Source organism: Paeniglutamicibacter gangotriensis Lz1y (genome assembly GCF_000348945.1).
GTDB classification, from domain to species: domain Bacteria; phylum Actinomycetota; class Actinomycetes; order Actinomycetales; family Micrococcaceae; genus Paeniglutamicibacter; species Paeniglutamicibacter gangotriensis.
Window position 1 is genome coordinate 1 of the sequence record NZ_AOCK01000001.1, and the last position, 56,228, is coordinate 56,228.

The window sequence follows — 56,228 nt, forward strand, 5'->3', positions numbered from 1 at the left end:
TAACTCTACGCGTAACGGGCCGGAATGTCCAAACCGCCTGCTCCCAGCCGGGAAACGACACTAAAGTCCCGGAAACACGTGGCAGGATCGAGGTTTTTGGCCTGAAATTCACCCATTTGCCACAAAGCTACTTGTGAGCGCTGCGTCACACTAGTCTCTCGACTTCGGTCATAGACTGAAAAGCATGCTTGAACTTCCAGAAAACGACGCCCACGGGACCCGACCCGAGAATAAGTTGCAAGAAGCTCTCGGTTATACCGAACCCATCTTCAACGCTTCCATGGCCGGGGCCGCCGGTGGCTCCTTGGCCGCCGCCGTCTCTGTGGCGGGCGGCTTTGGCATGTTGGGGATTGGCGGCTCCAGCACCAAGGAGTGGATCGATCAGGAAGCGAGCCTCGCTGCCTCGACCGGCCATTCCTGGGGTGCCGGCCTGATGGCTTGGGTTTTGGCCAAGAACCTCGATCCCCTGGAACAGGTACTTGCCCATGGTCCTTCCTTTATCTGCGTCAGCTTCGGGGATCCCGGCCCCGCCGCCTCATTGGCCCATGAGGCAGGCGTCATGGTCGGGATGCAGGTCGGCAATGCTGCGGAGTTGGCCCGTGCCCTGGAAGACGACATCGACGTGGTGATCTGCCGTGGCAATGAAGGTGGCGGACACGGGCGCAACGAGGTCTCTACCCTGCCCCTACTCCAACTAGCGCTTCAACAGACCGCCAAGCCGGTGATCGCCGCCGGGGGTCTGGCCACAGCCGCGGGCGTTGCAGCAGTTTTGGGTGCCGGGGCCGCCGCGGCTTGGATCGGCACACGCTTTGCAGCGGCCACCGAATCCATGAGCCACGCGAACGTCAAGGAAGCCATCGGTACCGCCGGAATGGATGACACCATCTACACCCGCGCGTTCGACATTGCCCAAAGAATTGATTGGCCGGTCGAATACGGCGGCCGGGCCCTGCGCAACGACTTCAGCGACACCTGGGCAGCAGACCTCGAGAAGCTCGGTGAAGCCGTCGCATCAAGCGACGCCCTCACCGATTCCATCAATGAGGCTCGTACGAAGGCTGATACTTCCTTGGCGCCGGTGTTCGCCGGCCAAGCCGCCGGACTTTCGCGCACGGGGCAAAGCGCCGCACAGATCATGGCCGACCTGGCGGGGTTCCGTGAAGTGCTGGACCGATCCGCCCGGCGCTGGAGGTTGTGAGCACCGGCAGGGAGCCGGTGCGTCAGTAACCCAACCTCATGTTGTCGATCAGTCGCACCCCGCCGACCTCCGCCGCAACTAATAGCAGCCCTTCCCCGGTGAAGGGGGTGTCTTGGCAGTTGAAGGCCAGTTCCTGCAAGGTTCGCGGGTCGACCAGTTCGAAGTAGTCGAGCTCGACCTGCGGCTCCATCTCGAAGAGTCCCACCGCGTCCTCAAGGTACAACGGCTCGTGACGGTCGGCCCGCTCCTTGACCAGGAGAAGTGCCCGGTGAATCACCAGGGCGGCCTTCGCCTGTTCTGGGGTGAGCAGCTGGTTCCGGCTGGAGAGGGCCAGCCCTTCGGCGGTTCGCATGATCGGAACCGAGCGGACGTCGACCGGGTAGTTCAGATCCGCGACCATGCGGTTGATCAGCACCAGCTGCTGGGCGTCCTTCGCACCGAAGTAGGCCCGATAGGCCACCGGTCTACCCACGGAAGCAGGCGGCATCGAATAATGCAGCAGCTTGGCCACCACCGCCAGCATTCCGTCAAAGTGCCCGGGGCGCGAGGCCCCCTCAAATTTCTCCCCCAACGCCCCGGAATCGATTTTCACCAACGGGCGGCCATCGGGGTAGACCTCTTCGTCGCCGGGGACAAAAACGATGTCCGCACCGGCACGGGCCAAGATCTCCATATCCGCGTCTAGGGTACGTGGGTAGCTCTCAAAATCGTGTTCATCGTTGAACTGCAATTCGTTCACGAAGATGCTGACCACGAGCACGTCGTTTTGCTCCCGGGCCGTGGACACCAGAGACTCATGTCCCGAATGCAGCGCCCCCATGGTGGGGACCAGACCCAAGGTCGCGGCAGTTCCGGAGGGCGCCAGTGCTTCGATCTCCCGGGCGATGGCCGCGGAAAGTTCGGCGGTGGTGGTAACGATGTGCGGGGCCCTGAGGGCCGGGGCTGCTGTTGTGCTCACGGGCCCAGTTTATCCACCCCGTCGGCAACCGTTGGTTTTAGTGGCCCAGTGCGGCCAGGATCCCGGCAAGGGTGTGCTCGTTGATTAGTCCCCGCGCGTGGGCCCGCAGTGCGGTGGCCCGGCTCATCGCCAGGTACGCCTCCCGCGTGTCTTCGTCGATCGCCTCGTCGGCCAGCGCCGCCCGGTGGGATTCGATAGTTTGGATATCCCCGCGGGCCACCGGCCCGGTCAGGGCACCTTCTCCGGAGGCCAACGCGTTTTCCAGCGAGGCGCGCATCAGCGCCGAGAGCATCCGTTCGGGGTGCTCGACGCCGATCCCGGCCAGGATGCCCGCGGATTGCCCGGCCACTGTCACCAAGTGGTTGGAGGCGTGGGACAGTGCCGCATGGTATTTCACCCGGTCGGCCTCGGCAATCACCACCGGCTCCCCGCCCATCTCCACCACCAGGGCCTGGGCGATGGGCAGCACCATGTTCGAGGCGCTGACCCCGAAGACGCAATCGCCCAGTCGTTCCAGGTCCATGCTCATCCCGGTGAACGTCATGGCCGGGTGCACGGCCAACCCGATGGCGCCGGCGGCCGAGGCCGGAGCCAGGACTTCGGTGCCGTAGCGTCCGGCGGTGTGCAGCACCAGTTGGCCGGCCTGCCAGTGCCCCGCCTTGGCCAAGCCTGAGACCAGCTCGGCCAAGGCGTCGTCGGGAACGGCTAGGATCACCAGTTCGGCGCGGCGCAGGATCTCGGGGATCGGCAGCACCGGCACCCCGGGAAGCAGCATTTCCGCGCGTTCGCGTGAGGTCTCGGAGACCGCATGGACGCCGACGATCTGGTGCTCGGCGGCGCGCAAGGCTGCACCCAGCACCGCGCCGACCTTACCTGCACCGATGACCCCGACGCCCAGGCGTCCAGGTTTCCCCGTGGTGATCATGCGTCCCCCAGCCAGTGGTTTGAATCGGTTTGTTTGCGTGCCGCGGCGGCGCGGTCGGCCTGTTCCAGAAACAGTTCACGGCCCACTGCTACATCGAGCTGGTGCACCAGCGGCGATACCGGCCCGGAAATCGTGGCCAGTGACAGGTCCAGGACCCCGAAGCGGCGTGCCAGCGGCCCCTGGCGCAGCATCAGGCCCTGGGTCCTGGCGTGCGGGACGATGGCCAGGGTGCGGTGCAGTGCACCGTTGCGTGCCACCAACGCGGTATCGGTCAGGGCGTAACCCTGCCGCTTGTAGGCCAGCGGGGAGAGCGGGCGGATCTTGGTCGGGGACACCACGAACCCCGCCGTGGTGCCCGCACCGTTGATGGCTGAGGCGAAGAATTCGCGCGGGGCCTCCACGCCGGGATCCGGCAGTACCACCGAGAGCACCGCCAACACGTCTTCGTAGCTTCCTACCGGCAGCAGTACACTGCGTTCCTGCGCCTCGTTGCCAGCCCCGCCGATGCCCGCGACATTCACCGCGACCTTGTACCACCCCAGCTTGCGCCAGAAGAACGGGGCGGAGACTTTAATGGCCGCCACCCGCCCCGGTGGAACCGTCTGGTGGCGGGTGTCCAACAGCCCGTAGCTCAACCGCAGCCCGTCCGCGCTGGCGGCGGCCTTGAAGTTGTATCCGGTGTTCAGGTTGTTCCACAACGCCCCGGCCATGCCCAGGAAGGCAGGCAGCAGGTAAAACGGTGCAAAGCCCTCGAACATCGACATGCCGATGCCCAGGCCGATGAGGCCCGCGATCATGATCATGGTGCTGGGGCGCAGCAGAATCGAGCCGATGAGCCGGCCGACGGGTACCGCGGCGACCACGCGTTCGCTGGCGCCCAGGCCCTGGGCCGCTGCAGGCTGCGGGGCCTCGGGCGGGGTCTCGATGCCGGTGCCGTGTCCGGGCGCAGGTTCCGTGAGGGGCGCAGGAGCCGCGGGGTCCTTCAACCCTGCCGCGCGCGCCAGGATCTCGTTGCGCAGCTGATGCGCCTCGGAAAGTTTGACGAAGGCCAGGTTCATGGCCGCCGAACCGGAATCCGCCACATCAAAGCGCAGTTCCGCGAGCCCGAAGATGCGGGCCACCAGCGGCTGGGCGATGTCGATGGACTGCACCCTGTCGATGCGGGCCTGGCGCTGCTGGCGGAACACGATCCCGGAGTTCACATTCACGTGGCGCTCGGTGATCTGGTACTTCGTGAACCGCCAGGAGAGGAAGAAACCGAGCAGGATCAGCACCAGTACCCCGGCGCCGATCAGCAGCGAGAGCATCAAGGGCGCCTCGGAGACCATCTCGGGTCCGGGCGTCGGTTCCTCGTCGCCGAAAAATGAGGAGAGCGTGTTCTGGCCGTAGACAAACGCGATGGCCACCACCGCGAGCCAGCCGCGGACCAGCGGGGACACGGGGTGCACACGGCGCCACGGCACCGGGGTATCGACGGGTGCCAGATCGTTGGTTTCGTGCGGTTCGGGTGCCTGGTGATCGCTCACAGTCCGGCCAATCGCGATTCGCCGCGGGCCGCAAGCGCCTCGCGCAACCGGGTGCCCTCGCTCAAGGGGAGTCCGGGGATGTCCGCGGTGGCATCCGCCGCGGCGGTGTGCAGCTTGACCTTGCACAGGCCAAGCATCCTATCGATCGGGCCCACGGCCACGTCGATGAATTGCATCCGCCCGTAGGGAACCACCAGCACCTTTTGGAACATCAACCCGTGGCGCACCAACAGGTCGTCCTCGCGTTCGGCATAGCCAATGGCCGCCACTTGGCGCGGGATCAGCACCATACGGATGATATCGATCAGCAGCATGAGACCGGGGATGACGATGGCCAACCAGAGCGGGAATCCTTCCCATACCCCGGTGAGGTGCAGGACCAGTGGCGCACAGAGCGCCAGTAGCGTCAGCAGCGCGCCGATGCCCCATCCCACCAGGCGCACCTTGGTGTAGCTGGGGGACACCCGGGTCCAGTGGATCCCGGCCGGGTCAATTGGTTCCTGCGGCATAACCTTGATCGTCCTTGCCCTTGGTCTTGGCCTCCGGGTCGGAAGGATCCTCCGGGGGCAGCTTGCAGAACTGTTCCACAACCCATCCCACGATAACCATCACCAGCGCTCCACCGATCATCACCAAGGATGATTTAACCACTGACGAGCTCATCGGCGCCGAGGCGAGCAGGCCCAAAAGGATCCCGCCATGCCATCCGGCGATCGTGGTTCCGGCGTACACGCTGGCCTGGGCCAGCACCAGGGTGCGGGCCGCAGCGATCGGGTTCACCCGCTTCTGGGTCCGCCCGGAGGTGAAGGCCTTGATCCGGATGCCCATGATCAGGGTGAACAGCGCGGCAGCGCCCATGGTCACCAGCGAGGTCCAGTGCAGCACCGGTACCGGGTAGCCCTGGGTGGTGGCAACGATCTGCAGGCCGTAGCCGGCCACCACACCGATCACCAACACCGTGAAAACCCACAAGGGCCGCAAGGAATTCATGCTTCAGGCCTCCAGGCGGCGGACGCCGGGTGTGTCTGCCGCGGCCGCGGCAAGCTGTGCCACCGGGATTCCTGCGAGCATCGCCTCAGGTTCCATCCAGGACCAGGGCACCAGCACGAATCCGCGTATCGCTGCCCGCGGGTGCGGCAGCGTCAGCACCTCATCCTCGCTCACGCACGTCCCGTAGGTGATCACGTCGATGTCTACGGTGCGCGGACCCCAGCGCACCTCGCGGGTACGGTGGTGGGCCGCCTCGATGCGCTGGCACGCGGCCAGCAACTCAAGCGGTTCCAGCACGGTGTCCAGGCGCAGCACCAGGTTCAGGAAGTCCGGTTGATCCGCGGGCCCGCCCACCGGTTTGGTCACCGCAATCTCCGAGACCGCGCGCACCTCGATGCCCGCGGTGGCGCCGAGCTCGGCGACCGCGTCACCGAGCGTTGAGGCGCGTTCGCCCAGGTTCGAGCCCAGGGCCAACAGGCACGAGACCATGGGTTTCACTCCCGTTCGCGGTAGATGTGGATGGTGACGTCGGAGAACGTCACGGTGATCGGGGCCTGGGGTTTGTGCACGATGACCTCGACCGCGCTCACGGTGCTAAAGCCGGCCAGGATCGCCGCGGCACTCTTTTCCGCCAGCGTTTCAATCAGGTCCCAGGGCCCGTCCTGGATCTGGGCGACCACCAGCTCACCGAGTTCCCCGTAGTGCGCGGTGTCGGCGACGTCGTCGCTGGCCGCTGCCTGACGGATGTCGGTGTGCAGCACCACGTCGAGGGTGAAGGGCTGCCCGTCGCGTTTCTCGTGCTCGAACACGCCGTGGTGGCCGATGGCGGTAATCCCCGCCAGGGTGATGGTGTCGGTGCGCATGGTGCTGCCAGGTCCCCCTCGTTGGTGGTGCTTAGTGTGCCGGGACGCTGGTTGCGGACAAGGCGGTGGCGACCTTGACGGCGTCCAGATTGCCCGGGACGTCGTGGACGCGCACGCCCCAGGCGCCGTTGGCTGCGACCAGTGCACTGGTCGCCGCGGTGGCGGCATCGCGGGCGCCCGGCGCCGCCGGCTTCCCATCCACCGTCAACAAGGCGCCGAGGAAGCGTTTGCGGCTGGTGCCCACCAGCACGCGGTGGCCCAGGGCGGTGAAGCGGTCCAGGGCCCGCAGCAGCTCCCAGTTGTGCTCGTGGTCCTTGGCGAAGCCGAGTCCCGGATCCAGGATCAGCTGTTCGGGGGCCACACCCGCGGCGACGAAGGTGTCGCGCAGCTTCAGCATCTCGGTGAGCACCTCGGCCACGACGTCGGTGTAGTTTGCCTCGGTGGTCATCGAGGCGGCGTCCCCGCGGCGGTGCATCAGCACGTACGGGGCGCCGCTTTGGGCGATCAGCGCAGGCATGTCCGGCTCGTGGGTCAGGCCCGAGACATCGTTGATGATGTGGGCGCCGGCCGCCAGCGCGGCCCGGGCGGTGGAGGTGTGCATGGTGTCCACCGAGATGATGGCCCCGGCCTTGGCCAGCGCGGTGATCACCGGCAGGATGCGTTCCTGTTCCACGGCCGGGTCCACCGGTTCGGCGCCTGGACGGGTGGATTCCCCGCCGACGTCGATGATGTCGGCCCCGCCGTAGTGCATGCGCAGCCCGTGGCTGATGGCCTCGTCGGTGGTGGCGTACTTCCCGCCGTCGGAAAAGGAATCCTCGGTGATGTTCAGGATGCCCATGACCAGGGTGCGGCCGGTGGGCAGGTCCGCCAGGGTGCGGGCGATGGATTTCTTGATGACCGGCAGCGGGCTGGTGGCCGGCCCGGTTCCGGGGATTGCTCCAAGCGACATGGGGGGTCTACCTACTTTCCAAGGATGAGGCTCATGGCCTCGGCACGGGTGGCCGGTTCGCGCAGCTGGCCACGCACCGCGCTGGTGACGGTCTTGGCGCCGGGTTTGCGGACGCCTCGCATGGACATGCACATGTGTTCGCATTCGATGACGACCATCGCCCCGCGCGGGTTCAGGTGCTCCACCAGCGCTTCGACGATTTGGGTGGTCAGCCGCTCTTGGACCTGCGGGCGCTTGGCGAAGACCTCGACCAGCCGGGCCAGTTTGCTCAGGCCGGTGACCTTGCCTTCGGGGCCGGGGATGTATCCGACGTGTGCGGTGCCGTGGAACGGTACCAGGTGGTGCTCGCAGGTCGAGTAGAACGGGATGTCCTTCACCAGTACCAATTCGTCATGTTCGATGTCGAAGGTGGTGCTCAGGTGGTCGGACGGGTCCTGGTGCAGACCCGCAAAGAACTCGCCGTAGGCCTTGGCCACGCGTTTGGGCGTCTCAAGCAAGCCGTCGCGGCCAGGGTCCTCGCCAATGGCATAGAGGATTTCCCGCACGGCCTTCTCGATCCGTTCCAGATCCACGCCGCCGGCGCCCTGGACGTTGTTCTCTTCACGTTGCTCGATCTCGTTCACGCTTCCGATCCTAACTGGTGTGTGCCGAAGGTTACCGACCGGAGCTCTGCGGTGAAGAGCCCCCGGGAGTCGGCGGGGTCCCGCCGGCTAGCTGTTCGGCGATTTCCTTGGCCGAGAGCGCCGGACCAGCAGCGTGCACCGGACGGGAATCCTTGCTCAACCAGACCTTGCGCTCGGGGCGCTTGATGAGGTCGTGGAAGATCGCCTCGATTTCCTTCTGGTTCAGCGTCTCGTGCTCCAGCAGGGCCACGGCCAACCGGTCGAGCACCAGACGGTTCTCGGTCAGTGCCGCATAGGCTTCGTCATGTGCGGTGTCGATCAGCGCGCGGACTTCCTCGTCGACGACGTTGGCCATCGCATCGGAGTAGTCGCGGCTGGCGGCCTGCCCGTACATCGCATCCCCGGAGGAGGAGCCCAGCTTCACGGCGCCCACGCGTTCGGACATGCCGTAGTCGGTGACCATCTTGCGCGCGGTGGCGGTCGCCTTCTCGATGTCGTTGCTGGCACCGGTGGAGGGGTCGTGGAAGACGATTTCCTCGGCCACGCGCCCACCCATGGCGTAGGCCATCTGGTCCAGCAGTTCGTTGCGGGTGATCGAGTACTTATCGTCGTCGGGTACCACCATGGTGTAGCCCAGGGCGCGGCCACGCGGCAGGATGGTCACCTTGGTGACAGGCGCGGTCTGGCGCATCGCCGCGGCCACCAGGGCGTGTCCGCCCTCGTGGTACGCGGTGATCTTGCGCTCGTGTTCCTTCATCAAGCGGCTGCGCTTCTGCGGGCCCGCCATGACACGGTCAATGGCTTCGTCCAGGGCACGGTCGTCGATCAGCTGGGCGTTGGAGCGCGCGGTCAGCAGCGCTGCCTCGTTGAGCACGTTGGCCAAATCCGCACCGGTGTACCCGGGGGTCTTCTTGGCCACTGCCTTCAAATCCACGTTGGTGGCCATCGGCTTGCCCTGCGCGTGGACCTTGAGGATCTGTTCGCGGCCGATCATATCCGGTGCTTCCACCGGGATCTGCCGGTCGAAACGGCCCGGGCGCAGCAGTGCGGGGTCAAGCACGTCGGGACGGTTGGTCGCGGCGATCAGGATGACGTTGGTGGTGGCGTCGAAGCCGTCCATTTCCACCAACAGCTGGTTCAGCGTCTGTTCGCGCTCGTCGTTGCCGCCGCCGATGCCGGCACCGCGGTGACGACCCACCGCGTCGATCTCATCAACGAAGATGATCGCCGGGGAGTTGGTCTTGGCCTGTTCGAACAGGTCACGGACGCGTGAGGCGCCGACGCCGACAAACATCTCGACGAAGTCGGAACCGGAGATCGAATAGAACGGGACCTCTGCCTCGCCGGCAACGGCCTTGGCCAGCAGGGTCTTGCCGGTGCCCGGAGGGCCGTAAAGCAGCACACCCTTGGGGATCTTGGCGCCCACGGCCTGGAACTTGCCCGGTTCGCGCAGGAACTCCTTGATTTCGTGGAGTTCCTCCACGGCTTCCTCGGCGCCCGCCACATCGACGAATGTCACCTGCGGCATGTCCTTGGTGATCAGCTTCGCCTTGGACTTGCCGAACTGCATGACCTTGGATCCGCCGCCCTGGGAGCGGGAGAGGATGAACCAGAACAGGCCCACGATCAGGATCATCGGGATCATGAAGCCCAGCATGGAGGTGAACCAGTTGTTCTGCACCGGCTGGTCGTCGTAGCCACTCAGGCCCGCGTCGTTGACGGCGTCCACGACCTGGGTGCCGCGCGGCTGGGAGTAGTAGAACGAGACGTCCGTGCCCTTGTCCGCGCCGTCGAGGTTCAGTGGGTTCTTCAGCGTCAAATCCACGCGTTGCTCGCCGTCAAAGATCTTCGCCTCGGAGACCCTGTCGTCCTTGAGCAATTGCAGGCCCATGGAGGTGTCGATGCGTCCGGAGTTGCCGCCCAGAAGTGTCGGCAGGAAAATCAGCAGCACCGCGGCGCCAAGCAGCACCCAGACGATCCAACTGTTAAAGATCTTTTTCGCGTTCATTGATTGGGGGTCCCTCCCCATCCCTCCTGCTTTCGGGCCCATGCTGGCCCGGGCGTCGTGGGCGACGCCGGTATCTTGCTACACGTTAATAAGTAAACGCCCTCATGGGTACCCACGGATGAGCCCGGCGATAAGTTCCCCTTTGGGCGTAAGCACCGATGGCCGCTTCCGGGGAACCGGAAACGGCCATCGACGCCACCTCGTCAAGGGGTGTGCCTGATATTTGTGGCTACTGGTAGATGTGTGGCGCCAGGGTGCCGATGAAGTCCAGGTTGCGGTACTTTTCATCGAAGTCCAGCCCGTAGCCGACCACAAATTCGTTGGGGATCTCCATGCCGACGTACTTCACGTCGATCTCGACCTTGGCGGCCTCCGGCTTGCGCAGCAGGGTGCAGATTTCTACCGAGGCCGGGCCGCGGGAGTGCAGGTTGGCCAGCAACCAGGACAGCGTCAGACCGGAGTCGATGATGTCCTCGACGATCAGTACGTGCTTGCCCAACAGGTCGGTGTCCAGGTCCTTAAGGATCCGCACGACGCCGGAAGAGGCGGTGCCCGAACCATAGGAGGAGACTGCCATCCAGTCCATGGATACGTGCGAGTGCAGGGCACGGACCAGATCCGCCATGACCATCACCGCGCCCTTGAGGACGCCGACAACCAGGATGTCCCGGCCTTCGTAATCGGCGTCAATCCGCGCGGCCAATTCTTCGATCTTGGCCTGGATTTCTTCCTTGGTGTAGAGGACATGCGCCAAATCAGCGCTGACATCTTTCGAATCCACGAGGGCTCCTGGTTCTGGGGTCGGTATTAAAACCGGTCGGGGGAGGGCAATCTACCCACGGTCTAGGGTGCCACAATCTGAGGTTCAACGGGGAACGGGCAGCACGGCCGTGGCGCGGCTTGGCGGTCGCGGGCCGGTGGGTGTGAGGCAATTCTCACGATTCGACCGCCTTCAGGGCGGCGGCATCTAGGCAAAGTTGCGCGGTCGCGGGCCGGTGGGTGTGAGGCAATTCTCACGATTCGACCGCCTTCAGGGCGGCGGCATCTAGGCAAAGTTGCGCGGTCGCACCCCGAGGCAGACGTGTTCCGGCGAGGCGGGTGGCGGCTACCGGGCCCTCAAGTTGTACCGGGCCTGCGGATTTGGATCCTTGAACCAGCAAGGTGAGCGCGGCCAGCCGTTCGAAGTCGGGGGCGGGGGCTCCCAAGCGCACCACCGCCAGGCGCAGCACCCTCGACTGCACGGGCTTTTGAAGCGCGCGCAGCCGGGTCAAATCCATTCTCAACTCGGTGGCGGGCTGCTCGGCGGCAGCCGTGCACAACACCTCCTCCAGCGTCCGGGAGGCCAGCGCCTCTAGGTACTCGGCATCCGCGCGGGCCAGGGCCGCGGTGCGGGCCAGGGCCTCGGGCACCTTGTCGCCCAGCACCGCGCGCAGCACCGGCATCACTTCGTGGCGTACCCGGTTGCGCAGGTAGGCCCCGGAGGTGTTGGTCGGATCCTCCCAGTACTCGAGCCCCTCATGCCGGCAGATGGCCTCGGTCGCGGCCCGATCCAGGGACAGCAGGGGGCGCAGGTACGGTCCGCGGGCCGCCGGCATCCCGGCTAATGAAAGTGTCCCGGAGCCGCGGGCCAGCCCCAGCAGCACCTGCTCGGCTTGGTCGTCTCGGGTGTGCCCGAGCAACAGGCGGGCGGCCCCGGTGGCGTCCATTCCTTGGGCGAAGGCGGCGTAGCGGGCGGTGCGGGCGGCCTGCTCGCTGCTGCCATCGACGCTGACCTCGATCACCGCCACCGGATCCAGACCCAGCGCCCGGCATTGTTCGGCCGCACGGCCGGCGACTTCGGCGCTTCCTGGCTGCATCTGGTGGTCGATGACGATCGCCCCTGCACTGATCTCACCGGTGCGGTGCAGGAATGCTGCGGCGGCGGCCAACGCCAGCGAATCGGCGCCACCGCTGCAGGCCACCAACACGCGCGAACCGGCCGGCACCATCGCCCGGATTCCGTTGCGGGCCTCGGCCAGTGCCTGTGGCAGCTTCGGGCCCATTTTCTTCCTTGTCCTGATGTTTCGGTTGTTACTGTGTGCCGGCGTCGGCGCCACTCATGCGCGTCACCCAGGCCTCGGGGTGGTGCAGCTCGTGCTCTGTCGGCAGGTTCTCTTCGCCCTCCCAGACCTTGTTGAAGCCCTCCATGCCCATGAGTTTCACGGCCTTGGTCACGAAGCGTTGCCCATCGGCGTATTGGCGCATCTTCGCATCCAAACCCAACAGTTTGCGCATCCACTTCTCCAGCGCCGAACGGTCCTTCCCGCGCCCGCCGAAGCGTTGGCGGATGGTGCGCACGCTGGGCACGATGGAGGAATCCACGGCATCCATCACCACATTGGCATGGCCCTCGAGCAGCGACATCACCGCGGTGATGTGCGAGATGATGGCCTTTTGTTCCCCGGTGCGTAGCCCGGCCAACAGCCCGTTCTGCGCCGGTGGGATCCCGGTGTCGGTTTTAGTCCCGGCCGCGGTGCCGAGTTCTTTTTTGCCCCGCACGACCTCGGAGGCCGCGGCACGCAGCCGTTCGCCCAGCGCCTCGGGTTCGGCCAGCAACGAGGCCAGCAACTCGGCGATCTTGGACTGCAGGTGCTCGCGCAGCCACGGGGCTGCAGCGAATTGCACCCGGTGGGTTTGCTCATGCAAGGTGACCCAGAGCCGGAAGTCGTCGGTGTCGACCTTCAATTCCCGTTCAATGGCCACGATGTTCGGTGCCACCAGCATCAGTCGTCCGCCGGCCGGCAAATCGGCGCGCAGCAGGCCCGCAAAGGGATCATATTGGCCCAGCACCTTGGAGGACATAAACGCCAGGATCGCGCCCATCTCCACGCCCGTCGCGAGGGAGGAAAGCACCTGGGTGGCCTCGGAAATCTTTTCGCCCCTGGTCTTGGCCAGCTGCTCCATGGCGGGGGCCAGCATGGCCTCAAAGCTTTGGGTGTTGGCCCTGGCCCAGCCGGGCCGATCGACGATAAGCACCTGCGAATCGCGCAGGTCCTTCGCAGCTTCCAGCCCGGTAATCCGGTGCACGTGTTCCACGGACGCATCGGCCTTGGTGCGCAGGTCCGCGACGACAGCGGCAATCTGTGCGGGGGTGAGGACCGGGCCGGCACCAACCAGTGTGGCAGCGGTGGTGGCGGCGAGGTCCCAATTAATCAGCCGGAAATCGGTGGTGTCCATGTCTTCCATCCCATCACGCTTTTGGCTCGCACGGCGGGATTGCGCGCTGGGCAAAAAACTGGTTCCACCGCAGGGGCTTCCCTAAGTGGGCATCGGTGGGTGTTAGCGGCAGCCGCACCCGGTCAGGGCCGCTGCTGCGGCATCAAGGACGTGTTTGTGCGGGGCGATTGCCCCGTCCGTGGTGTGTACGAAGAAGGAGAAGGCCAACGCCCGCCCGTCCCGGCTCACCGTCAGTCCGCTGAGGCTGGAGACCTCCAGCAGCGAACCGGTTTTCGCGCGCACGATCCCCCGGGTGCTCTGGGCACCGAGCCGGTTGGACATGGTTCCGGTGGCACCTGCGACCGGCAGCCGGTACCCCAGGTTGCACAAGGAGGCATGTTCGGAGGTGGCGGCGTATCCCAGCGCGCTGGCCAGGGTCAGCGGGCTGACCCGGTTGCTGTGGGCCAACCCGGAGGTGTCCACCAGCGCCATCTTTGAGGTGTCGATGCCCAGGCCTTCCACGACCGTTCCCACTGCGGCGGCCCCGTGGGCATGATCGCCAGGTTCCTGCCGGGCCACGGCCACCAGCCGGCCCAGGCTCTCGGCGACATAGTTGTCCGAATCCTCCAGCATGAACCGCACTTGTTCCCCGAGCGTTGCGGAGTCGATGGACGCCAACTCGGTTCCCTCGGCGGCGCCCTGGGTACGCGTGGGTTCGCCGCTGAGGGTGAGCTTCGAACCGGAGTCGGCCAACGCTGCGCCCAAGGCCCGAGAAAACGCCGCAGCGGCGTACAGGCCCGGGTCCGCCACCCGTTCGGCCTTCGGATCCGCGGTGGCCCGCGCCCCGTACATCGCCAGCGGTGAGATCGGTGAGATGTTGTGCGTGGTGACCAACGAGGAGTCCCATGCGGGGTTCAGCGCGGGACCGGAAAACAGTGATTCGTCCAGTTCGATCCGCAGTTTGTTCCCGACAGTACCCGCGGTCTGGGCCTCTTCAAGAGCCTTCGCGGTGTCCTGGGCCAGGGTGTCCAGCGATGCCCGGCCACTGACCGCACCGGAATCCTTCCCGGTCCCCAGCAGCACATCTCCCCCACCAACCAGCACCACGGTGTCGGTGCCCGTCAGCAGCGTCTTGGTGGTGAACCGGTGTTCCTCGCCGAGCTCGTGCGTGGCGGCAATAGCGGTGAGCACCTTCAGGCTCGAGGCCGGGATGCCCGGTTCATCGCCCGAGCGTGAATACAATTCCCGGCCGGTGGCCACATCGATAACTGCCCCGGTGACCGTGGCCCCGGCCGCGCCGGCGGTCAGCGCCGTGTCCAAGGCCGATTTGAGCGCCGCGGTGTCGGGGGTCGGCGCCTCGGGATCAAGCGGCGGAAGGGCCGTGGCTTCGGCGGCCGCCAAGACCTCGGGGGCCGGTGACGCGGGGGTCGAATCCGGTGCGGGTCCGGGGAACGCCACTGGGATCAACAGGAAAACGACCAGTCCCAGAACGAGTCCGGCGACCACTGCCGCCATACCCATGCGCATGATTTGGCGCGCTTGTTTCATCCGGCATCCTTAGAAATCGTCGTAGTCCCCGCGCGCCATATACCCTTAAGCGCAGCACCCATAAGACTAGACGGCAATCGGACGCGCCCGCATCCGCACCAGCCGCTGGTCGAGAGAGTCGAGGAGACCTTTCATGAATCATGACGTCACCATCGAGATCCCTGCCGGATCTCGCGTAAAGTACGAGATCGACCACGAGACCAACCGTCTGCGTCTGGACCGTGTGCTCTTCACCTCCATGCAGTACCCGACGCACTACGGTTTCTTCGACGAGACCCTGGGTGAGGACAACGATCCGTTGGACGCCCTGGTCTTCATTCCCGGCGTTGACCTGTTCCCGGGCGTTGTGGTGGAATCCCGCCCGATCGCCGTGTTCAACATGACCGACGACGGCGGCGGCGATGCCAAGCTGATCTGCGTCCCGGCCGACAAGCGCTTTGACCACATCCAGGAGTTCGAAGACCTCGACGGCTGGCTCATCAAGGAAATCGAGCACTTCTTCCTGCGCTACAAGGACCTGGAGCCGGGCAAGTGGGTCAAGGCCGAGGGCTGGGAAGGTCGCGCAGCGGCCGAAGCCGAGCTGACGCGTTCGATCGAGCGTTTCAAGGCCCAGGCCTAACCACTCGAGAGCATTACCCCAAGGTTGGGTCCGAAAGTTGCGCCACCGGCGCGATTTTCGGATCCAACCTTTTTGCTTCCCCGCACAAGGCCCTGCGGCCCGTTCTCCACAGAACCGCCCGCTCTTCCTCGGCCAGCGCCCGCCTCGGCACACACTGGGAGGCATGGAAACGGACCAGTTCATCAACGCGCTCACCATCGATGGTGACTCGCCGGGACACCCAGTGTCGCCGGCCGACAAGCTGCGCCTGCTCAACGCCCTGGTCTCGCGCAGCAACGCCCTGGCCGCCGAGCTGTCCACGGAAATCGTTTCCCCGACCCAAGCCGCACTCTTCGCGCACACCATCGAACGCGCACACCAGCAAGGTGAAGTCGCCCAGCTCCGGGCAGCACTCACCGCCCAACGCACCCTGGTCCAGGAACTCCCGTCGCAAAACCTCGACCAGGTGCGGGCGATTGCCGACGATCCTGCCGCGTTCATCCACGGAACCCAATGGCTGCTGCCGGATCCGGCCACCATCCCAACCGGCATCATGCCGTTCAAGGACACCACCGGCTTTCTGCAACACGACCTGCGCCTTCCCCGTTTCGCCGCAGTCAACCGGCTCTATGCCGCCAATACCTTGCTGCCGACCACTGATGTCCACGGCAACCGGTGCGGCCCCCGCTATCCGAAACTCGCCCAGCAGCTGGAGCGCGGAATCGTCAGCGTGGGACCCACGGCAGCCGCAGCCCGCAAACTCGACAAGCTCTCCCCCACCATCGCCCGACAACCGGACGCCCACACGCTGGCAGAGCACATTGAGGGGCGGATCGCCGACTCGGTGGCTGCCGGCATCCCCACGGCCACCAACCAATTGCTCACCGCCATCGGCGACGAACTAGACGAAGCCACCGGACCCGAGGAACTTCCCACCCCCGAGGAAATCCGTGCCAAGACCGGCATCTTCATCAACAAACGCACCAAACACTTCACCTACCTCACCGCCTGCATGCTCAACGCCGATGCCGAGGTATTCCTCTCCCACTTCGCCCACTCCGATAACCCCCGCACCCTGGCCGGCAACCGTGAAGCCCTGGCGGCTTCGGCCACTGGAATGAACCCCACCGGCAACCCGGTGAATGAAAACGGGAACAGCACCCTGAACGGCAACGGTTCCACGGACGGTCCCGACTGGTTCACGCATCCAGAAAACGCCGAAACCTTCCCCACCGAGGCAACCGGAGCCCTGCCGGGCATCGATGCGAACCTCGCCACATCCCTCAACAGCCTGACCACCGGCCAAGACGGGCTTACTCCTCCCCAACGCCACCTTCAAACCCTGCTCAATCTGATGCGCGCCCCCGCCAGGCCCCCGGGCCAGGGTGCCACCGGGTTGCCCACGGCCCGACTGATTATCCACTGCCGACTCGAAACGCTTCTGGGCCTGGCCAAAGGCAACGGCTGGAGCGCCCACGGCTTACGCATCCCCATCGCCGAAGTTCGACGACGACTCGCCACCGACGGGACTATCCCTCTGGTCCTCGGCGGTCAAAGTGAAATCCTCGACGTCGGGCAGGAAATGCGCTTCGCCACAGACACCATCAGACGCACCGTTCTGGCCCGCGACGGCGGATGCTTCTACCCAGGCTGCACCGTGCCACCCGAACACCTAGAAATGTGTCACATCGATGCCTACTCCGATGGCGGGCACACCAGCGTCGATCAAATGACCCCCGGTTGCACCAGCCACCACCACATGGCTGACAACGGTCTGCTCACCCTCCTGATCCATAACGGCATCCCCCATGTCGTTCTCCCCCAGCACCTGGATCCCGAGCAGCTTCCCCGGCGCAACACCTACTGGCCGCAAAACCAGGCCACCCTTTTCTAGTCCGTCCTTATCAGGGCGTCGTAGTCGTCAACATGACGAGCGATTTTCTCGACCGTGGCTTCTGCGACATGCTGGATACATGACCAAGGCCGCCCCCCGTGAACTTTCCCAGCTGACCCCGCTCGCGCAGTTGAGGGCGGGACGTCTTCCCCTGCGCCTTCTCCAGCTCTTCGTTGGACTCACCCTGTTCGGTGTGGCGATGGCCGGATTTGTCCGTTCGGGTCTTGGGCTGGCCCCGTGGGACGTGTTGCACTACGGAGTCACCCTGCATACGGGCCTGAGCCTGGGCACAGTGGTGATCATCTTTGGTTTTCTCGTTTTGCTGCTGTGGATCCCGCTGCGGCAAATGCCCGGATTGGGGACCATCGCCAACGTCATCTGGATCGGTGTCTCAGCAGATATCGGATTGGCGATCCTGCCGCAGGCCGAGGGCATCCCCGCCCAGATCGGCATGTTCGCGGCCGCCCTGTTGGTCAACGCGCTAGGTGGTGGGCTGTATATCGGCAGCCAGCTGGGACCGGGCCCGCGCGACGGGTTGATGACCGGACTGCATTCGAGAACCGGCATAAGTCTTCGGTTGGCCCGCACCGGCGTCGAGGTTCTGGTTCTGGTCATCGGTTGGCTATTGGGTGGCATCGTCGGAGTCGGCACCGTCATATTCGCTGTGGCCATCGGCCCGCTCACTCAGGTGTTCCTGCGCTATTGCATCATCGAATTGCGTCCCAAGGTCCGTGAAGATCCGGTCGCCACACCACGCGTTTAACGCAGGCACTGAGGCGCCACAGACCGGACGCCGATAGCGGGATCCGGTGTTTGGCCAGACGAAACGGGACTTTGACGGCATAATTAGGAATGTGTATGTCGTAACCCTCAAACAACGTGATCGACGCGCCGACGGTGACCTCGGCGACGAAATGCTGCGCGTCCTGTCCGAGATCCCGACGCTGACGGCTTTCCAGCGTTCCGGGCCGTCCCTGTTGGTCGGTGTTCCGCAAGACCCCTTGGGCACCGTGGATGCGGTGCTCACGGCGCTGCGCAGTCATCACTGGCTGGTGGGACTCGGGGTGGGAAGCCTGTACGAGCCGGTGCCCGACGAGGCCCAGTTCCTGCAGGGGGCGGCGTTGGGTTACGCGCACACCGCCGCGGAGCGCTCCGAGCATACCGGCGAACGCATCCCGCTCAGCGTGGTTGGGCACGAGGTGGACATCGCCGCCGAAGCCGAGGCCGTACTGCGGCTGCTGGGCCAGATCGTCAGCACACGTAGCGTTGCCGAGTGGGCGGTGCTAGACCTGCTGACCCCCGGGGTACGCGGCCAGCAAAAGCATGTCGCAGCCGAACTGGGCATCAGCGCCCAGGCGGTGTCCAAGGCGGTGGTTCGATCAGCATGGGTCGAGGAATGGGCCGCACGCCCGGCCGCCGCGCGGTTGCTGCAGCTGCTAGATTCGCCACCCGCCGTCCCGGCTTCCTGAGACTGCCCACGTTTTCCCGCCGCACCCTCGTCACCTTGCGGTTTCGGACGTAGGATCGGCGCTACAGGTCCCCCTTCCAAGGGACTAGCCGATCAGCCACGCAGGATCAGATGAGGAGCAAGCCATGGTTCCGGAAATCAATTGGATCGCGGTCGTTGTCGCGACGATCTCAACGATGGTCGTTGGCAGCATTTGGTACACACCGAAGGTCTTTGGCAACTATTGGATGAAGGTGGCGAAGGTCAAGCCCGGCGAAGCGAAAAATGCCGTTCTGCCGATCCTGGTCACCCTCGTGGTCAGCTTCATCAGCGCCTGGGTCCTAGCCGGTGCGACCTATCTGTCCTTTGATTTTTACGGCGGCTCTTACCTGAGCAATGCGTTGCTGACGGCCGTGATTCTGTGGGGTGGGTTCACCGCGGCGCGTTTCATCACACACGATGCCTTCGAGGGCCGCCCGGTGGGTCTGACGGTACTGAACTGCGTCCATGAGCTGGTGACCTTCATGGTCATGGGCATGATCATCGGCTTGTTTGCCATCTGAGTCACGGCGTTTCGGGCGCTACTGGGCCCTACTGTGTGGCGCTGGGAGTCGGAAGTGGCTCCTGCTCGAACTCCAGCCAACCAATCGTGTAGTTGCCACCGCGTTCGAACACGTCAAAGGTTTCCCCCTGCGGATGGCTCGGCGTGCTGAGCACGAGCTCGGACCAATGCCCCATGGTGGAATCCGGCACGGGCTTCACAGTGAATCCTGCGGCTACATCCATGCCGCGCAGCTGCGTTTCAAGGCTCTCGAACTGTTCGCCGACGGTATCCGTGCCTCCGGTGGTGGTCACCCGGCATACTTCGACTTGGTCCCCGGAAAGAGTCGAATCGACCAAATGATCCATGGCCTCTTCAATCGTGGGTTTCCCGGTGTTGCAGATGACATCCGGGGAAGTGCAGCCGGTCAGTAGCGCCGCGGCACCGATCAGGGACAGGGCGAGGGCTCCGGCTTGTTTCATGGGTTTAAGCATAGCCAAGAGAATCACCGGCGACAGACCCGTGCGCCTGCCACGTCCGGTGTCAGTGCCCCGCGCAGACCAGTAATATCACCAGGTCGATTAAATGGCGGTCGGTTCTTACCTCGACACCCGAGTCGCTCCGCCTAGTAGAGCGGGCAGCACTCCGGACGCAGGGAGGCGCCCGATCCCGAGGTCGTGACCGTCGGGATCGGGCGCCACCACATCTTGGCGTTAGGCCGGGCTGACCCCTGCGTTGTCGGCCAGGAACTCCCGGAGCACTACGGCGAGTCCATCGTCATCGACACCCGCGGCAATCTCGTCGGCCACGGCCTTGACCTCGTCTGGAGCTTGGCCCATGGCCACCCCGCGACCGGCCCAGGCCAGCATTTCGATGTCGTTTCGGCCATCGCCCACGGCAATGGTCGACTCGATGTCGAACCCGTGCTGGGTGCGCAGGGCCTCCAGACCGCTGGCCTTGGTGATGCCCTGGGCGGCGATGTCCAGCCAGGCGGTCCAGCCCACGGAGTAGGTGACACCGGAAAGGCCCATGGCGCCGACGGCTTCGCCGAACTCCTCGACAGTGGAATCTGTGGAGAAGACCACCAGGCGCACGGCGGTGGCCTCGAGCATCTCGTTCAAGGTCACCGGTGTGGACACGACCCCGAAGCTGGCGTCTTCGAAGCGTTCGGTGGAAAGGAATCGACCCTGGTCATCTTCCAGCGCGTACTTTGCTGTGGGTAGCGCCTTGATGAGTGCGCGCAGTGCTGGTGCAGGATCGAAGGTCTTGCGTTCAACGACCTCGTAGCCGTCCTCCAGGGACAGGTCGATACGTGCGGTGACCCCGCCGTTGCAGCAGACCGCGTAGCCGCTCTCGATGCCAAGCATCTGGATCACCGGTAGCGTGGCGCCGAGCGATCGTCCGGTGGAAATAACCACCTCGTGTCCAGCCGCGACGATGGCGCGTGCCGAGTCCTTGACCGCCTGGCTCATATGCCCATCGTGGTTGACTAGGGTGCCGTCGACATCAAGGCAGATCATGTATGTTTTGGTTGCTTCTGACCGGTCTTCGATGCCGGTACTTGTCATAACTGTCATTCTTCCAGTGAAGCATCAAAAGCAGATTCCGGACATGAGCCAACCCACAATGTGTCGTGAACGTTGGGTGAACCCCCGCCGACCCGCGGATGCCCCACGGCTCCGGGACCGGTTTAAAAGCAGTGGGGAGTGGGATGCGGCGGTTGCCGCATCCCACTCCCCACTGGTCATTGTCGCGCTTCTGGCGCGGCGCCCTACAGGACCGGGAACACTTCCATTCCCCCGAGGTACGGTCGCAGCGCCTCCGGGACGGTGACGGAGCCGTCGGCGTTCTGGTGCTGTTCCAGGATGGCCACGATCCAGCGGGTGGTGGCCAGGGTGCCGTTCAACGTTGCCACCGCACGGGTCTTACCCGGCTTGCCGTCCTCACCGATCTCGCGTTCGCGGATGTTCAGGCGGCGTGCCTGGAACGTGGTGCAGTTCGAGGTGGAGGTCAACTCGCGGTAGGCGTCTTGGGTCGGGACCCAGGCCTCGCAGTCGAACTTGCGGGCCGCGCTCATGCCCAGATCCCCGGCCGCGGTGTCGATGACACGGTAGGGAACCTCGACCTTGGCAAGCATTTCTTCTTCCAGGGCCAGCAGCTTGGCGTGCTCTGCTTCGGCTTCCTCCGGCGTGCAGTACACAAACATCTCCAGCTTGTTGAACTGGTGCACGCGGATGATGCCGCGGGTGTCCTTGCCTGCGGAACCCGCCTCGCGGCGATAGCAGGTGGACCATCCGGCAAACTTTTCGGGGCCGGTGGACAGGTCGAGGATCTCGTTGGCGTGGTAGCCAGCCAGGGCGACCTCGGAGGTGCCCACTAGGTAGAGATCGTCGCGCTCAAGCTTGTAGATCTCATCGTCGTGCTCGACGTCAAACCCGGTGCCCTGCATGGTCTCGGGGCGTACCAGCGTCGGGGTGATCATCGGGATGAAGCCCTTTTGGATGGCCAGGTCCAGCGCCATATTCATGAGCGCGATTTCCAACCGTGCACCCACTCCCTTGAGGAAGTAGAAGCGCGATCCCGAGACCTTCGCTCCGCGTTCCATGTCGATGGCGCCGAGCAGCTCTCCGAGTTCGAGGTGGTCACGCGGCTCAAAGCCATCGGCACTGAAGTCGCGGGGGGTGCCCACATGCTTGACGACGGTGAAGTCGTCTTCTCCGCCCGAGGGCACACCGTCAAGAATCAAGTTGGGGATGGAGCGCTGCAGCTGGGTGTAGGTTTCTGCCGCTTCGTCGGAGGCCGCTTGGGCAGCCTTCACGTTCTGCGACAGTTCCTTGACCTCGTCCAGGAGCGCCTGCTTTTCTTCGCCCTTGGCCGCACCGACCCTCTTGCTGAAGGTCTTTTGTTGGGCTCGCAGCGCCTCAAAGGATGCAATCGACTCACGGCGCGCCGAATCGGCGGCCAAAATCGCATCAATCAGGGACTCGTCCGCCCCACGGGAGCGCTGCGAAGCGCGGAAGATATCTGGATTTTCACTGAGTAGTTTTACGTCGATCACATCCTAAGCCTAGCAATGCCCGTTAGTCTGGGAAGACTATGCAACGGAATCGACTTATTGCCCTCATCAGTGCAGGCGCCGCGGGCACGGCCGCTACCATCAGCTGGTTGTCCGTGCGCAGGCTCGTTGACCGCAACCGCCCGACTACTCTGGCGCCCGTGGTGGACGGTGTTTCCTCGGCGCGCAAGGTCGCTTTGGTAATCAATCCGTCCAAGTCAGGCACCGATGAAGCAATTTCAGCGGTGAAACATGTCTGTGCCGAGGCGGGCCTGGCCGAACCACTGGTGTTGGAGTCCACCGTGGAGGATGCCGGCCAGGGCGCCGCACACCGAGCGTTGGAAGCCGGATGCGATCTGATCATTGCCGCAGGTGGTGACGGGACGGTCCGCGCCGTCGCCGAAGTCTTGCGCGACACCGAAGCCACCCTGGGATTGATCCCACTGGGCACCGGAAATTTGCTGGCCCGCAACGTGGAAGTACCCCTGGAAGACATCGGCACCGCCGCCCTGGGGGCCGTCCGCGGCCCGGTGCGCACCATCGACACGGGGTCAATCACCTTGGAGCATGTCGATGGGCATACCAGCGAGCACGCGTTCCTGGTGATTGCCGGCGTGGGCACCGACGCGGATGTCATGGATGACACCAACGAGGACCTCAAGGCCAAGGTCGGTTGGCTTGCCTACTCAGAGGCCGGATTCCGGCACCTTCCGGGCAAGCGAAAGAAGATCTCGATCGCCCTGGACGGCGGCAATGAGCAAACCCGTAGCGTGCGCTCGGTGCTCTTCGCCAATTGCGGGAAGCTCCAGGGACTGGATCTTGTTCCGGAGGCAAAGATCGACGACGGCGTCCTTGACGTGGTCATGCTCAGCCCCCGCAGCGCGGCCGGCTGGGCCTGGATCTTCCTCAAGACCGCATTCCGTGCCCGCGGAACGATCCCGGTGATGGGCTTTTACCCCAGCGCCACGCTGGCGGTCCGCTGCCACGAACCCATGAACACGCAGATCGACGGCGACGGGACGGGCTTGGTCAACGGGCTCCGGGTGGAAGTGCGACCCGGCTCGTTGAAGATCCGCGTGGCCTAATCAACGTCGGTGGCCCCGGGTCCCGCGCGATAATCGCGCCGGACCCGGGGCCTTTTTTCGTTAGCTACGCTCGGTAATCGGCTACGAAGTCGCCAACCGTGCGGTGAGCCCGGAGACCCAGTCCTGGGCCTTGGAGAACGCCGCATCGGAATTGTGCGCATCCACCGATGAGGACAATCCCTCGGCGGCTGGGTAGGAGCCCAGGAAGCGCAGGTTGGGGCAGACCCGGTGCAGGCCACTGAGCGCATCGGCCACACGTTCCTGGGCCAGGTGCCCGTCGACATCCACGGAGAAGAAGTACTTGCCCATGCCTTCGCCGGTGGGGCGGGACTCGATGCGGCTGAGGTTGACCCCACGCACCACAAACTGTTCCAGGATGTCCATCAGCGCGCCCGGGCGGTCTTCGCTCAGCGGCAGGATCACGGTGCTTTTGTCGACCCCGGTGGGCGCGGGGATTGGGCCTGGCCGGGCCACCAACACGAAGCGTGTCACCGCTCCGGCGTTGTCTTCGATGCTGGTGCGCAGGACCTTCAGCCCGCGTTCTTCGGCGACCAGCGGGGAACAGATCGCCGCGTCATGGCTGGTTTCGTCCTCCAGCAGCCCCAGTGCACCTGCGGCCGTAGACGACGCTGGAATGAATTCGGCATTCGGCATATTCGATTCGGCCCAGCCGCGGCATTGCGCCCAGGCGTGGCCGTGGGTCGCGACGGAACGGATCTGGTCGATGGTGTCGATGTTGCTGCGCACGGCCAGCACAAAGCTGATCGTGACCAAGGCCTCGCGCATGATCTGCAACGGCTCCCCGGTCGCAATGGCGTCGAGCGTGGTCGAGACCCCGCCCTCGACAGAGTTCTCGATCGGGACCATGGCAGCATCGGCTTCCCCGGTACGGACCAGTTCCAGCGCCGCGTTGACGTTTGCTGCCGGGATGCGTTCTGAATCCCGTGCCTCTGGGACCTGCAAGAGGGCCGCTTCGGTGAAGGTGCCTGCCGGCCCCAGATAGGTGTAGATCATCGGACGTTAGGCTCCTGCCCGTTTTCGCTTTCAAGCTTCAGCCCGGCCTCGAGCCAGGCCCCGGAACCACCGGCGATGTTGAGGGCACTGTAGCCCTGCGCCACCAGCCACGCGGCCGCCTGGCCCGAGCGGCCACCGGTGCGGCAGATGACGTAAGCGTCGACATCCGGGTCGAGCTCCTCGTAGCGCATCGGCAAATCGCCCAACGGAATATGGACGGCGCCCGAGGCATGCCCCTCAACGAATTCGTACTCTTCACGAACATCCAGGATCAGTGCGCCGGATGGCACCTGGTCGACCGAAACCGTTTCAAAATCACTCATGGCTCTCCCTTGGCTCACTGCGTGGACTGTTGATCCCCAGCCTAGCGCCCGCCGGCCTACGGCCACCGCCTCGATGAAGCCGATGTTGCGCGTTCTTGCGCGGCAATCGGGGCCGCACTAGGACACCACTAGCGCCCTTGGTACCAACCCGTACTAGTCTCGAAGGTGTCGCCATGGTGGCGACCGGATCCTCGTTTCCGTAGCGGGCGGGCCCGGCGGCCACATTTTTGCAAGGGAGTCCACGATGACCGAGATATCCGAGTTCGATGCTCTGGGGTTGCGCAACGCGCTGGCCACGAAGGAAGTCTCCGCACGCGAAGCCACCGCGCATTTCCTGGCGAAGATCGAGGAGCTGAACCCTTCGCTGGGTTCCTTTGTCACGGTGACCGCGGACCTGGCCCTCCAGACTGCGGCGCGTGCGGATGACGCCCTGGCCGCGGGTGCGGTGCCGGGAATGCTGCACGGGATGCCGCTGGCCTACAAGGACCTGCTGGATGTTACAGGGATTGCGACAGGCTACGGCACCGCGGCGTTCGAGCCGGTCATCGCGAAGCAGGATTCACCGCTTGTGGCGGTACTCTCCGGCACCGGGGCCATCGGTCTGGGCAAGACCCAGGTCCCGGAATTCGGGTTGAGTTGCCACTCGGAAAACGAAGTCTCCCCCCCGGCCCGCAACCCGCTGGATGCCACCCGTTCGGCCGGAGGTTCCAGTGGCGGGCAGGCCGCGGCAATCGCAGCGGGAATGCTGCCGTTCGGTCCGGGCAATGACGGCGGCGGCTCGGTGCGCATCCCCGCCTCCGCCTGCGGGCTGATCGGGCTCAAGCCGGGCCTCGGAACCATTCCCACCGATGTGTTGGATGGCAAGGTCGATGCCTTCGGCGCACCCCGGCTCACGGTCTCCGGGCCGCTGGCCCATACCGCCGCCGATGCTGCCCTGCTCATGGATGCCATGGTCGACGCCACCGCAGAGACCTTCCTGGAGGCGGTCTCCGAACCTGCCCTGGAGGCATTGCGTTCACTGCGCATCGGCATCAGCACCGCCAGCCCCTTCTCCTCGGTGTACCCAATCACGTTGTCCCCCGACACCCGCGCGGCGCTGGATGCGGGCATCAAACGCCTGGGTGCCTTCGGGCACCACATGGAGGAAGCCGAGCTCTACTACGACGCGGCCTACCCGGAGAACTTCTCCACGGTTTGGACCTCCGGACTGGCCGCGGCCCCGATCCCACCGGGAAGCGAATCCAAGCTCGGCACCCTGGCCCGGTCCTTCCGTGAACGTGCCATCGCCCGGGACAAATCCACCAGCCTCGCCGCAGCACGCCGGTTGACGGAGATCGCGGCGGACTTCCGCACCCAATGGGGACGTTACGACGTCATCCTCACCCCCGCCATGGCGTTTGCTCCCCCCAAAATCGGCTTCTACACCTCGCAGGATGCCGACACCGACTACATGCGCCAATGCCAGTACACGCCCTACACCTCGATGGTGAATGTTTCGGGTCTTCCAGCGATCACGGTTCCGACTTTTACCACGGCCGACGGCTTCTCGATGGGCGTGCAGATCATCGGGCGGGCAGGCTCCGAGGCCCGTTTGCTGACGCTGGCCGCACAGCTGACCAAAATGTGAGATTGGTCTACAAAGTAGGCATGGCGCACGTCACGGGCTAAAAATTGATGACATGTCTATATCCACGCCGCAGAAGGAACAGTCCTCGACTGGTTTCTTCGGCCACCCTAAAACGCTCTCGAATCTGTTCAGCATCGAGATGTGGGAGCGCTTCTCCTTTTACGGGATGCAAGCGATCCTGGCGTACTACATGTATTTCTCGGTTTCCGAGGGCGGGCTCGGCCTGTCCAAGGACCTGGCGCTGTCCCTAGTCGGCGCCTATGGCGGTGCCGTCTACCTGAGCACCATCCTGGGCGCCTGGCTGGCTGACCGCCTGCTGGGTTCCGAGAAGGTCCTGCTCTGCGCGGCCTTCATGATCATGGCCGGGCACATCGGGTTGGCCGTGCTCCCCGGCGCCACGGGCCTGGCTGTCGGTCTGGTGCTGGTTGCCGTGGGCTCCGGCGGGCTGAAGGCCAATGCCACCGCGCTGGTCGGCTCGCTGTATTCCAAGGAAGACACCCGGCGCGACGCTGGTTTCTCCATCTTCTACATGGGCGTGAACATCGGCGGCCTGCTTGGCCCGCTGCTCACCGGCTTCTTGCACCAGCGCTGGGGCTTCCACATCGGCTTCGCCGCTGCAGCCCTGGGCATGGCAGTGGGCGTGGGAATCTATCTGACCGGTCGCAAGAACCTGCCCGAATCGGTCAAGGTGGTCGGCAACCCGTTGCCGGTCAACGAGCGCAAAAAGTACCTGCTGGGTCTGCTCGCCTTCATCGCCGTGGTGGTGGTCGCCTTCGCACTGAAGCTCATCACCGCCGAATCGTTGGCCCGCACGATTGCCTACGCCGTCATCCTGGCCTCGGTCATCTACTTCGCCTTGTTGCTGCGTTCCAAGCGCGTCACCGCGGTGGAGCGCAAACACGTGCTGGCATTCATCCCGTTGTACATCGCCTCCGCAGCATTCTGGGCGTTGTTCCAGCAGCAGTTCACCTTCATCGCCGTGTACTCCGAGGAGCGCCTGGACCGCACACTGTTCGGCTGGGAAATGCCGGCTTCCTGGGTCCAGTCGATCAACCCGGTGTTCATCATCGTGCTGGCCGGGGTATTCGCGGCGTTGTGGACCAAGCTTGGAACCCGCCAGCCGGGCACCGTGATGAAGTTCTCCGCCTCGCTGATCATTGTCGGGCTGGCCTTTCTGGTGTTCATCCCTCTGGAGTCGCTGGAGAAGACCCCGCTGCTGGCCTTGGTGGGAATCTTGTTCCTGTGCACCCTCGCCGAGCTGCTGCTGAGCCCCATCGGGCAATCGGTGACCACCAAATTGGCCCCGGCGGCCTTCGGCACCCAGATGATCGCGCTCTTCTTCCTCTCGGTGTCCCTAGGCACCACGCTAGCCGGCATCTTGGCCGGTTTCTACACCGAGGGCAATGAGATCACCTACTTCTTGGTCCTGGGCGGAACCGCGATCGTGCTGGGCCTAGCCCTGCTGCTCTCCGCCCCGGCCCTGAAGAAGCTGATGGGCGAGGTCCGCTAAGACCCAGCAGCAAGCCGAAAAAGAACGGCGCCCGCCAACGGAACTGGATTCCGTCGGCGGGCGCCGTTTCGCTTGGCCAGGCACGGGCCTACGATTACCGGGTCAGTAGTAGATGGCGCTGCTGGCGAACAAACCGACAGTGACCAGACCGCCGACCAGCAACAAAAACAGCAGCCCTAGATAACCGGTGATCAGGCCACCAATCGCCACACCACGCATGTGCGGCTCACGTCGCAGGGCCATATGCCCGCAAATGATCGCCACGATCTCGGGGACCAGCAGTAACCCCAAGCTAAGCAGGCCGACGATCCCGGAAACCAGGGAGACGATGGCCAGCACTCCCGAGGGTCGTTGGGTCTGGGCCGGGTAACCCGGCTGCTGATACTGCTGCGGATAGCCATGCTGCGGGCCCTCGTGGTTCCACGCATCTGGGCCGCCTCCAGGTCCCCGAGGCGCGCTCGGGTAGCCGGAACCGTGTGGGGCACCGCCGATCGGCGGTGCGTCCAGCGGCATGTCCAGATACGGGTTGCGCGATGCGCCCGGGTGTGGGTTCTGCGACCAGCGCGGGTCATGCGGATCGTTAAACGACGGATCCACTGTGGACTCACGCGCTCCGTCTTTGTCCTTGGCCATGTTTTCCTTCCGGCGAGCTGGCCGACGCGGCTCGGGATGCTGCCCCTGCTGCTCGGCTTCTAGCTCCCCAGTTTAGCGTTCACTCCGGGCCACAGCGTGCGCACATCGACCGCTCAGGAACCGGTGGGAGAGTTGAGATTATGGACAAGGAAAACCCACCTCCAGCCACACGTTCCCACCCGAGGCACCATGCTGTGCCACCGTACTTGTTGGTCTCGATGGCCGCCTGCGACGGCGTGTGGGAAGCCCCGGAGGCGATGCGAGAATTCATCGCGCCTCCGGTGGCCCCTGAGGACCGGGATCTTCCTGGCGCACCGGGCCAATCCGCCGGCTCGGACTTCGAAACCCGCAGTCGCATCGCCACCCGCGCACGCCAGACGTTGCTGCTTGACCAAGCGCTGCTGCACGAGCGGGCCACCACACACGCAGACATCGCCCGTCTCATGGATCCGACCGGACGGCTCGCACGGATCATTTCCGACGCCCAGGGCGCGGAGAGCACCCCCGGGAACCCCGTGCGCGCCGAGGGCGAGTCTCCCATCCAAGACCTAGACGTCAACCGTGCCTATGACGGTCTGGGCGCGGTCTACGAGTTCCTTGCAGACATGTTCAAACGCTCCAGTCTCGACGGTTCCGGGTTGGTGCTGCGCGGCACCGTTCATTACGGCCAGTACTACGACAACGCGTTCTGGGATGGTACCCAAATGGTGATGGGCGATGGGGACGGGGAGGTTTTTAATTCCTTCACCTCCTCGCTGTCGGTGATCGCGCACGAACTCGGACACGGGCTGCTGCAATACACCACTAACCTGGATTATCAGGGCCAATCAGGTGCCTTGAACGAGTCGATAGCCGATGTCATGGGTGCGCTGGTGGAGCAATTCGTGGCCGGGCAGGACGCGGCCTCTGCCAGCTGGCTGATCGGCGAGGGCCTGTTCACCGACGCGGTGCACGGGGTGGCCCTTCGGTCCATGGCCGCCCCGGGCACAGCCTATGACGACCCGATCCTGGGCAAGGACCCACAACCGGCCACCATGGCCGGCTATCTGGACACGACCGAGGACAACGGTGGGGTGCACCTGAACTCGGGTATCCCCAACCACGCCTTCTACCTCTTCGCCACCGCACTGGGCGGCAACGCCTGGGAAACCGCCGGGTCCCTATGGTTCAACGTCATTGCCACCCGCGCCCTGCCACAGGACGCGGACTTCGGCATCTTCGCCGAGCAGACCCTGCTGCAGGCCCGACGCGACCACGGTGCCGGATCCGCTATCGAGCTGGCCCTAGTCGAGGCCTGGGACGCCGTGGGGGTCCACCCCGTCGTCCAGGAGGCAGTCAATGAATGAGGTCCCTGACGAGCCGCTGGTCATCCGGGTGGCCCGATCCGGCGGGGTCGCAGGCATGACCCGTACCGGAACGCTGGAATTACACCCCCAATCCCCCACATCCGGGCAGGAAACCTCCTGGGTTGCGCTGGCCCAAGAGGCATTAGCCGAGCTACGGGCGGCAAAGGAATCCGCGGCACCGTCGCAGCTACGTGACAGCTTCATGTGGTCGCTGGACTTCGATGGAGAAAAGCATTCGGTGGCAGATGCTCTGTTGACCGGGCCGGCACGCACCCTGGCCGAACACATCATCGGGACCCCGCTGCCACGTTGAGCGGTGAATGGGCGCGCCGACTTGTCCGGGCACCAGAACCCAATCAATGAGAAACTAACTTCATGGCCCATCCTCGCGCCGGGACCCCGGCACTGCCCCAAGACCTGATCGACCTTTCAGCGGTGCGCGACGCGTACTTCGACACTCACCCGGATCCCGCTGACCCCGCCCAGCGCGTGGCCTTTGGCACCTCCGGACACCGCGGCACCTCATTAAACGGTTCCTTCAACGAGGACCACATCGCTGCGATCACCCAGGCGATCGTGGAGTACCGCCGCAACGCCGGGATCACTGGGCCGTTGTTCGTCGGCAAGGACACCCACGCACTCTCCGACCCCGCCCAGGACACGGTCTTGGAGGTACTGGCGGGCAACGATGTGGCCATCCTGGCTGACGCGCGCAATGGGTGGACCCCCACCCCCGCGCTGAGCCATGCGATCTTGGCGCACAACGCGGACCCTGCGGCACCGCGCGCCGATGGCATCATCATCACTCCCTCGCACAACCCGCCTGCAGACGGCGGACTGAAGTACAACCCGCCGCACGGCGGACCCGCGGACACCGATGCCACCTCCTGGATCGCTAACCGCGCCAACGAGCTGCTGGAGGCCAAGATGGACGGGGTCAAGCGCACCTCGCTGGGCGTCGCGCGGCTGAATGGCAAGATCGGCACGTTCGACTTCATGAACGCCTACGTCCGGGACCTGGACTCGGTGCTGGATCTCGAGGCGATCCGCGCCTCGGGGCTGCGCATCGGCGCGGACCCGATGGGTGGGGCCGCGGTGGATTACTGGGGTGCGATCGCCGAAATCCACAAGCTGGATCTGAGCGTGGTGAACCCCGGGGTGGACCCGCGCTTCGCGTTCATGACCCTGGACACCGATGGGAAGATCCGTATGGATTGTTCCTCGGCCCACGCGATGGCCTCGCTGGTTGCCGCGCGCGACGCCTATGACATCTCCACGGGAAACGACGCGGACGCGGACCGCCATGGCATCGTCACCCCCGATGCCGGGCTGATGAACCCCAACCACTTCCTGGCGGTGGCCATCGACTACCTCTACACCCACCGCACCGGCTGGTCCGCCGATGCCGGCATCGGCAAGACGCTGGTCTCCTCCTCGATGATCGATAAGGTCGCGGCAAAACTTGGTCGCACCCTGATGGAGGTCCCGGTGGGCTTCAAATGGTTTGTGCCGGGCCTGCTGGATGGCACCGGGGCCTTCGGCGGCGAGGAATCCGCCGGTGCATCGTTCCTGCGCCGTGACGGACGCACCTGGACCACCGACAAGGACGGGATCCTGCTGGCGCTGCTGGCCAGCGAGATCACCGCGGTGAGCGGTTCCAGCCCCTCGAAGCACTACGCGGCATTAGCCGCCGAGCACGGCGCACCCGCCTACGCACGCATTGACGCCGTCGCGGACCGTCACCAGCGGGAGGTACTGGCCAATCTGGCGGCCAGCGACGTCACGGCCGATTCATTGGCCGGGGAAAAAATCACCGCGCGGCTCACCGAGGCCCCCGGCAACGGGGCGAAGATTGGCGGGTTGAAGGTCACCACAGCCAACGCCTGGTTCGCCGCACGCCCGTCGGGCACGGAGGACAAATACAAGATCTACGCCGAGTCGTTCCTGGGAGCCGAGCACCTGGACCGCGTGCAATCCGAGGCAAAAACCATCGTCGACACAGTCCTAGGTTAAGCGCAACCGCCCCGCACCACCCCGGCAAGGAAACATTTCAAGGACTGTCTGACCTGCAAGCATGCATGATGAGGAATGTTTAATGTGGGGCGACGACCGCATCACGGTCGGCGCCCCGGGTGCACCCTAGAGCAGCCGCTTGATGAGCTTGGCCTTAGCCCAGGTGTATGGCGGATACACGGCCTTGAGCGTATCGATTACCGTGGTTTTGCCCATCACCGCACGCATCTGCGAGAGCCGCTCAAAGCCATGCCTCCCGTGGTATGCACCCATGCCAGAGGCCCCGACACCGCCGAACGGCAGACCCGGAACGGCAAGGTGCAGGGATGGGGCGTTGTGCACGATGGCCCCGGCACGCACCTGGTCGCCGAAGGAGGACTGCAGCCGCGGGTTCTCGGAAAACAGGTAGGCCACCAGGGGGTTGGGTCGCGCGTTGATGAAGCGCACGGCCGCGTCGAAGCTGTCCACGGCAACGATCGGCAGAATCGGGCCGAAGATCTCCTCACGCATCAGCGGAGAATCGGGGTCCACATTGATGATCACCGTCGGTTCGATCTTCAGGGTGTCGCGGTCATGCCCGCCTCCGACGACGATCTGGCCATCATCCAGACAGGCAACCAGCCGGTCGAAGTGCGCGGTGTTCACGATGCGTCCATAGTCGCGGCTGGCCATCGGATTCTTGCCGTAGAACGCGGTGATGACCTTGCCCAGCTGCTTTTCCAGGTTCTGATCGGTGTCCCCCACCGCCAGCACGTAATCCGGTGCCACACAGGTCTGCCCGGCGTTCATGAATTTACCGAAGACCAGCCGGCGGGCCACGGCGGAGGAGGAAGAATCCATCACCACGGCCGGGGACTTGCCGCCCAATTCCAGGGTCACCGGGGTCAACTGCTCCGCGGCGGCCCGCGCCACGATCTTCCCGACCCGCTCCCCACCGGTGTAAAAGATGTGGTCAAAATGCTGTTCCAACAGGTGGGTACTGGTGGAGGCCCCGCCCTGGATGACGGCGCAGGCCCGGTGGTCCATGAATTGCGGGATCAACCTGCCCAACAACGCCGAGGTGGAAGGGGCCAACTCCGAGGGCTTGATGACGGTGACGTTCCCTGCGGCAATCGAGGCAACCAGCGGGGCCAAGACCAACTGCAGCGGGTAGTTCCAGGCGCCGATGATCAGCACCACGCCCAGGGGTTGCGGCTCGATCTTGGCCGCGGCCGGCTGCAACGCCAACGGCACCTTCACGGCCTTGGATTCCATCCATTCGGAGAGGTGCAGCTGCGCGTGATCGATCTCCGCGCGCACCATGTCCACTTCCGTCATCCTGGCCTCGACGGGGCTCTTGCCCAGGTCGTCGGCCAGCGCGTCAAGGAAGTCTTGTTCGTGTGCCTCGAGCATGCGCTCCAGCGCCTTGAGCTGCGAGGCGCGAAACCGCCGCGGGTGCGCCAGCCTGGTGGCCACCACATCGTGCATGGAGGCAACGATCTCCGCGATGTTCGCAGGTGCCTCGGCGACCACCTCCGGTAGCTCGAGCTCGCTCAGCGCCCGCGACGAAGAAGACGCGACGACATGGTGTGGTTTTTCGGTTGTGCCCATCTCACGAGCCTACGACGGGCGCGGGCCGTGCAACAGGGCGCCACGCGTGCCCACCGGACAGTAAACCTCCAGGAGCATCGCGCCCGGTCCGGTGCATCGCGCCGGGTTGAGGCCGGTACTCGACGCACATTTGCCGCCGCGGGCGCCGGTTGAGATAGGCTCGCGGGTAGTGACACGGGGTGTCGGCGCGCATGCGGCCGGCTGAGATAAGACCCGTAGAACCTGATCTAGTTCGTACTAGCGGAGGGATGTTGCTTCATGGAATCCATGGTGCCTTCTATCGTGTTTACACCCGGCGAGCTCGCCGATGCCCTGGGCGCACTGCGCGCCTCCACCCCGTTGGTGCAGGTGCTGACCAACGCCGTGGTCACCAACTTCACCGCCAACGTGCTGCTTGCCGCTGGCGCATCGCCCGCGATGGTCGATGTCCCCGGGGAAGCAGGCGGATTCGCCGCCGTGGCCTCGGGCATGCTGGTGAACCTGGGCACCCCGCACGGCGAACAGCGCGCCGCGATGGCCGAGGCCGTTGCCGCCGCCAATGCCGCCGGAACACCCTGGGTCCTGGACCCGGTGGCCGTCGGATCGTTGGGCATACGCACCAACTTCGCCTTGAAGCTGCGAGATGCCTCCCCCACGGTGATCCGCGGCAACGCCTCGGAAATCATGGTGCTGGCCGAAGCAGGCAGCGGTGGGCGCGGGGTGGAGGCCACCGACACGGTCGATTCGGCCAGCGCCGCGGCCACGGCCCTGGCCCTGCGCAGCGGAGCGGTGGTTGCCGTCTCCGGAGAAGCGGATCTGATTACCGACGGGACGCGCACCGTACACGTGCACGGCGGCAGCAAGATGCTCACCTTGGTGACCGGCGGCGGGTGCGCTCTGGGAGCCATCTGCGCGGCGTTCCTGTCGCTCACCGATGACGCATTGTTGGCGGCCGTCGCCGGACACGCGTGCTATTCGGCAGCTGCCGAACGCGCCGAGGCCATCGCCTCCGGGCCGGGCAGCTTCGCGGTAGCCTTCCTTGACGCGCTGCACACCCTGACCCCGGCCGAATTGGCCTCCACGGCGGTGCTTTCCTGATGCCCGCCGGAATCTACCTGGTCCTGGACTCTGCCTCCACCGCCGGTCGCAGCTTAGAAGAGATCGTCAAGGCGGCGGTGGCCGGCGGGATCAAAACCGTCCAGTTGCGCTGCAAGGACATGCCTTCCGGGAAATTCGTGGACCTGGTAATGGCTTGCGCCCACCACACCTCCGGGCACGCGGAGCTGCTGGTCAACGACCGCGTCGATGTGTACCTCGCGGCCCGTGCCGCGGGCGCCGAGGTCCAGGGCGTGCACATCGGCCAGTCCGATATCCGCGCGGAGCTGGTGCGTGAACTCATCGGTCCCGACGCGGTGCTGGGCCTCTCCGCCTCCACCGCTAAGGAGATCGAAGCCGCCAACCAGCTCAACGCGTCTGCCCCGGGCACCATCGACTACCTGGGGGTCGGCGCGGTCCATGCGACGCCCACCAAGAAGGACCATCCCGAACCGCTGGGTTATGCGGGCTTGGCCGCGGCAGTGGCCCGCAGCCATGCCCCGGTAGTTGCCATCGGAGGGCTGGGCGCCATCGATATCGAGGCAGTGGCGGCCTCGGGGGCCGCCTCCATGGCCGTGGTGCGCGCGATCTGCGCCGTCGAAGACCCGCGCGAGGCCACCGCGGCACTGATCGATCTCTGGAAGGCAGAAACACCATGAACCCCGTGCACGGCACCAAAAACATTCTTTCCATCGCCGGGTCCGACCCTTCCGGGGGCGCAGGGATCCAGGCCGATTTGAAGTCCATTGCCGCGGCCGGGGGCTACGGCATGGCGGTCATCAGCGCGCTGACGGCACAAAACACCCACGGCGTGAACGCGGTGCACGTCCCGCCTGCCGGGTTCCTGACCGAACAGCTACGCGCCATCGGCACCGACATCCGCATCGATGGAATCAAGATCGGGATGCTGGCCAACGCGCAGGTCATCAACGAGCTCACCGACTGGCTGGCCGAGTTCCGCGGTGCTGCCACGCAGGCCGGCACCCCGGTCCCGGCCGTGGTGCTGGACCCGGTCATGGTGGCCACCAGCGGAGACACGCTGTTAGATGAGGCGGCCGGGGCGGCGCTGCGCAGGCTCTTCGCCCACGCCGATGTCATCACCCCCAATATCCCCGAGCTAGCGGTGCTTGCCGGGGCCGCGGAGGCCGCCGACTGGGACAGCGCGATTGACCAGGCCCGGGAGCTCGCGGCTCGCTACGAGGTGCTGGTGCTGGCCAAGGGCGGTCACTTGGACTCCGCGCGCTGCCGCGACGGAATCATCGACGCCTCCGGCGTGCTTTTCGAGGTGGAATCCGCGCGCCATTCCACGGCCAATACGCACGGCACCGGCTGCTCGCTGTCCTCGGCTCTGGCCACGTTTTACGCGCGCAGCGGCGACTGGGGGGCCGCGTTGCGCAGCTCCAAGACCTGGCTGGATACCGCGATCGCCCGCTCCGGGGAACTCGAGGTCGGATCCGGGCACGGACCAATCAATCACCTCGCCAGGCTCTGGGATGGGGCGGCGATTGACGTCGCAGGCGATGCGCTTCAGGCGTGGTGGGAGCGGATCTCCCCGATCCGTACGGCCATCGACGAACTGGGCTTCATCCGTACCCTGCAGGACGGCTCGCTGGATGCCGCGGATTTCGAGGACTATCTGGGCCAGGACGCGATCTATCTGCGCGGCTATGCGCGCGCGATGTCGCGGGCCGCGGCGCTGGCCCCCGACACCGAATCGCAACGCTTCTGGGCCGCTGCGGCCAGCAGTTGCCTCGAGGAGGAACTGGCGCTGCACCGCGGCAGGCTGGCCGGGCCCCTCCCGGAACCGTCCCCGAGCACCACCGCCTATCTGAACCACCTGTTGGCCGGCACCGATAGCTACCCGGTGCTCGCCGCCGCGGTGCTGCCCTGCTTTTGGATCTACCAAGACGTCGGAACCCGGCTGGCGGCAGCCAACCACCGGGCCCACCCCTATGCCGATTGGTTATCCACCTATGCGGACCCGGGGTTCGAGGAAGCAACTGCCGCGGCGATTGCCCTGGTGAACGGCGTGCACGCGGCTGCCGATGCACGCACCCGTCAGGCGATGTGGTGCGCGTTTGAGGCCTCGGCCCTCCACGAACTGGCGTTCTTCGCGCAGACCGCTGCCGAAGGTCCGCGGCAGGCGACGAATACCGCGGCCGCGGACTTCGCGCCGGAAGGCGATGCGGTACCTGCCCGGTAGCGGCATCGGCGGGCGGTGGCTCCCGGTTCGGTCAGCTGCTCCCCGCGGGACCGAAAAGGCTCTTGCCCGATGCGGGTAAAATGCACGAGGGGGTTTCGCGTGGTGCGCCGCGCATACCCCGTCCATCACCCGCCCCCGCCCGGAAGGCACCACCTATGAGCAACCGATTCGGCATCGGCTGGCGCCTGCACGGCGACGGCAAATCCATCACCCCCGGAACGGTGGTCGCCCCCGACGAGCGCCTGGCCTGGCCGCAGACCATCGGGGTGGGCGTACAACACGTCATGGCGATGTTCGGCGCCACCGTGCTGGTGCCCACGCTCACCGGCTTCCCGGTCACCACCACGTTGCTGTTCACCGGCATCGGCACGCTGCTCTTTTTGATCATCACCGCCGGACGGGTGCCGTCGTACCTGGGCTCTTCTTTCGCGTTTATCGCACCGGTCACCGGGGCCATGGCCACACACGGGATGGGCGGTGCGCTGGGCGGGATCGTGATGGCCGGGGCCGCGCTGTTCATCGTGGGGCTGATCGTGCAGAAGGCCGGAACCGGCTGGATCCACGCGCTGATGCCGCCGGTGGTCATGGGCACCATCGTCGCGCTGATCGGGCTGAATCTGGCCACCAGCACCACGGATAAAATCACCGAAGTCCCGCTGACCACCTTCGCCACGGTGCTGGCCATTATCATCACCACGGTGCTGTTCAAGGGCATGCTGGGGCGCCTGTCCATCCTGCTGGGCATCATCGTGGGCTACCTGGTGGCCTGGGCGCAGGGCCAGGTCGACTTCTCGGCCATCACCGACGCACCCTGGATCGGGCTGCCGGACTTCGCCGCCCCCGCCTTCCACCTGGACACCCTGACCCTGTTCCTGCCGGTCGTATTTGTGCTGATCGCCGAGAACGTGGGACACGTCAAGACCGTGGCACTGATGACCGGCAAGGAACTTGACGACGTCAACGGCCGGGCACTGATGGCCGACGGCGCTGCCACGATGATCGCCGGGGCGGGCGGCGGCTCGGGCACCACCACCTATGCGGAGAACATCGGGGTCATGGCCTCCTCACGCGTCTACTCGACCGCCGCGTACTGGGTCGCCGGAGCCGTGGCCATCACCGTGGCCTTCCTGCCGAAGTTCGGCGTCCTGATCAACACCATCCCGCCCGGGGTCGCCGGGGGCGCGGGCATCGTGCTCTACGGCATGATCGCGATCGTCGGGGCACGGCTCTGGGTGCAGCACAAGGTCGACTTCTCCAACCCGATCAACCTGATGACCGCCGGCACCGGGCTGATCATCGCCATCGCGCTCTACGGCGACAACGTGCTCTCCGTGGGCAACATGAGCTTCGGCGGTATCGCGCTGGGCACCGCAGCGACCTTGCTGGTCTTCCACCTGATGAGTTCCATCGCCAAGGTGCGCGGCACCGAGCCGGTGGCGCCGGCGGAATCAGGCAGTGCTTCGCCCTCCAATCTGGGCTAGCAGCACGGCACCACGCACCGGGCGGGGCCCCCCTTTGGGGGCCCCGCCCGGTTTTTTTGTTTCGGATTGACCGGGTTCCGGCTATCCGATGATGGTGATCGGTGGCTCGCTGGCCAGCTCTTCCTTCTCGGTGAGCTTCCTGATGCTGGAGGTCAGGGGCGAGCCGTCGTCGCGCTGCAAGGCAAAGACCGCCTCGATCCCCGGTTCGCCTTCAACCACCGGGCCCTGCCCGTCGAGGGCCACGGTGATGACCGGGGCATCCGGGGAGATGATGCAGGCCTCGCCGCGCACCCAGAAGCCCACCTCGGCTTCCCCATCGCGCAGCGTGGCGGTGAAGGCATCGACGCTGAGCTGGAAGTGCACCGAGCTCTCGTTGTAGCGCAGCGTGAATTCCAGCCCCTCCCAGCCCACCGGCAGCCGCGGGTCAAAGTGCCACTCACCGGTGTCATCGCGCAGCCCGGCGAACCCATAGACCAGGGCGGCCCACACCCCGCCGGTGGAGGCCACATGCACCCCGTCGGCGGCATTGCCGTGCAGATTCAGCAGATCCACGTTCAGCGCGTGCTCGAAGTAGTCGTAGGCCAAATCCGCGTACCCGACCTCCGCGGCGAGGATCGCCTGTACGGTGGCCGAGAGCGTGGAGTCCCCGGTGGTCAGCGGGTCGTAGTAGTCGAAGTCGGCACGTTTCTGCTCCGCAGTGAAGTCCGAGGAACGCAGCCACAGCGCCAGCACCGTGTCCGCCTGCTTCAGCACCTGGAACCGGTAGATCACCAGCGGGTGGAAGTGCAAGAGCAGCGGGCGGTGCTCGGCCCCGGTGCCCGGCACATCCCACACCTCCCGGTTCAGGAACCCTGCATCCTGCGGGTGGATGCCCACCGACTCGGAGAACGGGATGAACATCGCCGCGGCGGCATCGGCCCAGTCGTGCATCTCGCGGTCCCCGATGGATAATTCCTCGACGATGCGTGCATGTTCCTCGGGGAATTCGCGGCCCAGGTAGCCCAAGGTTTCCACCGCGTAGTTCAGGTTGAATCTGGCCATCACGTTGGTGAAGGTGTTGTCGTTGACTACCGCGGTGTACTCGTCCGGTCCGGTGACCCCGTGGATGTGGAAGCTGCGTCCCTCGCGGCTGCGCCGCCAGAACCCCAGCGAGTTCCACAGTCTGGCGGTCTCCACCACGATCTCCGCCCCGCCACCGAGCAACAGCCCGGTGTCCCCGCTCATGGAGACATAGCGGGCCAGCGAATACACCACGTCCGCGTTGATGTGATACTGCGCGGTGCCTGCCGGGTAGTAGGCGCTGGCCTCCTCACCGTTGATGGTGCGCCACGGGAAGAGGATGCCGTGCTCGTTCAATGTTGCCGCCCGCCGCCTAGCCGCCGGGATCATCGAGACCCGGGCGCGCAGTGCGTTGCGCGCCCATTGCGGGTTGGTGTAGGTCAAAAACGGCAACACGTAGATTTCGGTGTCCCAGAAGTAGTGCCCCGAGTACCCGTTGCCAGAGACCCCCTTGGCGGAGATCCCCAGCCCGTCGGAGCGCGCCGAGGCCTGGGCCAGGGCGTAGATGTTCCAGCGGATGGCGCGCTGCAGCAGCGGGTCGGCGTGCACCACCACATCGGAATCATTCCAGAACCTGGTGAGGAACTCGCGCTGGGCGGCGAATAGTTCATCGGCGCCGCGCGGAACCAGGTGGTTCAGTGCGCGCACGCAGCGGCTGGTCATCTCCGCGGTATCGTGCCGCCGGGAGGAATGGAAAGAGGCGAATTTGTCGATATGCAGGGCCTCATCCTTCTCCAGGTAGGCCGAGACGGTGTGCTCGACACGCTCGTCACTTACCGTTGCGGACTCGGTAAAGTCGGTGGTCATCCCGGCAATGCGTGTCACGTGTGACACCGCAGCTGACACCGACATATTTGAGCCGCGCACGTAGTAGCTCAGCGCCGCGATCCCGTCCTGTTCCAGGGTTCCGCCCGGGATTAGCGACTCCTCGTCGCTGCGCACCGATTTGCGTGGGTCAAAGGGGGTTTCTCCGGCGTCGGCCTCCGCGGGGGTGGGCACCGGCGGGGCATTAGACGAGCCGATCAGCGCGGACTGCACAAACACGTGCGCGGGGGCATCCAGCAGCCGCACGGTAATGCGGAATAGCGCCAGGTGCCGTTCGGAGAAGGAGACCATGGAGCGGGTGCGCACCATCACCCGGTGGCCCTCGGCGGTGCGCCAGAGGGTGTCGGAGATCAGCGTGCCGTCCTTGAAATCTAGCCGCAGCTCGTCCTTGAGGATCTCGGTGCGCCCGATTTCCAGGGCCTCGTCGTTGATGTAGACGCGCACCGTGCGCGCATCGGGGGCCGCGACCATGGTCTGCCCGGCCTCGGCCAGCCCGAACGCGGACTCGGCATGACGGATCTTCCAAGTCTCGTGCAGCCCATTGATGAACATCCCCTCGGTGGATTCGCCGATGCCCAGCGAATCCCCGCGCATACCCAAAAACCCGTTGCCCAGCGAAAAAATGGTCTGTTCCACCGACGGGTCGACGGGACGGGGGTGCACCCGGGTGTAGGACCACGCATCGAGATCGAAGCCCTCACGGGCCTCCTGGGTGACCATCTCGCCCAGGTCCGAGATCACCAGGTCTGCCCCCGCCGCGCTCAGCGCGGCGGGGGGTTGGTCCCGCCCCACCCCGACCACCAGCCCGAAGCCGCCGGCTGCGGCCGCCTGCACCCCGGAGATCGCATCTTCGAAGACCACGCATTCACTCGGTGACCAGCCCAGGTCGCTGGCCGCGGCCAGGAAGGTGTCGGGTGAGGGCTTGCCCGCCAAGCCGCGCGCCGCAGCCTGCTGCCCGCCCATCACCACGGAAAATTCATCACGCAGCCCGGCGGCCTGCAGCACGTCCTCGGCGTTGCGTGAGGAAGAGACGATCGCGACCTCCAGCCCGGCGGCCTGCACCTGGCGCAGGTAGTCCACGGACCCGGGGTACGGCGCAATGCCCGATTCGGCCAGGATCGCCCGGAACACCTCATTTTTCCGGTTTCCCAGGGCACACACGGTGGAACTGCCCGGTGCATCGGCGCCTTGGCCCCAGGGCAGGGTGATGCCGCGGTCCTCCAGCACCGCGGCGACGCCCTCGTAGCGGGGCCGACCGTCGAGCAGCGCGAAGTAGTCCTCCTGAGTGTAGGGGCGGGTCACCCCCGCCTCGGCGAAGAATGCTTCGAAGAGCTGAGCCCAGGCATCCCGGTGGACCTCGGCGGTGGGAGTCAGCACCCCGTCGAGGTCAAAAAGGACGGCCTTGAAGTCACGGCGCCGGTAGGCGGCCGTCGTTCCGGGTGTTTCACTCATGGTCTTCGCTTCCCATTTCTGTTGCACGATGGGCCCAGAGGCCGGTTGCCTCCAGCCTAACCACCGGCTCCCCCGCCCGTGAAGCGCCCCGAGGGTATCGGCCGTGTCGCTTCGGCGCCCGGTGGCCCGGGGTGGTGCCCCCGGAGCCTTCGACCCCCTGCTCAGAGCCCAAAGCCACACGTCACTTATGGATTCACCGCTCTGTCACGATTTGGACAAACCCTTGAAATTCGCGCCCGGGCTCTACATGATGGGCAGTAGGAGAGCTTCATCACCATGAAAGCGGTGCGGGGCCCTCCGCCTTCATGGGGGAACAACACGGTGATCCGGCCTCGGGAGGCTACTTTCGCGCACCTAAGTGGGGCCAGAACCCACGGTGCCGGCAAGCGGCCACCGCGGCGCCTCGGGTCCGACGCAACTGGAATTTCCCCTTCCCGATATGCGCGGGCGGCCCAGGCCTCCCGCTCGAGCAGGAGGAAAGATGAAAACTTCACCACGCGCGAGAGCGTATGCCTCGCTGGCGGGCCTCGGTGTTGCAGCCTTGGTGCTCACCGGGTGCGGCGGCGGTCCAGGTGCCCCGGAAACAAGTGCTGCGAACACCGACGAGAGCGCAGCGAAGGGCAAGTCGGAGGTCACGATCTACGGCACCATTGCCGATACCGAGGCCGAGTTGCTCGAAGAATCCTGGGCCGACTGGTCCAAGGAAAACGACATCAAGATCAAATACGAGTCTTCCAAGGAATTCGAGACGCAGATCGCGGTGCGCGCACAGGGCGGAAACGCCCCAGACCTGGCGATCTTCCCGCAACCGGGGCTGCTAGGCGATTTGGCCACCCGTGGCTTCCTAAAGCCGGCCTCGGAGGGTGTGAAAGAGCAGGTCACCTCGGGCTGGTCCGAGGACTGGGCCAAGTACGGCACGGTCGATGGAACCCTCTACGGCGCCCCGCTGATGGCCAGCGTCAAGGGCTTGGTCTGGTACTCCCCGGCCGAGTTCAAGGAGAAGGGCTACGAGGTCCCCACCACCTGGCAGGGGCTGCTGGATTTGACCGAGCAGATCGAAAAGGACAAGGGCGAGGCACCGTGGTGCGCGGGCTTCGGCTCGGGCGATGCCACGGGTTGGCCGGGAACCGACTGGGTGGAGGACCTGGTGTTGCGCCAGGCCGGGCCCGAGGTCTATGACCAGTGGGTGGACAACGAGGTGAAGTTCACCGACCCGCAGATCAAATCGGCTCTCGATGAGGTCGGCAAAATCCTGAAGAACCCGAAGTACGTTAACGCCGGCTACGGCGACATCGCTTCCATCAATGCCACGGCCTTCGGAGATGTGGCCGATGTGTTGGTTTCCGGCGATTGCTCGCTGCACCACCAGGCCTCGTTCTTCAGCGGATTCATCACCGACGCCGGCGGTACCGTCGGCCCGGATGCCGACATTTGGGGCTTCGTAACCCCGTCGATGGACGGCGAAGGGAACTCCGTCACCGGCGGCGGCGAAATCGTCGGCGCCTTCAGCGACGACCCCTCGGTCATCAAGGTCCAGGAATACCTGGCCAGTGCAGACTGGGCCAACTCGCGGGTGAAGCTCGGCGGGGTGCTCTCGGCCAACAAGGGCCTTGACCCGGCCAACGCGTCGGACCCGTTGTTGCAGGAAGCCGTGAAGATCCTGCAGGATCCTGCCACCACCTTCCGCTTCGATGCCTCCGACCTGATGCCAGGCTCCGTGGGTGCGGGAAGCTTCTGGAAGGGCATGATCGACTGGATCAACGGCTCGGACACCGACACGGTGCTCAAGGCGATCGAAGCCGGCTGGCCTTCATCGTAGAACTGGTGCAGGGACTGCGGTGACACCCACCGCGGTCCCGGCACCATCGCGGAGGGGCAGCCAGCCCCTCCTTGGCACCAGCTATCCCACGCACGCCGTCCCAGGCCACCGTGCCCCGCTCCGCCCGCCCCCATCAATGACCTCCGGGGGTGGTCGGATCACGGGGCCGGCGCCGCAGCGAAAGGCCGGAAACCTGCATCATGACAACGTTCCTGCATTGGCTCAGCACCCTGCCCTCGCTGGCGCAGATCCCGGTCATCATCGGGGTGTTCCTTGCCGTGGTGGCGCTGCTGCTCTTCCTGATCGAGCTGGCTCCGCGCGGCGGCCGGAAGTACACCATCATCCGCGCCATCGCCTGCGTGGCCTTCCCCTTGGGTATGGTCGCCATCCTCGACTCCTACACCTGGGCCATCGTCGCCGCAGGCTTCCTGGGTCTACTGCTCTTCTGGCTTGACTACCGCTCGCGGCACGGCGCCGGATACCTCTTCGCGCTCATCGGCTTCCTCTCCCCCGCGCTGCTGTTGCTGGTGGCGGGCCTGGTAATCCCCACGATCCAGACCACCATCCAGTCGTTCATGAACTCCCGCGGCACCGAATTCGTGGGAATGGAGAACTTCATCTGGATCTTCACCCAGCCAGCGGGGGTCCGCACGGTGCTGAACACGGTGCTCTGGGTGCTCATCGCCCCGGCCGTGTCCACGATCGCCGGGCTGGCCTACGCGGTGTTCATCGACAAGTCCCGCGGGGAAAAGTTCTTCAAGATCATGGTGTTCATGCCGATGGCGATCTCGTTTGTCGGGGCCTCGATCATCTGGCGCTTCGTCTATACCGCGCGCCCGGCCGACGGGGAACAGATCGGGCTGCTGAATCAGCTCCTGGTCTGGCTCGGCGGGGAGCCGGTGCAGTTCCTGCAGGAATCCCCGTTGAACACCCTGGCGCTGATCTTGGTGCTGATTTGGGTGCAGACCGGTTTTGCGATGGTGATCCTCTCCGCGGCGATCAAGGGTGTACCCGTCGAACAATTGGAGGCCGCCGAGCTGGACGGGGCCAGTCCCTGGCAGCGCTTCGCCAACGTCACGCTGCCGGGCATCCGCTCCTCGCTGGTCGTCGTGCTGACCACCATCTCGATCGCCTCGCTGAAGGTCTTTGACATCGTGCGGACGATGACCGCCGGCGCCAATGACACCTCGGTGATCGCCAACGAAATGTATACGCAGTTCCGCAACTTCGAGGCCGGACGCTCCGCGGCGTTCGCGGTGATCCTCTTCGTGATGGTGATGCCCATCGTCATCTACAACGCCCGGCAGATCAAGATGCAAAGGGAGCTGCGCTGATGTCCACCCCCGCCACCCAAGCCGTGGGCGCACCGCCCGCGCCCGCCATACAGACGCCCCGGCGAGGCCGCAGGCCCGCCGCATCGCTGGCCAAGCGCCGGCTGACCAACCGCTGGGCCACGCTGGCGGCCCTGGTCATTGCCGCGCTGTGGACCATCCCGACCATCGGCCTGCTGGTCTCCTCCTTCCGCCCAGCCCAACAGGTGCGCACCACCGGCTGGTGGACGCTCTTTGAAAACTGGGGTTTCACCACCGAGAACTACACCGCGGTGCTGCAAGCAGGGAACTCGCAGTTGACCATGGCAGGGTCGTTCATCAACTCGATCGCCATCACCCTGCCGGCCACGGTGATCCCGCTGGTGATTGCCACCATGGCCGCCTACGCGTTTGCCTGGATGCGTTTCCCGGGACGCGACATGATCTTCGTGTTGGTCTTCGCGCTCCAGATCGTGCCCATCCAGATGGCGCTGGTGCCGATGCTGCGGCTCTTCGCCGCCGGGGAACTCTTCGGGGTCCCACTTATCGGGGCCTTCGGCCAGGCTGGCTATGCGCAGGTGTGGATCGCACACACGATCTTCGGGCTGCCGCTGGCGATCTTCCTTTTGCACAACTTCATCGCCGAGATCCCCAACGAGATCATCGAGGCGGCCCGAGTGGACGGGGCCAGCCACGGGCAGATCTTCTTCCGCATCGTCCTGCCGCTGACCGCCCCGGCGATCGCGGCGTTCTCCATCTTCCAGTTCCTCTGGGTCTGGAACGACCTGCTGGTGGCACTGATCTTCGCCGATGGTGCCGTCGCCCCGATCACCAAGCTGCTGGCGGAGATCACCGGCAGCCGCGGGCAGGATTGGCACCTGCTCACCGCCGGGGCGTTTGTGGCGATGATCGTGCCGCTGATTGTGTTCTTCGCCCTGCAGCGCTACTTCGTGCGCGGACTGATGGCAGGATCCGCCAAGGGGTAACAGAGCAGTTTCCTCAGTCCCGGGCGGGAAACCGCCCGGGAAACACGTTCCCAGCAAAGCCCACGCTTGACTGGTTACCATGGGAGGTGTGACTCAGTGGATAAAAACGTGGACTCAGGACGATTGGCTCAAAGACGTACTCGAATGGGTGGACATGGCCTGCGAGGCATATTCCATTGAGCGCATATCCACACCTCAGCCTGCGGTTTCATCGATCCGTGCCACTCATCTGCGGATCAACACGGATTCCGGGCTGCTCTTCTTCAAGGCGGTGGCCCCGGGTCAGCTCTTCGAGCCCCCGCTCACCGCGGTAGCCGCCGAACTGGTTCCCGACCGCCTGGTGATGCCACTGGCCATCGACCCGGAACGCGGCTGGATGCTTTGTCCCGATTACGGGGCGACGCTCGAAACGCTGGCCACCACCCCCGAGCTGTGGGCTAGGGCTCTGGGCGCCTTGGGTGAACTGCAGCGCGAGCTGCTCGATGCCGAGGAAGTGCTCTTCGACGCGGGCCTGCAGATTTTGGACCCGCTCTGGATCCCCGATGAATTCAACAACGCCCTGCTGCTCCACGCTTCGCTGCCCGCCGATCACCCGCTGGGTATCCCCGCACGCGACGCCGACCACGCCTTTTCTGCCTTCAAGGACATCGAAGAGGCCTGTGCACAGCTGTCCGCCGGCCCGATTCCGCTGAGTCTGGAACACGGGTCCTTCGACAGGCGTCGGGTCTTCGCACCGGTCGATGCGACCAGTGCCCCACGGATCTTGAACCTCGGCGACGCGCATTGGGCACACCCCTTCGCTTCGCTCGCCCGGCCGATCGAGCGGATGCGCATCGATTTCCGTTGTTCCCCCGAGGACCCGCGGATCATGGAAGCCATCGCCGCGTATTTGGCATCGTGGGAGGAATACGGGAGCCCCGATGAGCTGTACCCGTTGGTGGCACCGGCGCTGCGGATCTCCCCGCTGCATACCCACGAGACCTGGTTGCAGCTGCTGGCCGACGCCGACGAGGCCTCGCTGCGCCGCTGGGCTCCGATGGTGCTCGAACCCTTGGCTTCGCTGGCCAACGCCTGATTCGGGGCTCCTGCAGGGGTCTTAGGACCCGTGGACATTCTGCGGCCAGCAGCCGCGTTCGGTCAGCACCGCGGCCAGCACGTCCGCGTGATCGCTCATAATCCCGTCGACCCCCAGATCCAGTAGCCGGTGCATGTCCGGCGCCTGATCAATGACCCACACGTGGACCTGCAGCCCGGCGGCATGGGCGTGGGCAATGAACTTTTCCCCGGCCACTGGCACGATTCCCTGGCGCTCGGGGGCCTGCAGCGCCGCGAAGTCGCCCAACAGCGCGCGCGGGTACCGGATGAAGGAACCCAGGGCCGTTGCGAGCCCCACGCCCAGCACCCCGGGGCTTGTGGCCACAACATGCCCCGCACCCAGCAGCCGTGCCACGGCCCGTCTGCGCCCGCCGTTGAATGAGCCGACCAGCACGCGGTTTCGGGCGCCGTGGTGTTGGATCGCCCGGGCCAGCGGTGCGGCAGCTCTGCGCTCCTTCACATCCACATTGAAGTGAGCGTCCGGGAAGGTCTCCAGCAGCTGATCGAAGGTGGGGATCGGTTCCCCTGCCACTGTCAGTGTGGACAGCTCGGCGGCGGTGCATTCGGAGATGCTGCGCGGATCCCCGGTGAGCCGGGCCAGGTCAGCGTCGTGAAACGCCACCAGCACCCCGTCCGAGGTGGCGTGCACATCGGTTTCTAGGTAGCCGAATCCCAGGGACGTGGCCGCGGCAAAGGCCTTGATGGTGTTTTCTTCACCGTCGGGGGCGAAACCGCGGTGGGAAAAACCCAGCGGGAACCCGGCCAGCTCACCGCCGGCGATGTTTCGCAGATAGGGGGCGTTTCCAACCCGGGGGATCATCATGGCGCCAGGATTTCCGGGTTGCGGAGGGCCAGGAATTCCTCAAGGATCACCGCGACCCCGTCCTCTTCGATCCCGGGCGCCCGATGGGCGGCGGCGCTGTGCGCACTGGGGTGGCCTGAGGCCATCGCGTAGCTGTGCCCGGCCCACGCGAGCATCTGAACATCGTTGGGCATGTCTCCGAACGCCGCTACGGCCTCGGGACCGATCCCCAGTGCCGCGGCATAAGCGGCCAGTGCGACGGACTTATCGACCGCGACGTGTCCCATTTCCAGCAACGAGACATTAAACGCCGAATGTGTCAGGGACACCAGCGGGCTGATCTTTTTGGCGACGGCGGCCATGAACGCATCGGAGTCCCGGGTGCGGGACTTGGCCAGGAATTTCACCACCCCGTCTTCGCCCAACGCCGCGGAATCCAAATCCAGTTCGGGGAACCTGCCGGGTTCGGCATGCGGGCCGGGCTCGGCGAATCCGGGGCCCAGGTGCAGCCCGAGGGTGGTTTCCGCGGCGAAGCTTGCGCTGGGTTCGGCGTCCAAGATCAGTGATCGGACGGTCCTAAGTGTGACCAAGTCGATGGTTTGTGCCTTCAGCAGCCGTTCGGCCTCCAGATCGTAGAGCACCGCCCCGTTGGAGCAGATCACCGTGCCCAGGTGACCGAAGGCCGCGCGCAGCGGCTCCAGCCAGCGCACCGGGCGCCCGGTGACAAAAACGATGTGGATCCCTGCCTCGCGTGCGGCGCGGAACGCCGCGATGGTGCGCGCGGAGATGGAACCGTCAGCGCGGATGATGGTTCCATCCAGGTCACTGGCGACCAGCCGCACGTCCAAGTTCATCTCCTCCGTTGCCCCTTTTCGGATGCTCAGGCGATCTCGCCGCGCATCGGCGGGTTGGCGCCGGGCCGCGAGACGGTGATGGCCGCTGCGCGGGCCGCATATTCAAGAATGCTCGCCAGGGTGTCGGTGTCCAGGGCGTGCAGCGCGCCGCGCTTGGCACTGCCCAGCAGGTCGCGAGTCTCCAGGGCGGAAATCATCGCGGAGATGAACGAATCCCCGGCACCGACGGTGTCGGCCACATCGACTACCGGGGCGTCCACACGCGCGGTGCCGTCCTTCACCAGGCCCCACGGACCCGCGGAACCATAGGTAGCCACGACCATCGCCGGTCCAAGTTCCAGCCAAGCGGCAGCGGTTTGTTTGGCGCTGCGGTGCGGATAGAGCCATTCGAGGTCCGAGTCCGAGGCCCGCACCACATCGGCCAGGGCGACAAAACCCTCAACCTCGGTAACGGCCCGGGCATGGTCGGTGATCAGCGAGGGCCTGATGTTCGGGTCGTAGGAGATCGTCGCGTGTGGACGGGCGCCTTCGATGAGCCGGCGCACCTTGGAGACCCCGGGTTCCAGCAGGGTGGCCAGTGATCCGGTGTGTACCAGCCGGGCGCCGGCCAGCGCCGGGGTGTTGCTGGGCAGCACCGGTAGGTCCCAGTGCACGTCGAAGGTGTAGCTGGCTGCACCCACGGGATCTAGGATCCCGCGTGCGGTGGAGGTCGGGGCGTCGTCGGGGCCGCAAATGTAGTGCACATCGTTGGACGCCAGGGATGCGGAAATCATCGCCCCGTACTCGTCCCGGCCCCAGCGGCCGATGAACGTGGTGGGGTGCCCGAGCTTGGCCAGGCCGACGGCGACGTTCAGCGGGCTACCGCCGACGAAGGTCCGCGGCGCACTGATCCCGCCGGAAAGCACGTCGACCAAGGCTTCGCCTATGACCGTCAGCACATCGGGCTCCTCATGGTTGTTGTGGGGTGTCGCAATCAATATACCGGTCGGTAGCCGCGGGCGCGGCAGTGGATGCCGTTGACTGGATGCTCTCCTGCTCGGTGGGGGCCCTGGTGCCTAGTTCCAGCAGCGCCGCAACGCTCAATTCCCAGGCCGGGTCCCCCGGGGTGATCAGCCCGAAGTGGTCCCCGGAAAACTCCTGATAGGACACCGGGGCACCGGCAGCTGCGGCCCGGCTGGCGAAGGATCGGGCCAGCGACACCGGCACGTCCGCATCCGCGGTGCCGTGCAGCATCACTAGCGGCACCCGCGGCAGCGGACCCGCGGCGGGGTCCGCATGCAGCCAGGTGCTGGGGTCGGTCTCCGGGTCCGATCCCAGCAGCTCCCCGGCCGCATCGTTGCTCAGGGCCAACCGGTGGGCCAAGTGCAGGTCCAGCACTCCGGCCTGCGACACCACACCGTGCAGGAGCCCCGCGCCGGCACCCGGGGCACCGGGTGCACCCTGGGGAAACTGGGGGCGGCCCGCTGCCCAATAGGCCAGGTGGCCTCCGGCCGAATGCCCCAGTCCGATCCGTGGACCGTCGTCGATCCCCGCAGCGGCCAGGACCGCGCTCAGCGCGTCAAGACCCGCCGCCACATCCTCAAAGGTCTGTGGCGTACCGCCGTCGCCGCCCGCGGTGCGCCGGTATTCCAGGTTCCAGGACACGATGCCGCGTGCGGCCAGATCCGCTGCCAGCGGGCGCCCGAGTTCGGCGCCGTAGCTCTGCCGCCAGAAGCCGCCGTGGATGATCACCGCGACGAAGCGGTGCAGCCGGCGTGCGGGGAGCAGAAGTTCGGCGTACTGGCTGGCATGCGGCCCATAGGCGTGCCGCAGTGGGGCCGAGGTGCCCGCCGGGGGCGCGGCGGGTGGCACCTAGCGGCCCGGGAACGCGGGGGCAGTCTTGGCCACGAAGGCCGCCCGGCCCACCACGGAGTCCTCGGTTTCGAAGGCCTTCACGAAGGAACGAGCCTCGGCCTCCAGGCCGTCGACCACATTCAGCCCGGCGATCTCGTTAATGGCGTCCTTGACGTTGGCCACGGCCGTTGGTGCCTTGGAGGCGATCTCGGCCACCGTGGCCAGTGCAGCCTCCAGCAATGCCTCCGGGTCTTCCAGCACTCGGTTGACCAGCCCGATGCGCAATGCTTCGGCCGATTTGATGCGTCGGCCGGTGTAGATCAATTCGCGTGCCATGCCGATGCCCACGCGCTGCTGCAACCGCACGGAGCCGCCAAAACCGGGAACCAATCCGAGGCTGACCTCTGGTTGGCCAAAGCTGGCGTTTTCCGAGGCGTAGAGGAAGTCGCAGGCCATGGCCAGTTCGCAGCCGCCGCCCAGGGCGAATCCGTTGACTGCGGCGATCACGGGAACCGGGAGGGCTTCGAGGCGCAGCGTGACCTCGTGCATGCGCTTGCCGTAGGCCAGGGCCGCCGCGGGGTCCATGGTGTTCATTTCCACGATGTTGGCCCCGGCGACGAAGGACTTCTCTCCGGCGCCGGTGATGATGACCCCGCGCACCGGCCAGTTCGCGTCGGTGCCGAGGTCGGCCAGCACACCGGTGAGCGCGTGGAGGTCTTCGACCACTGCGGCGGCCAACGCGTTCATTGACGCGGGCTGGTTGATGGTCACCAGCAGCGCTTCGTCGCGCTGCTCAACGAGCAATGTCTGGTAAGTCCCGAAATCCATGTGCACTCCCTTGTGATTGGCTTTGCGACCAGCGTCTCATGTTTGCCCCATCACAGGCATGGTGGCGCGCGGTGCTTACATCGGGCGGACGACGTCGCCTGACGCAAAAACCCGTCCTAGTCCCCATGGTGAAACGGGGCAGGACGGGTCCGGGTGCCGGGCACGGATCAAGGCACGGATCAGTTCTTGCGACCCCGGGAGGCCGGCTTCGCACCGCGCTTGGCGCCTGGTTTGGCACCGCGGGCCGCCGACTTCTTCTTTGACTTGGCCGTCTTCGCCGCTTTGGCAGCTTCGCCGGCGCTGGTTTGGCGCTGTTTGCGGGCTATGACTGCCTGTTCCTGCTGGCGTTGGGCCACCGAGGCTTGGCGGGATGAATTTTCCTTCCGCCCGCGGACGACCCCGATGAATTCCTCGATGAGTGGGTCGTCCTCTTCGTCCCCCACCGGGGCCAGCCAGGCAATGCCGATGCTGGTGGTGGGGAGGCCGGAAAGTTCCTGGTGCACCACGTCCTTGCGGTGGTGCAGGCGGGCGACTGCCAGTGGCAGCACCAGCAACCCCGCACCGGAGGCACACACCTCCATGGCCATGGCGGTCCCGCCGGAAGATTCGGGATAGTCCGCGAGGTCTAGGAAATTTTCCTCGGACAGGTCCTCAAGCGGAACGGGCCCGTCGTACAGCTCAATCTCGTGGTCCTTGGCCGCACAGACGACAAGGGACTCGTCGTAGAGCGGGATGACGTGTATTTCGGAAGTTTTCGGGGAGCTGCCGGTAGCAAAACGAACAAAGACGACGTCACTGTGTCCAGCGTTCAGACGCGCCAGAATCGTCTCCCCGTCGTAGCGCAGGGCCTGCAGCGGGCTTTGTGGATACCGTTCGTTCCACCTGGTCAGCCATTTGCCGGGCGTGACACCCGGTACATAGGCGATTTTTAGTCCGTTCACCACCCAAGCGTACCGGTACGCTTGTGCACATGAGTGAGAAAACCCCACAGAACATGAAGCCGGCGACTGCCGCAAAGAAATTGGGCATCTACCTGCCCGCAGCTCCGGCCGAATTCCAGGAGGGATCGGTAACGCGTGCCCAGTTCGACGAGCTCCTGGCCAACCCGCCGCAGTGGCTGCAAGATTTGCGCGCCAACGGCCCTCATCCGCGCCCGGTAGTTGCCCACAAGCTGAACGTCTCGATCTCCGGTTTGGCGCGCGCCGAAATCACCGAGGCGTTGACCACCGCACAGATCGAGGCGTTGCTGGCCGATCGTCCGGCATGGTTGCAGGAAGAGCGCGCCTCATTGGCCGCCGTTCGTGCCGAAGACCAGCGAGTGAGTGAAGCTGCGGCCGCCAAAGGCGACCGCAGCTAACCACCCAGTTTTTTAGGGTGCGGTGACTACTTGACCGTCTTGACGATGTAGACATCGCATGAGGCTGCGTGTGCCACCGAGGTGGCCACGGAGCCAAGCACGCGGCCCAGACCCTTCATGCCGACGTTACCGACGACAATGAGGGTGGCCTTCAGGCGCTCGGCCTCGGAGACCAACACTTCCTGCGGCTTGCCGTGGGCTGCCGTAGCGGTGATCTTGGCGGTCGGCTCGGTGATGCGCAGGCCTGCCGCACACTGCTCGGCGACCTTTCCGGCCTGCTCTGCGTCGTCAAGGATCCAAGTATCGGTGCCGATCTTCACAACTTCGGTGTTATCCGAGGTGTGTGCCGTGACGACGACCAGTTCTGCATCCATGTTGGAGGCGAGGCGTGCCGCACGTTCTGCTGCCCGCTGTGCCGTCTCGCTACCGTCAACACCGACGATGATGGTTTCTGCCATGTTGTGACGCTCCTTGTTATGTGGCCGATACGTGCCGGCCATTTTTGGGTGTGAAAAACTTGTTAGGAAATATTCTGCCGTAAGAAGTCAACGGTTCTGCCCCACGCCACTTCCGCGGAATCGGCGCGGTAGTTGCCCGCCGGGTTCTCGTCGTTGTGGAAGGCGTGAGGTGCATCGTAGTAGAAGAACGTGACTTCTGCTCCGGATTCCTCGCGGATCTGCTGTTCTTGGGCATGGGCCTTTTCGACCGGGTACGAGGAATCCTCGTTGGCGTAGTGCCCCTGGATCTTGGCCCGCACGCCCGCGTAACTCGCCGGGACGCCTTGGCCGACGCCATAGAAGGGGACGGCCGCGGAGATCTTCTCGCCCTGCTGCGCGGCCAGCGCTAGCACAAACCCGCCGCCCATGCAGAACCCGACGGTTCCCACGGTGGAGCTGGTGACAGCTTCCTGACCCAGCAGGTAGTCAACGGCTCCGGCCAGCAGCCGGGCACCGAGTTCCTCGGGCAGCTTGGACATCATTTCGGCGGCCTCGTCGCCGTCGTGGGCCACCGAGCCCCCAAAGAGGTCCGGTGCCAAGGCCACAAAGCCCTCTGCGGCCAGCCTGTCGGCAACGTCGCGGATATGGTCGGTCAAGCCCCACCATTCCTGGATGACGATGACTCCGGGCCCCGTGCCACCGGCGGGGAGCGCCAGGTAACCGTGGGCGGTCTGCCCTTCCGAGGGGAATGAAACGTTTTGGTGCGGTGTCTGGGACGCCATATAGCTGACTGCTCCTGTCATACATGCTTCTTGCCTGTTGAAAAAGCCCGATTCGCTTCCAGTCTATGCATGGGTGAGGGGCCGTTGGCCCCGAATCGCCGGTATTTCCATCACATACAGGGCCTTCGGCCGGGCAAACGGAGCCCACAGGCACAATTCGGGCCGCGAAACCATGTTTGAGTGGGTCGAATCCGTCAAAACCGTATTAGCGTGGGTTACGTCAAAAGAGTGCACCCGAGCAGATCTTGGAGCAACCCATGTCCCAACCTCAGAGTATGACCTCGCGCTTGGCTGCCGAGTTCCTCGGCACTGGCGTTCTCGTCTTTGGAGGTTGCGGCGCCGCAATCTTCTCCGCGAAGGTAATTTCCTCAAACACCGTCAACATGGGCATCGGCTTCCTCGGTGTCGCCCTGGCCTTCGGCCTCACTGTTCTGGTCATGGTTTACGCGGTGGGCCACATCTCCGGAGCCCACTTCAATCCCGCGGTCACCTTCGGTGCAGCCTTGGCCGGACGCATCGAATGGAAGGCGGTACCGTCATACTGGATCAGCCAGATCGCGGGCGCCTCGGTCGCAGGCCTGGCACTCTTTGCCATCGCCACCGGAAAACACGGCTTTGACCCGGTTGCTTCCGGTTTCGCCACCAACGGATACGCCGACCGCTCCCCCGATGGATACTCCATGCTTTCGGCGCTGCTTGCCGAAATCATCCTCACCGCGATCTTCCTCTACGTGATCCTCGGATCCACCGACGGACGTGCACCCAAGGGTTTCGCCGGGATTTCCATCGGTCTGTCGTTGACCCTGATCCACCTGGTTGCCATCCCGATCACCAATACCTCCGTCAATCCGGCCCGTTCCCTGGGCGTGGCATGGTTTGCCGGCCCCGCGGCGCTGGGGCAGGTCTGGCTGTTCATCGTCGCTCCGTTAGTTGGCGCAGCCATCGCCGGGCTCACCTACCCGTTGTTCTTCCCGAACCCTGCAGTCTCCATGGCGGTTGAGATGGATCGCCTGCCTGAAGAGGCAACTACCAACGACGACTAGGCACGTTGCACTCGGTGTTCCCGCGTACAGAATGCGCGGGAACACCGACTCCCTGGAATCCAGGCGCACACTTTGGGATGTGTTTAAAGAAGCAACCCCCCGGTCTGAGACCGGGGGGTTGCTTTCCATATATGTGCGCGAAGGGGGACTTGAACCCCCACGCCCTTGCGAGCACTGGCACCTGAAGCCAGCGCGTCTACCAATTCCGCCACTCGCGCATATTCACTTACTGTTTTCGTCGATGACTTCAACAGCGATAACAATCATATACACGGATTGCCCAGATCAACTAATCGAAACGGTCCTTGTGATCAGAGCCACCATCTGGCAACCTTTGGCCTCTGCCATTCGTTGCAGTTCAAGGAGCCGGTTTCACCACAATTTGCACCACTTGAAATTCAAGGCAAGTAGTATCGAACAAGGCGCACGGCAACCTGCCTCTGCGACGCCATGCCAACGACCGTGTAACAACACGCGTTAGAACCAGGAAGGGAGCGAAGCGATGGGTCTCATCGAGAACGTTGAACGCGGACTTGAAAAGCTTGTCACCAGCGTCTTCCGCGGCTCCGGCAGCGCCGAGGTGAAGCCGGTGGAGATCGCCACACGCTTGCGCAACCAAATGGACGCCAAGTCGCTGACCATCTCCCAGGCCCGCACGCTCGCGCCGAACCACTTCAACATTCGTCTGGGCGACGACGATTTCGCCCGTGCCCGCGAATGGGGCGCACCGATGGCCCGTGAGTTATGCACCACAGCACTAGACCACGCCAAAAGCCAGGGATACACCTTGACGGGCGCCGTTGAAGTCAATTTTCGCAAGGACAGTGAACTCAAGCCCGGAAGCTTCGAGATCGATGCATCGACTTCGGAGGATTCAGTCCCCGAGGCGCAGCAAGCCCCCGCCGCACCGCCGGCACCCCCAGCCCCCCCGCGCGCCGCAGCCAAGATGCAGCCGGTGTTGGATATTTCTGGTCAACGCTTTGCCTTGAACCATCCCAACATCGTCCTGGGCCGTTCGGCCGACACCGATATCCCCATCGAAGATCCGGGAGTTTCGCGTCGCCACCTGAAGATCGAACAGCGCGGAACCTCAACCTGGGCAGTTGATCTGGGCTCAACCAACGGCAGCTACGTCAACGGCAGGAAAATCGTCGGGGAATCCGAGCTGCACGACGGCTCCAATATAGCCATGGGGCAAACGCGCATCGTATTCCGACTCCTCCCCCAAACACAAGGAGACCGTGCGTGAACGACCTAGTGTTCACCGTGCTGCGGCTCGGATTTCTCATATTGCTGTGGCTGCTCATTCTGAGCATCGTCGGCGCACTGCGCCGCGACCTAGCCATCGGCGGCAAGGCGCGCGTGGGGGCCCCCACGGCACGGCAGATCCGCAAGGACCCTTCGCTGGCGCCGCCACCCGAAACCCCGGCCAAACAGCAGGCCAACACCCTTGCCATCTTGGAAGGGCCGCTTACCGGTCTCGAGCACCAGCTCACCGCGAGCCCGATCTTGCTGGGCCGTGCCGAGGA

Annotated in this window: 54 protein-coding genes, 1 tRNA gene and 1 riboswitch (1 of these 56 running past the window's edge); of the genes, 24 read left to right on the top strand and 31 right to left on the bottom strand. The window is 65.1% G+C overall.

Going from position 1 to position 56,228, the window contains the following annotated elements; all coding sequences use genetic code 11:
- The first annotated feature begins 184 nt into the window (after positions 1–184).
- Complete coding sequence (locus ADIAG_RS00005) at positions 185–1,198, top strand: NAD(P)H-dependent flavin oxidoreductase (RefSeq protein ID WP_007269211.1); 1,014 nt, start codon at positions 185–187, stop codon at positions 1,196–1,198.
- Positions 1,199–1,220: 22 nt separating this feature from the next.
- On the opposite strand, the gene panC is transcribed toward ADIAG_RS00005, so the two are convergent.
- The 14 genes from panC to dacB all read right to left on the bottom strand — a co-directional run bounded on the left by panC (position 1,221) and on the right by dacB (position 14,783).
- Positions 1,221–2,156 carry a pantoate--beta-alanine ligase gene (gene panC / locus ADIAG_RS00010; RefSeq protein ID WP_007269212.1) on the bottom strand — a complete coding sequence of 312 codons (936 nt, stop codon included), beginning with the start codon at positions 2,154–2,156 and terminating at the stop codon, positions 1,221–1,223.
- A gap of 37 nt (positions 2,157–2,193) precedes the next feature.
- Positions 2,194–3,081: a Rossmann-like and DUF2520 domain-containing protein gene (locus ADIAG_RS00015; RefSeq protein ID WP_007269213.1), complete on the bottom strand. Its 888-nt coding sequence runs from the start codon at positions 3,079–3,081 to the stop codon at positions 2,194–2,196.
- The gene (locus ADIAG_RS00020) at positions 3,078–4,607 is read right to left on the bottom strand and encodes a PH domain-containing protein (RefSeq protein ID WP_007269214.1); all 1,530 of its coding nucleotides are present in this window, start codon (positions 4,605–4,607) and stop codon (positions 3,078–3,080) included. Before ADIAG_RS00020 ends, ADIAG_RS00015 begins: the two co-directional genes overlap by 4 nt.
- Positions 4,604–5,116 (bottom strand): PH domain-containing protein, encoded by a 513-nt coding sequence (locus ADIAG_RS00025; protein ID WP_007269215.1) that lies wholly within the window; start codon positions 5,114–5,116, stop codon positions 4,604–4,606. The genes ADIAG_RS00020 and ADIAG_RS00025 overlap by 4 nt, the downstream gene beginning before the upstream one ends.
- Positions 5,097–5,597 (bottom strand): DUF3180 domain-containing protein, encoded by a 501-nt coding sequence (locus ADIAG_RS00030; RefSeq protein ID WP_007269216.1) that lies wholly within the window; start codon positions 5,595–5,597, stop codon positions 5,097–5,099. Before ADIAG_RS00030 ends, ADIAG_RS00025 begins: the two co-directional genes overlap by 20 nt.
- Positions 5,598–5,600: 3 nt before the next feature.
- On the bottom strand, positions 5,601–6,086 hold the full coding sequence (folK, locus tag ADIAG_RS00035) for a 2-amino-4-hydroxy-6-hydroxymethyldihydropteridine diphosphokinase (RefSeq protein ID WP_007269217.1): 486 nt from the start codon (positions 6,084–6,086) through the stop codon (positions 5,601–5,603).
- A gap of 5 nt (positions 6,087–6,091) precedes the next feature.
- Positions 6,092–6,460: a dihydroneopterin aldolase gene (gene folB / locus ADIAG_RS00040; RefSeq protein WP_007269218.1), complete on the bottom strand. Its 369-nt coding sequence runs from the start codon at positions 6,458–6,460 to the stop codon at positions 6,092–6,094.
- A 31-nt stretch (positions 6,461–6,491) separates the two neighbouring features.
- Entirely contained in the window at positions 6,492–7,409 is a 918-nt protein-coding gene (gene folP, locus ADIAG_RS00045; RefSeq protein WP_007269219.1) for a dihydropteroate synthase, read from the bottom strand.
- An 11-nt stretch (positions 7,410–7,420) separates the two neighbouring features.
- Positions 7,421–8,032 carry a GTP cyclohydrolase I FolE gene (gene folE / locus ADIAG_RS00050; RefSeq protein WP_007269220.1) on the bottom strand — a complete coding sequence of 204 codons (612 nt, stop codon included), beginning with the start codon at positions 8,030–8,032 and terminating at the stop codon, positions 7,421–7,423.
- Positions 8,033–8,063: 31 nt separating this feature from the next.
- A complete protein-coding gene (ftsH, locus tag ADIAG_RS00055; RefSeq protein WP_007269221.1) occupies positions 8,064–10,040 on the bottom strand; it encodes an ATP-dependent zinc metalloprotease FtsH in 1,977 nt (658 codons plus the stop codon).
- A 229-nt stretch (positions 10,041–10,269) separates the two neighbouring features.
- On the bottom strand, positions 10,270–10,821 hold the full coding sequence (hpt, locus tag ADIAG_RS00060; protein WP_007269222.1) for a hypoxanthine phosphoribosyltransferase: 552 nt from the start codon (positions 10,819–10,821) through the stop codon (positions 10,270–10,272).
- Between the two features lie 232 nt (positions 10,822–11,053).
- Entirely contained in the window at positions 11,054–12,082 is a 1,029-nt protein-coding gene (tilS, locus tag ADIAG_RS00065; RefSeq protein WP_007269223.1) for a tRNA lysidine(34) synthetase TilS, read from the bottom strand.
- A gap of 28 nt (positions 12,083–12,110) precedes the next feature.
- The gene (locus tag ADIAG_RS00070) at positions 12,111–13,256 is read right to left on the bottom strand and encodes a zinc-dependent metalloprotease (RefSeq protein WP_007269224.1); all 1,146 of its coding nucleotides are present in this window, start codon (positions 13,254–13,256) and stop codon (positions 12,111–12,113) included.
- A gap of 102 nt (positions 13,257–13,358) precedes the next feature.
- A complete protein-coding gene (gene dacB / locus ADIAG_RS00075; RefSeq protein WP_007269225.1) occupies positions 13,359–14,783 on the bottom strand; it encodes a D-alanyl-D-alanine carboxypeptidase/D-alanyl-D-alanine endopeptidase in 1,425 nt (474 codons plus the stop codon).
- 133 nt (positions 14,784–14,916) lie between these two features.
- Here dacB and ADIAG_RS00080 point away from each other — a divergent pair, with 133 nt between their 5' ends.
- The 5 genes from ADIAG_RS00080 (at position 14,917) to ADIAG_RS00100 (ending at position 19,285) form a co-directional block, all read left to right on the top strand.
- Positions 14,917–15,402 (top strand): inorganic diphosphatase, encoded by a 486-nt coding sequence (locus tag ADIAG_RS00080; RefSeq protein WP_007269226.1) that lies wholly within the window; start codon positions 14,917–14,919, stop codon positions 15,400–15,402.
- Between the two features lie 163 nt (positions 15,403–15,565).
- Complete coding sequence (locus ADIAG_RS00085; RefSeq protein WP_007269227.1) at positions 15,566–17,275, top strand: HNH endonuclease signature motif containing protein; 1,710 nt, start codon at positions 15,566–15,568, stop codon at positions 17,273–17,275.
- A 79-nt stretch (positions 17,276–17,354) separates the two neighbouring features.
- Complete coding sequence (gene yczE / locus ADIAG_RS00090) at positions 17,355–18,038, top strand: membrane protein YczE (RefSeq protein WP_007269228.1); 684 nt, start codon at positions 17,355–17,357, stop codon at positions 18,036–18,038.
- 91 nt (positions 18,039–18,129) lie between these two features.
- Positions 18,130–18,744: a hypothetical protein gene (locus ADIAG_RS00095; RefSeq protein WP_043472506.1), complete on the top strand. Its 615-nt coding sequence runs from the start codon at positions 18,130–18,132 to the stop codon at positions 18,742–18,744.
- Positions 18,745–18,868: 124 nt separating this feature from the next.
- Positions 18,869–19,285, top strand: coding sequence for a DUF1761 domain-containing protein (locus ADIAG_RS00100; protein WP_007269230.1), 417 nt, complete (start codon positions 18,869–18,871; stop codon positions 19,283–19,285).
- A gap of 28 nt (positions 19,286–19,313) precedes the next feature.
- Here the strand turns inward: ADIAG_RS00100 and ADIAG_RS00105 are convergent, their stop codons facing one another.
- The 3 genes from ADIAG_RS00105 to serS form a co-directional block, all read right to left on the bottom strand.
- Positions 19,314–19,745, bottom strand: coding sequence for a hypothetical protein (locus ADIAG_RS00105; RefSeq protein ID WP_043472509.1), 432 nt, complete (start codon positions 19,743–19,745; stop codon positions 19,314–19,316).
- A 231-nt stretch (positions 19,746–19,976) separates the two neighbouring features.
- Entirely contained in the window at positions 19,977–20,840 is an 864-nt protein-coding gene (locus tag ADIAG_RS00110) for an HAD family hydrolase (RefSeq protein ID WP_043472511.1), read from the bottom strand.
- Between the two features lie 194 nt (positions 20,841–21,034).
- Positions 21,035–22,321 (bottom strand): serine--tRNA ligase, encoded by a 1,287-nt coding sequence (gene serS, locus ADIAG_RS00115; protein WP_007269233.1) that lies wholly within the window; start codon positions 22,319–22,321, stop codon positions 21,035–21,037.
- A gap of 38 nt (positions 22,322–22,359) precedes the next feature.
- Here serS and ADIAG_RS00120 point away from each other — a divergent pair, with 38 nt between their 5' ends.
- On the top strand, positions 22,360–23,403 hold the full coding sequence (locus ADIAG_RS00120) for a diacylglycerol/lipid kinase family protein (RefSeq protein ID WP_007269234.1): 1,044 nt from the start codon (positions 22,360–22,362) through the stop codon (positions 23,401–23,403).
- A gap of 81 nt (positions 23,404–23,484) precedes the next feature.
- On the opposite strand, the gene pheA is transcribed toward ADIAG_RS00120, so the two are convergent.
- Together pheA and ADIAG_RS00130 are read right to left on the bottom strand one after the other, a co-directional pair.
- Positions 23,485–24,417, bottom strand: coding sequence for a prephenate dehydratase (gene pheA / locus ADIAG_RS00125; RefSeq protein ID WP_007269235.1), 933 nt, complete (start codon positions 24,415–24,417; stop codon positions 23,485–23,487).
- Positions 24,414–24,740 (bottom strand): rhodanese-like domain-containing protein, encoded by a 327-nt coding sequence (locus tag ADIAG_RS00130; RefSeq protein WP_007269236.1) that lies wholly within the window; start codon positions 24,738–24,740, stop codon positions 24,414–24,416. Before ADIAG_RS00130 ends, pheA begins: the two co-directional genes overlap by 4 nt.
- Before the next feature lie 244 nt (positions 24,741–24,984).
- On the opposite strand from ADIAG_RS00130, the gene ADIAG_RS00135 reads away from it, so the two are divergent.
- Both ADIAG_RS00135 and ADIAG_RS00140 read left to right on the top strand, forming a co-directional pair.
- Positions 24,985–26,367, top strand: a complete 1,383-nt coding sequence (locus tag ADIAG_RS00135; protein WP_007269237.1) for an amidase — start codon at positions 24,985–24,987, stop codon at positions 26,365–26,367.
- A gap of 52 nt (positions 26,368–26,419) precedes the next feature.
- Positions 26,420–27,877: a peptide MFS transporter gene (locus tag ADIAG_RS00140; protein ID WP_007269238.1), complete on the top strand. Its 1,458-nt coding sequence runs from the start codon at positions 26,420–26,422 to the stop codon at positions 27,875–27,877.
- A gap of 102 nt (positions 27,878–27,979) precedes the next feature.
- Here ADIAG_RS00140 and ADIAG_RS19740 read toward each other — a convergent pair whose 3' ends face one another.
- Positions 27,980–28,510 carry a DUF4190 domain-containing protein gene (locus ADIAG_RS19740; protein ID WP_007269239.1) on the bottom strand — a complete coding sequence of 177 codons (531 nt, stop codon included), beginning with the start codon at positions 28,508–28,510 and terminating at the stop codon, positions 27,980–27,982.
- Positions 28,511–28,650: 140 nt separating this feature from the next.
- Between ADIAG_RS19740 and ADIAG_RS00150 the strand changes: the two genes are divergently transcribed.
- The 3 genes from ADIAG_RS00150 to pgm all read left to right on the top strand — a co-directional run bounded on the left by ADIAG_RS00150 (position 28,651) and on the right by pgm (position 31,869).
- Entirely contained in the window at positions 28,651–29,856 is a 1,206-nt protein-coding gene (locus ADIAG_RS00150; protein ID WP_007269240.1) for a M4 family metallopeptidase, read from the top strand.
- The gene (locus ADIAG_RS00155) at positions 29,849–30,169 is read left to right on the top strand and encodes a protealysin inhibitor emfourin (RefSeq protein ID WP_007269241.1); all 321 of its coding nucleotides are present in this window, start codon (positions 29,849–29,851) and stop codon (positions 30,167–30,169) included. Before ADIAG_RS00150 ends, ADIAG_RS00155 begins: the two co-directional genes overlap by 8 nt.
- A 62-nt stretch (positions 30,170–30,231) precedes the next feature.
- A complete protein-coding gene (gene pgm / locus ADIAG_RS00160) occupies positions 30,232–31,869 on the top strand; it encodes a phosphoglucomutase (alpha-D-glucose-1,6-bisphosphate-dependent) (protein WP_007269242.1) in 1,638 nt (545 codons plus the stop codon).
- 126 nt (positions 31,870–31,995) lie between these two features.
- On the opposite strand, the gene ADIAG_RS00165 is transcribed toward pgm, so the two are convergent.
- Positions 31,996–33,459, bottom strand: coding sequence for an aldehyde dehydrogenase family protein (locus ADIAG_RS00165; RefSeq protein ID WP_007269243.1), 1,464 nt, complete (start codon positions 33,457–33,459; stop codon positions 31,996–31,998).
- Positions 33,460–33,624: 165 nt separating this feature from the next.
- A riboswitch (TPP riboswitch) is annotated at positions 33,625–33,725 on the top strand.
- Between ADIAG_RS00165 and thiM the strand changes: the two genes are divergently transcribed.
- The 4 genes from thiM to ADIAG_RS00185 all read left to right on the top strand — a co-directional run bounded on the left by thiM (position 33,718) and on the right by ADIAG_RS00185 (position 38,217).
- The gene (thiM, locus tag ADIAG_RS00170; RefSeq protein ID WP_007269244.1) at positions 33,718–34,536 is read left to right on the top strand and encodes a hydroxyethylthiazole kinase; all 819 of its coding nucleotides are present in this window, start codon (positions 33,718–33,720) and stop codon (positions 34,534–34,536) included. (Overlaps the previous riboswitch by 8 nt.)
- Positions 34,536–35,192, top strand: coding sequence for a thiamine phosphate synthase (gene thiE, locus ADIAG_RS00175; protein ID WP_007269245.1), 657 nt, complete (start codon positions 34,536–34,538; stop codon positions 35,190–35,192). The genes thiM and thiE overlap by 1 nt, the downstream gene beginning before the upstream one ends.
- Complete coding sequence (locus ADIAG_RS00180) at positions 35,189–36,736, top strand: bifunctional hydroxymethylpyrimidine kinase/phosphomethylpyrimidine kinase (RefSeq protein WP_007269246.1); 1,548 nt, start codon at positions 35,189–35,191, stop codon at positions 36,734–36,736. Before thiE ends, ADIAG_RS00180 begins: the two co-directional genes overlap by 4 nt.
- Positions 36,737–36,891: 155 nt before the next feature.
- A complete protein-coding gene (locus tag ADIAG_RS00185) occupies positions 36,892–38,217 on the top strand; it encodes a uracil-xanthine permease family protein (protein ID WP_007269247.1) in 1,326 nt (441 codons plus the stop codon).
- An 81-nt stretch (positions 38,218–38,298) separates the two neighbouring features.
- Here ADIAG_RS00185 and ADIAG_RS00190 read toward each other — a convergent pair whose 3' ends face one another.
- Positions 38,299–41,553, bottom strand: a complete 3,255-nt coding sequence (locus tag ADIAG_RS00190; RefSeq protein WP_007269248.1) for a beta-phosphoglucomutase family hydrolase — start codon at positions 41,551–41,553, stop codon at positions 38,299–38,301.
- A 481-nt stretch (positions 41,554–42,034) separates the two neighbouring features.
- Between ADIAG_RS00190 and ADIAG_RS00195 the strand changes: the two genes are divergently transcribed.
- The 4 genes from ADIAG_RS00195 (at position 42,035) to ADIAG_RS00210 (ending at position 46,743) form a co-directional block, all read left to right on the top strand.
- Positions 42,035–43,372, top strand: coding sequence for an ABC transporter substrate-binding protein (locus ADIAG_RS00195; protein ID WP_007269249.1), 1,338 nt, complete (start codon positions 42,035–42,037; stop codon positions 43,370–43,372).
- Between the two features lie 200 nt (positions 43,373–43,572).
- Positions 43,573–44,706 (top strand): carbohydrate ABC transporter permease, encoded by a 1,134-nt coding sequence (locus ADIAG_RS00200; protein ID WP_007269250.1) that lies wholly within the window; start codon positions 43,573–43,575, stop codon positions 44,704–44,706.
- Positions 44,706–45,668 carry a carbohydrate ABC transporter permease gene (locus ADIAG_RS00205; RefSeq protein WP_007269251.1) on the top strand — a complete coding sequence of 321 codons (963 nt, stop codon included), beginning with the start codon at positions 44,706–44,708 and terminating at the stop codon, positions 45,666–45,668. The genes ADIAG_RS00200 and ADIAG_RS00205 overlap by 1 nt, the downstream gene beginning before the upstream one ends.
- Positions 45,669–45,756: 88 nt before the next feature.
- Positions 45,757–46,743 carry a hypothetical protein gene (locus ADIAG_RS00210; protein WP_152425996.1) on the top strand — a complete coding sequence of 329 codons (987 nt, stop codon included), beginning with the start codon at positions 45,757–45,759 and terminating at the stop codon, positions 46,741–46,743.
- Positions 46,744–46,764: 21 nt separating this feature from the next.
- Here the strand turns inward: ADIAG_RS00210 and ADIAG_RS00215 are convergent, their stop codons facing one another.
- The 6 genes from ADIAG_RS00215 to ADIAG_RS00240 form a co-directional block, all read right to left on the bottom strand.
- Positions 46,765–47,586, bottom strand: a complete 822-nt coding sequence (locus ADIAG_RS00215) for a glycerophosphodiester phosphodiesterase family protein (RefSeq protein WP_007269253.1) — start codon at positions 47,584–47,586, stop codon at positions 46,765–46,767.
- Positions 47,583–48,419 carry an HAD hydrolase family protein gene (locus ADIAG_RS00220; RefSeq protein WP_007269254.1) on the bottom strand — a complete coding sequence of 279 codons (837 nt, stop codon included), beginning with the start codon at positions 48,417–48,419 and terminating at the stop codon, positions 47,583–47,585. The genes ADIAG_RS00215 and ADIAG_RS00220 overlap by 4 nt, the downstream gene beginning before the upstream one ends.
- 26 nt (positions 48,420–48,445) lie before the next feature.
- Positions 48,446–49,357: a carbohydrate kinase family protein gene (locus ADIAG_RS00225; protein WP_007269255.1), complete on the bottom strand. Its 912-nt coding sequence runs from the start codon at positions 49,355–49,357 to the stop codon at positions 48,446–48,448.
- 10 nt (positions 49,358–49,367) lie between these two features.
- A complete protein-coding gene (locus ADIAG_RS00230) occupies positions 49,368–50,270 on the bottom strand; it encodes an alpha/beta hydrolase family protein (protein WP_007269256.1) in 903 nt (300 codons plus the stop codon).
- Positions 50,271–51,080, bottom strand: coding sequence for an enoyl-CoA hydratase-related protein (locus tag ADIAG_RS00235; protein WP_007269257.1), 810 nt, complete (start codon positions 51,078–51,080; stop codon positions 50,271–50,273).
- 179 nt (positions 51,081–51,259) lie between these two features.
- Positions 51,260–52,021 carry a substrate-binding domain-containing protein gene (locus tag ADIAG_RS00240; protein ID WP_051059759.1) on the bottom strand — a complete coding sequence of 254 codons (762 nt, stop codon included), beginning with the start codon at positions 52,019–52,021 and terminating at the stop codon, positions 51,260–51,262.
- Positions 52,022–52,050: 29 nt separating this feature from the next.
- On the opposite strand from ADIAG_RS00240, the gene ADIAG_RS00245 reads away from it, so the two are divergent.
- Positions 52,051–52,437: a DUF5997 family protein gene (locus ADIAG_RS00245; protein WP_007269259.1), complete on the top strand. Its 387-nt coding sequence runs from the start codon at positions 52,051–52,053 to the stop codon at positions 52,435–52,437.
- Between the two features lie 26 nt (positions 52,438–52,463).
- On the opposite strand, the gene ADIAG_RS00250 is transcribed toward ADIAG_RS00245, so the two are convergent.
- Positions 52,464–52,895, bottom strand: a complete 432-nt coding sequence (locus ADIAG_RS00250) for a universal stress protein (protein ID WP_007269260.1) — start codon at positions 52,893–52,895, stop codon at positions 52,464–52,466.
- 62 nt (positions 52,896–52,957) lie between these two features.
- Positions 52,958–53,656, bottom strand: a complete 699-nt coding sequence (locus tag ADIAG_RS00255; protein WP_007269261.1) for a dienelactone hydrolase family protein — start codon at positions 53,654–53,656, stop codon at positions 52,958–52,960.
- Between the two features lie 257 nt (positions 53,657–53,913).
- On the opposite strand from ADIAG_RS00255, the gene aqpZ reads away from it, so the two are divergent.
- Positions 53,914–54,699 (top strand): aquaporin Z, encoded by a 786-nt coding sequence (aqpZ, locus tag ADIAG_RS00260; RefSeq protein ID WP_007269262.1) that lies wholly within the window; start codon positions 53,914–53,916, stop codon positions 54,697–54,699.
- A gap of 134 nt (positions 54,700–54,833) precedes the next feature.
- Here aqpZ and ADIAG_RS00265 read toward each other — a convergent pair.
- Positions 54,834–54,917: transfer RNA gene (locus ADIAG_RS00265), tRNA-Leu, on the bottom strand.
- A gap of 284 nt (positions 54,918–55,201) precedes the next feature.
- Between ADIAG_RS00265 and ADIAG_RS00270 the strand changes: the two genes are divergently transcribed.
- Together ADIAG_RS00270 and ADIAG_RS00275 are read left to right on the top strand one after the other, a co-directional pair.
- On the top strand, positions 55,202–55,948 hold the full coding sequence (locus tag ADIAG_RS00270) for an FhaA domain-containing protein (protein ID WP_007269263.1): 747 nt from the start codon (positions 55,202–55,204) through the stop codon (positions 55,946–55,948).
- Positions 55,945–56,228: the 5' portion of an FHA domain-containing protein FhaB/FipA gene (locus tag ADIAG_RS00275; protein ID WP_007269264.1), read on the top strand. 199 nt of this gene lie beyond the right edge of the window; the window shows 284 of its 483 coding nt (coding positions 1–284); it begins with the start codon at positions 55,945–55,947; its stop codon lies off the right edge, out of view. Before ADIAG_RS00270 ends, ADIAG_RS00275 begins: the two co-directional genes overlap by 4 nt.

Bases quoted from the DNA above. Each gene is read 5' to 3' on its own strand.
- thiM (WP_007269244.1), top strand. From the start codon at position 33,718: ATGGAATCCATGGTGCCTTCTATCGTGTTTACACCCGGCGAGCTCGCC.
- ADIAG_RS00085 (WP_007269227.1), top strand. From the start codon at position 15,566: ATGGAAACGGACCAGTTCATCAACGCGCTCACCATCGATGGTGACTCG.
- ADIAG_RS00070 (WP_007269224.1), bottom strand. From the start codon at position 13,256: ATGGACACCACCGATTTCCGGCTGATTAATTGGGACCTCGCCGCCACC.
- ADIAG_RS00245 (WP_007269259.1), top strand. From the start codon at position 52,051: ATGAGTGAGAAAACCCCACAGAACATGAAGCCGGCGACTGCCGCAAAG.
- ADIAG_RS00005 (WP_007269211.1), top strand. From the start codon at position 185: ATGCTTGAACTTCCAGAAAACGACGCCCACGGGACCCGACCCGAGAAT.
- ADIAG_RS00155 (WP_007269241.1), top strand. From the start codon at position 29,849: ATGAATGAGGTCCCTGACGAGCCGCTGGTCATCCGGGTGGCCCGATCC.
- ADIAG_RS19740 (WP_007269239.1), bottom strand. From the start codon at position 28,510: ATGGCCAAGGACAAAGACGGAGCGCGTGAGTCCACAGTGGATCCGTCG.
- ADIAG_RS00270 (WP_007269263.1), top strand. From the start codon at position 55,202: ATGGGTCTCATCGAGAACGTTGAACGCGGACTTGAAAAGCTTGTCACC.
- ADIAG_RS00220 (WP_007269254.1), bottom strand. From the start codon at position 48,419: ATGAACTTGGACGTGCGGCTGGTCGCCAGTGACCTGGATGGAACCATC.
- tilS (WP_007269223.1), bottom strand. From the start codon at position 12,082: ATGGGCCCGAAGCTGCCACAGGCACTGGCCGAGGCCCGCAACGGAATC.
- folB (WP_007269218.1), bottom strand. From the start codon at position 6,460: ATGCGCACCGACACCATCACCCTGGCGGGGATTACCGCCATCGGCCAC.
- ADIAG_RS00200 (WP_007269250.1), top strand. From the start codon at position 43,573: ATGACAACGTTCCTGCATTGGCTCAGCACCCTGCCCTCGCTGGCGCAG.
- ADIAG_RS00185 (WP_007269247.1), top strand. From the start codon at position 36,892: ATGAGCAACCGATTCGGCATCGGCTGGCGCCTGCACGGCGACGGCAAA.
- ADIAG_RS00105 (WP_043472509.1), bottom strand. From the start codon at position 19,745: ATGAAACAAGCCGGAGCCCTCGCCCTGTCCCTGATCGGTGCCGCGGCG.
- pheA (WP_007269235.1), bottom strand. From the start codon at position 24,417: ATGATCTACACCTATCTGGGGCCGGCAGGCACCTTCACCGAAGCGGCC.
- ADIAG_RS00165 (WP_007269243.1), bottom strand. From the start codon at position 33,459: ATGGGCACAACCGAAAAACCACACCATGTCGTCGCGTCTTCTTCGTCG.
- ADIAG_RS00195 (WP_007269249.1), top strand. From the start codon at position 42,035: ATGAAAACTTCACCACGCGCGAGAGCGTATGCCTCGCTGGCGGGCCTC.
- ADIAG_RS00250 (WP_007269260.1), bottom strand. From the start codon at position 52,895: ATGGCAGAAACCATCATCGTCGGTGTTGACGGTAGCGAGACGGCACAG.
- ADIAG_RS00130 (WP_007269236.1), bottom strand. From the start codon at position 24,740: ATGAGTGATTTTGAAACGGTTTCGGTCGACCAGGTGCCATCCGGCGCA.
- ADIAG_RS00120 (WP_007269234.1), top strand. From the start codon at position 22,360: ATGCAACGGAATCGACTTATTGCCCTCATCAGTGCAGGCGCCGCGGGC.
- ADIAG_RS00190 (WP_007269248.1), bottom strand. From the start codon at position 41,553: ATGAGTGAAACACCCGGAACGACGGCCGCCTACCGGCGCCGTGACTTC.
- ADIAG_RS00015 (WP_007269213.1), bottom strand. From the start codon at position 3,081: ATGATCACCACGGGGAAACCTGGACGCCTGGGCGTCGGGGTCATCGGT.
- ftsH (WP_007269221.1), bottom strand. From the start codon at position 10,040: ATGAACGCGAAAAAGATCTTTAACAGTTGGATCGTCTGGGTGCTGCTT.
- ADIAG_RS00235 (WP_007269257.1), bottom strand. From the start codon at position 51,080: ATGGATTTCGGGACTTACCAGACATTGCTCGTTGAGCAGCGCGACGAA.
- ADIAG_RS00110 (WP_043472511.1), bottom strand. From the start codon at position 20,840: ATGACAGTTATGACAAGTACCGGCATCGAAGACCGGTCAGAAGCAACC.
- pgm (WP_007269242.1), top strand. From the start codon at position 30,232: ATGGCCCATCCTCGCGCCGGGACCCCGGCACTGCCCCAAGACCTGATC.
- ADIAG_RS00215 (WP_007269253.1), bottom strand. From the start codon at position 47,586: ATGATGATCCCCCGGGTTGGAAACGCCCCCTATCTGCGAAACATCGCC.
- ADIAG_RS00030 (WP_007269216.1), bottom strand. From the start codon at position 5,597: ATGAATTCCTTGCGGCCCTTGTGGGTTTTCACGGTGTTGGTGATCGGT.
- folK (WP_007269217.1), bottom strand. From the start codon at position 6,086: ATGGTCTCGTGCCTGTTGGCCCTGGGCTCGAACCTGGGCGAACGCGCC.
- ADIAG_RS00205 (WP_007269251.1), top strand. From the start codon at position 44,706: ATGTCCACCCCCGCCACCCAAGCCGTGGGCGCACCGCCCGCGCCCGCC.
- ADIAG_RS00150 (WP_007269240.1), top strand. From the start codon at position 28,651: ATGGACAAGGAAAACCCACCTCCAGCCACACGTTCCCACCCGAGGCAC.
- ADIAG_RS00100 (WP_007269230.1), top strand. From the start codon at position 18,869: ATGGTTCCGGAAATCAATTGGATCGCGGTCGTTGTCGCGACGATCTCA.
- ADIAG_RS00255 (WP_007269261.1), bottom strand. From the start codon at position 53,656: ATGGCGTCCCAGACACCGCACCAAAACGTTTCATTCCCCTCGGAAGGG.
- aqpZ (WP_007269262.1), top strand. From the start codon at position 53,914: ATGTCCCAACCTCAGAGTATGACCTCGCGCTTGGCTGCCGAGTTCCTC.
- ADIAG_RS00025 (WP_007269215.1), bottom strand. From the start codon at position 5,116: ATGCCGCAGGAACCAATTGACCCGGCCGGGATCCACTGGACCCGGGTG.
- thiE (WP_007269245.1), top strand. From the start codon at position 34,536: ATGCCCGCCGGAATCTACCTGGTCCTGGACTCTGCCTCCACCGCCGGT.
- folP (WP_007269219.1), bottom strand. From the start codon at position 7,409: ATGTCGCTTGGAGCAATCCCCGGAACCGGGCCGGCCACCAGCCCGCTG.
- ADIAG_RS00180 (WP_007269246.1), top strand. From the start codon at position 35,189: ATGAACCCCGTGCACGGCACCAAAAACATTCTTTCCATCGCCGGGTCC.
- yczE (WP_007269228.1), top strand. From the start codon at position 17,355: ATGACCAAGGCCGCCCCCCGTGAACTTTCCCAGCTGACCCCGCTCGCG.
- dacB (WP_007269225.1), bottom strand. From the start codon at position 14,783: ATGAAACAAGCGCGCCAAATCATGCGCATGGGTATGGCGGCAGTGGTC.
- ADIAG_RS00135 (WP_007269237.1), top strand. From the start codon at position 24,985: ATGACCGAGATATCCGAGTTCGATGCTCTGGGGTTGCGCAACGCGCTG.
- ADIAG_RS00080 (WP_007269226.1), top strand. From the start codon at position 14,917: ATGAATCATGACGTCACCATCGAGATCCCTGCCGGATCTCGCGTAAAG.
- ADIAG_RS00140 (WP_007269238.1), top strand. From the start codon at position 26,420: ATGTCTATATCCACGCCGCAGAAGGAACAGTCCTCGACTGGTTTCTTC.